We start from the raw sequence: 56,316 nt of genomic DNA on the forward strand, positions 1-56,316 counted from the left end.
CGGGGGTGCTGGGGGGAGCTGCTGGAACGGTTCCGGCTGGCCAGGGCGCTCGGCGATGCGCTGGCGGGGCCGCTCGGGCACCTGGTGGCGTACGGTGCGCCCGCCACGGTCGCGGCGCGGCTGTTCGACCCCGACGGCGGGCCCGGTGCGGCGGCGACGGAGGGCGACCACGATGCCGGGCCGCTGTGGGAGGTGCTCGCCACCCGCCACCCCTGGCCGGTGCTGGCCGCGCTGCCGCTGCCGCCCGCGATCCGCCGCCTGGCCGCGCACACCCGCGCCCTGCTCGGGGACGAGACGCCCGGCGGGGACACGGGAGTGCCGTACCGGCTGCGCCCGTGGGAGGACAGCGGGTGGGAGCGGGACACCCGGGTCCGCGAGTACCTGCCCGGCGGCGGCGCCCGGCGCGCCCTGCACCTGGCGCCGCCCACCCGGGAAGGTCTCGGCGTCCTCGAACTCCCGTCCCCCGGCGCCCGGTTGACCGGGCTCCCGGCAACCGCTCTGCTCGCCGGACTGTCCGACTGGACCACCGCCGTGTGCGTGCGCGGCCGCGCCACCGACGCCGCCGCGCAACTCGCCGCCGGGCCGGACGTCACCGGCGGGCCGCTGCCGTTCGCCGCGCTGTACCCGGCGCTGGTCCATCTCGGGTCCGCCCACCCCGACCGAGGGGCGGCCCAAGGGCGGCTCGCCGTATGGGAGTTGCTCACCGCCATGAGCGGCGCGGGCGTGGCCGGCATCGACGCGCTGGTGGCCCGCCTGCACTGCCTGGCCTGGACCGAACCGGGCGACGACCTCCGCCATCTGCACCTCGCCCTGGAAGACCCCGCCACCGGCCTCGCCTGGGCCCTCTCCGGCACCACCCCCGACCCGGCCTGACCTGCCGCCCGGCCTGACCTGCCGCCCGGCCCGTGGTCGGGCCCGCAGACGGCGACGCCCCCGCCGAGTCCGGGCGAACCCGGAACCCCGGCGGGGGCGAACGGTGCGAAAGGCGTCGGCCGTCAGACGGCCGGCTCCGCCAACGGGGCCTGCGCCTGGGCGGGCAGGTGGGCGGTCTCGGGCGCGCCCGCGTTCTCCTCGTAGGGGAGCGCGCCGGTCAGGACGGCGTTCATCCGCTCACGGTCGAGTTCGCCGGTCCAGTGTCCGATCAGGACGGTCGCGGCGGCGTTGCCCGCGAAGTTGGTGAGGGCGCGGGCCTCGGACATGAAGCGGTCGATGCCGACGATCAGGCCGACGCCGTCGACCAGCGCGGGCTTGTGGGACTGGAGACCACCGGCCAGGGTGGCCAGGCCGGCGCCGGTGACGCCCGCCGCGCCCTTGGAGGCGATCACCATGAACACCAGCAGGGAGAGCTGCTCGCCGATCGACATCGGCTTGTCCATCGCCTCGGAGATGAAGATCGAGGCCATGGTGAGGTAGATCGCGGTGCCGTCGAGGTTGAAGCTGTAGCCGGTCGGCACGGTGATGCCGACGACCGGGCGGCTCACTCCGAGGTGCTCCATCTTGGAGATCAGCCGGGGCAGCGCGCTCTCGGAGGAGGAGGTGGACAGGATGAGCAGGAACTCCCGGCCCAGGTAGCGCAGCAGGCTGAAGATGTTCACCCCGGCGGCCAGCCGGAGCAGCAGGCCGAGGACGACGACCACGAACAGCACGCAGGTCACGTAGAAGCCGATCATGATCACGGCGAGGCTCTTCAGCGCGGCCGTGCCGGTCGCGCCGACCACCGCGGCCATCGCGCCGAACGCGCCGATCGGCGCGACCCACATGATCATCGACATCACCCGGAACACCAGCTTCTGCAGGTGCTCGACGCCGCGCAGGATCGGCGCGCCCGCCGGGCCCATGCCCTGCAGCGCGAAGCCGACCAGCAGCGCCACCAGCAGGGTCTGCAGGACCTGGCCCTGGGTCAGCGAGGACACCAGGGTGGTGGGGATGATCCCGAGCAGGAAGTCGGTGCTGGACGAGGCGCCCGCCGCGGCCTGCGCGTGACCGGACTTCGCCAGCGCCGACGTCAGGTGCAGCCCGCTGCCCGGCTCCAGCAGGTTGCCCACCAGCAGACCGATGCCGAGCGCCACCGTCGAGGTCAGCAGGAAGTAGCCGAGCGCCAGGCCGCCGACCCGGCCGACCTTCGCCGCCTTGGTGACCGAGCCCACACCCAGCACGATGGTGCAGAAGATGACCGGGGAGATCATCATCTTGATCAGGTTGACGAAGCCGGTGCCGACCGGCTTCAGCTCCACCGCGAACTTCGGCGCGACCAGACCCACCACGATCGCCGCGATCACGGCCGCGATCACCGCCAGGTACAGGTAGTGGGTCCGGTCCGCTCTTCTGGTCTGCTTCCCGTTCGTGGTGGGGGTCATCCGCTCGGCTCCTTCGCCGTAGGCTCGTTCTCGTCGCGCCACCGGGGGGAGCGGACGCGACCGGCCCGTTGGGTGGCGGGCCGCGCACGACTATTCGCTCCGCCGTGAGGGACGTCACGATTGCGGTCATAGAGTTCATGGGTAACCCCCACAAGCGTCGCGACAAGCCCGTGACCGGGCACACTGGTCGGCATGCGCCCGAACAGCCCGCCCGCCCCCGCGGCCCGCGCCGCCCGCCCCCGCCGGCTCCGCAGCCTGGCCGGACGGCTGTTCGCGATCCAGGTGGTCATCGTCGGGGCCGTGGTCGCCGGCGGTGCCGTGCTCGCCTACCTGTTCACCGCCGCCCGGGCCGAGGACACCGCCCGCCACGAGGCCACCGCCGTCGCCCAGTCCGTCGCCGACGCCCCCGCCGTCCGCGCGGCCGCCCTCGGGCCCGACCCCAGCGCCGTCCTCCAGCCGTTCGCCGAGCAGGTCCGCGCCGACACCGACGTGGACTTCGTCACCGTCATGGACCCGCAGGGTATCCGCTGGACCCACCCCGACCCGGCGCAGATCGGCCGCCCCTTCCTCGGCCACATCGACCAGGCCCAGCAGGGCCGCCTCCAGCAGGAGACCTACACCGGCACCCTCGGCCCGTCCGTCCGCGTGGTCGCCCCCGTCCAGGACGACCAGCACCATGTGGTCGCCCTGGTCAGCGCGGGCATCACCGTCGACAACATCTCCGCCCGGCTGCGCACCCCCCTGCTCGCCCTCACCGGCATCGCGGCCGGCGCCCTCGCCCTCGGCGCCACCGCCAGCTACCTGGTCGCCGCCCGGCTGCGCCGCCACACCCACGGCATGGACGCCGAGGAACTCGCCCACCTGTACGACTACCACCAGGCGACGCTGCACTCGGTGCGCGAAGGACTGGTGCTGCTCGACCGCGACCACCGCGTGCTGCTGTGCAACGACGCCGCCCGCGAACTGCTCCAACTCGACGAGGATGCGGGCGAACTGACGTTGCGTCAGCTCGGTCTGCCGACTTCACTGACGCAGGCACTGGAGTCCGCCGAACCGGTGCGCGACGAGGTGCACCTGACCGCCGAACGCGTACTGCTGGTCAACACCTCGCCGATCGGGCCCGGAATCGGCAGCGTGATCACCCTCCGAGACCACACCGAACTCCAGGGCCTCACCGGCGAGTTGGACACCGTCAAGGGCATCGCCGCAGCGCTCGACGCGCAGGCCCACGAAGCCGCGAACCGGCTGCACGCCGTGGTCTCGCTGATCGAACTCGGCCGCCACCGCGAGGCCGTGGAGTTCGCCACCGCCGAACTCGCCCTCGCCCAACGGCTCACCGACCAGGTGGTCGGCGCGGTCGGCGAACCCGTGCTCGCCGCCCTGCTGCTCGGCAAGGCCGCGCAGGCCGCCGAACGCGGCGTCGAACTCCACCTCACCGAGGACAGCCGGATCGACGACGGCGTCCTGCCCGACCGGCTCACCCCGCGCGACCTGGTCACCCTGCTCGGCAACCTGATCGACAACGCCGTGGACGCCGCCATCGAGAACGCCGCCCACGCCGCCCCCGAGGTACGCGTCACCGCCCGCACCGACGACGGCCACCTGCTGCTCCGGGTCGCCGACACCGGCGCCGGTGTGGACCCCGCCGCCGCCGACGAGGTGTTCCGGCGCGGCTGGACCACCAAGCAGCACGGCCGCGGCCTCGGCCTCGCCCTGGTCGCCCAGACCGCCCGCCGCAACGGCGGCGACGTCCGGCTCGGCGAGGCGACCACACACGACGGCGAGGACGTCCACCCCGGCCACCAGGACGTCCGGCCCGGCGAGCCGTGCGGCGGCGCCGTGCTCACCGTCCGGATCCCGCTCCAGCGCCCGGCGGTGAACGCGTGACCGGCCGCCCCGGGCAGCGGCCGATCCGCGTACTGGTGGTCGAGGACGACCCGGTCGCCGCCGACGCGCACGCCCGCTACGTCGCCCGCACCCCCGGCTTCACCGTCACCGCCACCGCACACTCCCGCGCCGAAGCCGTCCGCGCCCTCGACCGCGCCCGGGAGGTCGGCAGCCCCGTCGATCTGATCCTGCTCGACCTCTACCTCCCCGACGGCCACGGCCTGCACCTGTGCGCCACGCTGCGCGCCGCCGGTCACAGCGCCGACATCATCGCCGTCACCTCCGCCCGCGACCTCGCCACCGTCCGGCAGGCCGTCACCGCCGGCGTCGTCCAGTACCTGTTGAAACCGTTCGGCGCCGCCGCCCTCGGCGACCGCCTCGGCCAGTACGCCCGGTACCGGGCCAGCCTCGGCCGCGAGGGCGAGGCCCTCGGGCAGGAGGAGGTCGACCGGGCGCTCGCCCTGCTGCGCGGCACCGACCGCACCAGCCTCCCCAAGGGGCTGACCGCCACCACCCTGGACACCGTCGCGGCCGCGCTGCGCACCGCCCCCGAGGGCCTGTCCGCCGGCGCCGCCGCCGAGGCCACCGGCGTCTCCCGGATCACCGCCCGCCGCTACCTCGAACACCTGGTCACCACCGGCCACGCCACCCGCGAACCGCGCTACGGCCAGGTCGGCCGCCCCGAGCTCGGCTATCGCTGGAAGAGCGAACAGCCGTAGGGGTCAGGCGAGTCCAGGTCAGGCGATTTCGGGTCGGGCGCGTTCAGATCAGGCGCGTTCGGGTCGGGCGCGTTCGGCGAGGACCAGGAAGCGGTCCGGGTCGTCGGTGTAGGACAGCGGGTTCCAGCCGGCGGAGGTGAGCAGGGGGAAGAGCCTGTCGCGGGCCCGGAGGTCGTCGGGGGTGAGGGCGCGGCCGTGGCGGGCGGCGAGGGCGGCGCGGCCGACGGGGTGGTACAGGGCGAGCCGGCCGCCCGGGCGGGTGACGCGGGCGAGTTCGCGCAGGCCGGTCGCCGGGCCCGGCAGGTGGGAGATCAGGCCGGCCCCGAAGACCAGGTCGGCCACGGCGTCCGGGAGCGGGAGCCGGGTGCAGTCGGCCTGCAGCAGGACGGCGTCGGCGCGGTGCGCGGTGGCCTGCGCCAGCATCTCCGGCGTGAGGTCGAGGCCGAGGACGGTTCCCGACGGCCCGACAGCCGCGCGCAGCAGTGGCAGCGCGCGGCCGGTGCCGCAGCCCGCGTCGATGACGAACTGGCCCTCCGTCAGGCCGGTTTCGGCGATCGCGGCGGCGTAGCGCGGACTGTCGTCCGGGAACTTGCCGTCCCAGCCGGCGGCGCGTTCGGCGAAGAAGGCGCGGGTGGCGGCGAGTTCGCGGGCATGGGCGTCACGCTTCGGAGTCTCCATGGCGGCAGGGTACGTGGGGCGTACTCGGGTGGCGGCCGTGACCCGGGGGCGGGCGGGCTCGTTGACATGGCGGGTGCGGAAAGCGGTACGTGCTCACTCGGACGGGTGATCAGAAGGCCTTGCGGGCCGTTCAGTGGAGCCCCGGGAGTAAAGTTAGGCTTACCTAACCATCCAAAGGGAGCTTCGCTGTGACCCTCACCGTCGGCACCTCCGCCGCGCCCGCCGGCGACGCGATCCTGCGCCGCCAGCGCATCCGCGAGTCGGCCGCCCGCACCTACGCGCGGTCCTTCCCGATCGTCCCGGTGCGCGCGAACGGCATGACCGTGGAGGGCGCCGACGGCCGCCGCTACCTGGACTGCCTCTCCGGCGCCGGCACCCTCGCCCTCGGCCATAATCACCCCGTGGTGCTCGAAGCGATCCGCCGCACGCTGGACAGCGGCGCTCCGCTCCACCTGCTCGACCTCGCCACCGCCGAGAAGGACGACTTCACCACCGCGCTGTTCGAGAGCCTCCCCGAGAAGTTCGCCGCCAAGGCCCGGATCCACTTCTGCGGCCCGGCCGGCACCGACGCCGTCGAGGCCGCCCTCAAGCTCATGCAGACCGCCACCGGCCGCCGCGGCGCACTCGCCTTCACCGGCGCCTACCACGGCATGACCGCCGGCGCCCTCGCCCTCACCGGCAACACCGCCGTCAAGTCCCCGCTGCCCAGCGCCGGCGAGGTCACCCGGCTGCCCTACCCCTACGCCTACCGCTGCCCGTTCGGCATCGGCGGCGAGCGCGGCGCGGAGCTGGCCGCGGCCTACACCGAGCGGCTGCTCGACGACCCGTCGGGCGGCGTGCTCCCGGCCGCCGCGATGATCCTCGAACCCGTCCAGGGCGAGGGCGGCGTCGTCCCCGCCCCCGACGGCTGGCTGCGCGAGATGCGCCGGATCACCGCCGAACGCGGCATCCCGCTGATCGTCGACGAGGTGCAGACGGGTGTCGGCCGCACCGGGCGGATGTGGGCGGTGGAGCACAGCGGCATCGAACCGGACGCGATGGTGCTGTCCAAGGCGATCGGCGGCAGCCTCCCGCTCGCGGTGGTCATCTACCGCGAGGAGTACGACAGTTGGCGGCCCGGCGCCCACACCGGCACCTTCCGCGGCAACACCCTCGCGATGGCGGCCGGCGCGGCGACGCTCCGGTACGTCGCCGCCAACGGGCTGGCCGCCCGTGCCGAGACGGTCGGCGCCCGGATCGCCGCCCGCCTCGACGGCGCCCGTGACCGCCTCCCGGTGATCGGCGACGTACGCGGCCGCGGCCTGATGACCGGCGTCGAACTCATCGATCCCGCAGGGGAGTCGGACAGCTGCGGCGCCCGCCCCGCGAACCCCGGCCTCGCCGTCCGGGTGCGCGAAGCCTGCCTCGCCCGCGGCCTGATCGTCGAACTCGGTGGCCGCCACGACGCCGTCCTGCGGCTGCTCCCGCCGCTCACCATCACCGACGAGCAGGCCGACGCCGTCCTCGAACGGCTCTGCGACGCCATCGAGTTCGCCATGCGAGAGCCCGCCGTCGCGCGTGGGTAGTTGATCTCGCATCACGTTCTGTTGCTGGTCGATCGGTTGGAAGTGGAAGAGAAGTGAGTGGGTTAACCGAACTCTCCGGAGGCGTGGCCGGGCCCGAGGCGCTGCGGCCGCTGCTCGCACAGGTGTTGGCGGCGCTGACCGCCGGAGCGGTGCGGCGGGGCGGGCCGGTGGTGGCGGGCGAGCCGATGGCGGTGGGGGAGGTGGTGCGGGAGGCGCTGGCCCGGGCCCACGGGCCGGGCGCACTCGGGCAGTTGGTCGAGCTGCTGGCGCACGGCGCGGCCGACCCGGCCGACCCGGCCTGCGCGGCACACCTGCACTGCCCGCCGCTGGCCGTCGCGGTGGCCGCCGACCTCGCGGTCAGCGCCCTCAACCCGTCCCAGGACTCCTGGGACCAGGCCCCGGCAGCCACCACCCTGGAGAGCGAACTCCTCGCCGAACTCGCCCAGTTGGTCGGATTCCGGCCCGATCGCGCGGCCGGCGTGCTGACCACCGGCGGCACCGAGTCCAACCTGATGGGCCTGATGCTGGCCCGCGACCAACGCCTCGGCCCGGACGTCGAGTTGAACGGCATCCCGCGCGGCGTCCGGCCCCGGATCCTGGCCTCCGAGGTCGCCCACTTCTCCGTCCAGCGCGCCGCCGCACTGCTCGGCCTCGGCGAACGCGCCGTCCGCGCCGTCCCCGTGGACCGTCAACTGCGCATGGAGCCCGAGGCGTTGGCCGACGCGTTCGCCGAGGCCGGCTGGGAGGGCGCCACCCCGATCGCCGTGGTCGCCACCGCCGGCACCACCGACACCGGCGCCATCGACCCGCTGCACGAGGTCGCCGACCTCGCCGCCCGCCACGGCACCTGGCTGCACGTGGATGCCGCGTACGGCGGCGGCGCACTGTTCTCCGACCGGCTCGCCCCGCTGCTCGACGGGATCGACCGCGCCGACTCGATCTCCCTCGACTGGCACAAACTCGGCTGGCAACCCGCCGCCGCCGGCGTCTTCCTGGTCCGCGACGCCCGCACCTACGCCTCGCTCGCCCGCCGCGCCGTCTACCTCAACCCCGCCGACGACGAGGACGCCGGCTACCCCAGCCTGCTCGGCCAGTCGCTGCGCACCACCCGCCGACCCGACGCCTTCAAACTTGCCGTCACCCTGCGGACGCTGGGCCGGGACGGGCTCGGCGCACTGGTCGACCGCTGCCACGACCTGGCCCTGCGGGCCGCCGAACTCGTCCGCGCGAACCCCGAGTTGGAGCTGCACTGCGAACCGGTCCTGACCACCGTGGTGTTCCGCTACGCGGCCGCGGACAGCGACCACGTCAACGCGGAACTGCGCCGCCACCTGCTGCGCACCGGCCGGGCCGTCGTCGGCCGCACCGAACTCCCGGGCACCGGCCCCGGCCGGGTGCGGCTGAAACTGACCCTGCTCAACCCGCACACCACCGAACGGGAGCTCGATTCGCTGCTGGCGGCCGTGGTCGAGAGCGGACGGGCGGTGCAGAAGCGGTAGGGCGGGTCAGAAGCCCTTCAGCAGGATCCCCCGCAGCGTCTCCCACTGCTCCGGATCCGCCGCCACCAGCAGGCCGTTGGTGCCACCGGGCGGCTCGGGCAGGTACGGGGAGCCGTCGAAACGGGCGGAGCGGCCGCCGGCCTCGGTGATCAGCAGCGAACCGGGGGCGTGGTCCCAGGGGAGAGTGCGCCAGTACAGGAGGAAGTCGCGCTCACCGGTGGCGACCAGCGGATACTCGATGCCGGCGGCTCTGCGCCCGGGATCGAGCGGGCCGAGCGCGCGGGCGTTGTCGAGCAGGTGGTGGCTGGTCGGCGGAGCGAAGTAGCGCGTCTTCAGGATGCCCGTCCACGCCTCCGGCGCGGTGGTGACCTTCTCCCGCGCCAGCCGCTCCCCGTTCCGCCAGGCCCCCGCGCCGAGTTCGGCGGTGTACGCGGTGCCGGAGCAGGGCTGCCAGATCCAGGACGCGACGGCCTGTCCGCTCCGCACCAGCGAGGCCATCACCGCGAACGCGGGTTCCCCGGCGACGAAGTTCTTGGTCCCGTCCACCGGGTCCACCAGCCAGACGGCGGGCTCCTCCAGCAGCGCCCGGGCCAGCGCCGGATCGGCCGCCACGGCCTCTTCCCCGACCACCGGGACGGGCAGCAGCTCACGCAGGCGCCGAGTGATGATCCGCTCGGCGTCCCGGTCCGCGACGGTGACGAGATCGCCTGGAGCCTTCTCCATCACCTCACCCTCGGCCAGCGCCCGAAACCGAGGCTCGACCGCCTCTGCCGACGCCTCCACGAGGATCTCGGTGACCTTCTCCATCAACACGCCCGCGCTCCCTTCACCGCCCTCCACTCTCCCATGCCCGGGTGTGACGGGTGATGCGCAGGTGGCTGGTGGGACAAGGTGCGGGCGGCGGTGGGCACCGCGTGCGCGGATTCTGCCCGCCGGGTTCGACCCGCTTCGGGTGGGCGGAGCGTGGTGGTCGTCGTGCTGCCCTGGTGGTGTGTCAGGCGTGCTGGGGCCAGCGGGGGTGGTGGTGGTCGATGACGTAGTGGTGGTCGTGGCCCCAGGCTCCGGTGGCGCCGTCGAGGGGGTGGGCGTCGCGGAGGTGGGGGTGGTCGCGGGGGAGGTCGGTGTGGGTGTGGGGGAGGGTGTCGGGGTCGTGGCGCGGCCACAGGGCGCCGGCCGCGAGGGCGGCGGTGAGGGAGATCGCGCCGAGGACGAGGGCGGTCGCGGGGAGTCCGGCTCCGGCGGCGAGCCAGCCGGCGAGGGGGTAGGTGAGCAGCCAGCAGGAGTGGGAGAGGGAGAACTGGGCGGCGAAGGCGGCGGGGAGGTCGGCGTCGGCGGCGGAGCGGCGGATGACGCGTCCGCCGGGGGTGAGGACGGCGGAACCGGCGGCGCCGATCAGGGCCCAGGCGGCGAGGAGGGCGATCCAGGTCGCGGTGCCGGGCGCGGCGGCGGTGATGGCGGCCGTGGCGGTGAGGACGGCGGGCAGGGCGAGGGCGGCGGGGAGCATGACGGCGCGGTCTCCGGCGCGGGCCAGGAGGCGGGGCAGCAGGAGGGCGGCGAGCATGGAGCCGGCTCCGTAGGCGCCGAGGGCGAGGGAGACGGATCCGGCGGGGCGCCGGAAGTGCTCGCGGACCACGACGACGGTGTTGACGAAGACGATGGCTCCGGCGGCGGCGACCGCGAGGTCGAGGGTGATCAGGGCCCGCAGGCGGGGGGTGGCCCGGAACAGGCGGGAGCCGAACATCGCTTTCCGGTAGCTGCCGCCGGTGCGTTCGGTGGGCGGGGTCTTGGGCAGGACGGCGGAGACGACCAGGGCGGCGGAGGCGAGGAAGCCGGCCATGGTGCCGGTGAACAGCCAGTTGTAGGAGACCCAGGTCAGCAGGACGGCGGCGAGCGCGGGGCTGAACAGGGACTCCAGGTCGTAGGCGAGACGGGACATGGACAGGGCGTTGGTGTAGTCGCGCTCGGCGGGCAGCACCTGGGGAATGGTGGCCTGGAAGGTCGGGGTGAACGCGGCGGAGGCGGCCTGGAGCAGGAACACCGTCAGGTAGATCTGCCAGACCTGGGTGACGAACGGCAGGGCGAGGGCGACGCCGGCGCGGGTGAGGTCCATCGCCACCATCAGCGCCCTGCGCGGTATGCGGCCGGCGAGCGCGCCGGCGATCGGGGCGATGGCGACGTAGGCGACCATCTTGATCGCCAGCGCGGTGCCCAGGACCGCGCCCGCGTTCGCCCCGGCGATGTCGTAGGCGAGCAGCGCGAGGGCGACGGTGGCCAGGCCGGTGCCGATCAGGGCGACGACCTGGGCGGTGAACAGGTGGCGGTAGGTGCGGTTGCGCAGCACGGAAAGCATGGCCCGTCCCGGCTCGAAGGTGGCCCGACCATCTCATCGTAAACAACATGTACGCATAAATGCACATGTTGCCTGCGGTCGGGCGGCCGGAACTCCCGCCGGGCAGGGAGTCAGTCGTGCGGGGGAAGGGCGGCGATCTGGTGGTCGGCGACGTTCAGCGCCTCGTCGACCAGGCGGCGCAGGTGGCCGTGACGCAGGGAGTAGACGACGTGGCGGCCGTCCCGGCGGGTGGTGACGAGTCCGGCGAGGCGGAGTTTGGCCAGGTGCTGGCTGACGGAGGGGCGGGCGGCACCGGTGGCCTCGACCAGGGTGGTCACGTCGGCCTCGCCGCGGCCCAGGCGCTCCAGCAGCGCGAGGCGGGTGCGGTCCGCGAGGAGGGAGAGGACGGAGGCGGCGGCGTCGAGGCGCTCGCCACCGGTGTGCTGATGCGAGTGCGATGCATCTGCGACCTGCGCGCGGTTGTCCATCTGCTCATCGTAGGGCCCTTCCCGGGATGCGCGTGTGCGCACACGTGGTGAGGAGCGGGGACGGGCTGCCCGCCGTGCCCCGACCGGTGCAGGGCACGGCTGCGGTGTCCGCAGCGTGGCCGCGCATGCCTGCCGAGGGCCCGGGCGCTGCCCGCCTCGGCGAGCGGGGATCAGGTCTCGTTCAGGCGGTCGTACTCGGCGCGGACGCGGCGGTCCATGGCGAGGGCGAACTGGGCGTCGTTGACGGCCCGGGCGAGCGGGCGGATGCGGTGGATGCGCTCGGTGAGGCGGGCGGCTTCGGCGGGGGTGAGGTCCTGGACGTGGGCGAGGGCGCCCAGCAGCCGGTCGCGGATCAGGGTGACGAAAATGTCGGCCATCGCGTCGGCGTACTCGCTGGCGTGGCGGCTGACCTCCAGGACGGCGGCCAGCGGCACACCCTCGTCCACCAGGGCGACGGTGGCGTCCATCAGGCGGCGACTGATGTGGGTGATGCCGTCGGGGTCGACGGTGATGAAGCCCTGGGCGAGGGACTCGGCGGTGTTGGCCTCGGTCAGCTGGTCGCCGAACGCGGCGCGCAGTTCGTCCCAGCTCAGGTGGACGGGCGTCTCGTCGGACCAGGGCGCGACCAGCGCGGCCTGAAGGCCGATCAGTTCGGCGACGTCGCGGCCGTCCTCGCCGGCGCCGATCAGTTCGGCGATGCCGCCGAGCGCGTGCCCGCGTTCGAGCAGTTCGCCGATCAGCCGCAGCCGGGCCAGGTGCTGGGGGCCGTACCAGGCGATCCGGCCGGCCTTGCGGGGTGGTGGCAGCAGGCGGCGTTCGCGGTAGAAGCGGACGGTGCGCACGCTGATGCCGGCCGCCTCGGCGAGTTCGGCGATGCGGTACTCGCGCGGGGGCTCGCGGTCCTGCTGGATCTCCGCCACGCCGGTCAGCATAGGGCCGGGCCGGGACGGGCGGACACCCGCGCAATCCTCGGCGTCGGCGCTATTCCACTCAGTGTCAACAAGGGCTACTCTGCCAAACGCGCCAGTGATTACTGGCAGCATCCAGGGCTCCATCCCCTCAGCACGCAGCGGCAGTTCAGCACCGCACCGGCCCGTGCCGTTCCCCACCCTTGCCAGGAGGACCCGCCCATGGCACCCCGCACCAAGAAGCCGCCCGTCCCTGCCATGCCGCAGCCGGACCCCGTGCCGCACGTGCGGGTCGCCGTCGTCGGCTCCGGCTTCGGCGGCCTCGGCGCCGGCGTCCGGCTGCGCCGCGCCGGGATCACCGACTTCGTGATCCTGGAACGCGCGGACTCCATCGGCGGCACCTGGCGCGACAACTCCTACCCGGGCTGCGCCTGCGACGTGCCCTCCCACTTGTACTCGTTCTCCTTCGCGCCGAACCCCGAGTGGCCCCGGGTGTTCTCCGGACAGCCCGACATCCGCGCCTACCTGGAGAAGGTCGCCGACACCTTCGGGTTGCGCCCGCACCTGCGGTTCGGCGCCGAGGTCACCGAACTGCGCTGGGAGGAGGAGCGCACCCGATGGCGGGTCACCACCCGGGCCGGCAGCTGGACCGCCGACGCCGTGGTCTCCGCCGCCGGCCCGCTGGCCGACCCGCAGATCCCCGACCTGCCCGGCCTGGACAGCTTCCCCGGCAAGGTCTTCCACTCCTCCCGCTGGGACCACGACTACGACCTGGCGGGCAAGCGCGTCGCCGTGATCGGCACCGGCGCCTCCGCCGCCCAGATCATCCCCGCCATCCAGCCCACCGTCCGCAGCCTGACGGTCTTCCAGCGCACCCCGGCCTGGGTCCTGCCGCGCGCCGACCGCGAAGTGACCGGCGTGGAGAAGTGGTTGCACAGCAAGCTCCCGCCCAGCGGACTTCTGCGCCGGTCCGCCCTGTTCGTGATTCGCGAGCTCCAGGTGGACGCCTTCGTGCGCCGTCCGCAACTGCTCAAGCTGGTCCAGCAGGTGGCGCTGCGGCACATGCACAAGGCGATCGCCGACCCGGCGCTGCGCGCCAAGCTCACGCCGGACTACCGGATCGGCTGCAAGCGCATCCTGCTCAGCAACACCTACTATCCGGCGCTCGCCGCCCCCAACACCGAGGTGGTCGCCTCCGGCCTGCGCGAGCTGCGCGGCAACACCCTGGTCGCCGCCGACGGAAGCGAACACCAGGTCGATGCCGTGGTGTTCGGCACCGGATTCCACGTCACCGACCTGCCGATCGCGCAGCGGGTGTACGGCATCGGAGGCATGGCGCTGGCCGAAGCGTGGAAGGACGGTATGGAGGCACTGCGCGGCTCCACCGTGCGGGGCTTCCCCAACCTGTTCTTCCTGATCGGCCCGAACACCGGGCTCGGCAACAACTCGATGATCCTGATGATCGAGTCCCAACTCAACTACCTGATCGACGCGCTGACCACGCTGGACTCCCTCGGCGCCACCGCCATGCAGCCCACCGAACGGGCCCAGCGGCAGTGGAACCTGGAACTCCAGCACCGGATGAGCCGCACCGTGTGGACCACCGGCGGGTGCCGCAGCTGGTACCTCGAAGAGGACGGCAAGAACACCGTGCTGTGGCCGGCCTCCACCAGCGCCTTCCGCCGTGCCACCCGGCACGTCGATCTCGCCGAGTACGAACTCCTCAAGCGCACAGCCCCGTTGGGCGACGCGCTCGACCCCGAGGCGGTGCCCGTATGAGCCCCCGTATCCCCGCCGACTGCGTGCTGCCCGACCCGGCAGCCGTCCACACCGTCCGCTCCGCCGACGGCGCCGAACTGAGCGTCGAGGAGTACGGACGCGAGGGTGCGCCGCTGCTCGTGCTCGCCCACGGCTGGACGTGCGCGACCACGTTCTGGGCGCCCGTGATCAACCGGCTGGTCGCCGACTTCCGGGTCATCGCCTACGACCAGCGCGGCCACGGCCGCAGCCCCGCGCCGGCCGACGCCGCCGGGTACGGCACCGACAAGCTCGCCGACGACCTCGAAGCGGTGCTGACCGCGACCGTCCCCGCCGGGCGGCGAGCCGTGGTCGCCGGCCACAGCATGGGCGGCATGACCATCATGGCGGCCGGCGGACGCCCCGAGGTGGCCGCCCGTACCGCCGCCAACGTGCTGGTCAACACCGGCCCCGGCGAACTCGTCGACGAACTGACGGTGCTTCCGCCCTTCGTGCGCGGCCGGGCGCTGCGGCGCATGCTGAGCCGCCCGGTGCTCCAGTCCCGGCTGTCGCTCGGCTCGGTCAACGGCATCAGCCGGGCCGCCCTCAAGTACGCCACCATGGGCCCCGCCACGCCCGCCGACCGGGTCGAGGCCTGCGCGCAGGTGGTGCACGCCTGCCCGGCCAAGGTGCGCTACCAGTGGGCGGTGGTGCTGGACGTGCTGGACGTGCACGCCGGGCTGGCCCGGATCACCGCGCCGACCGCCGTCGTCACCAGCAGCAACGACAAACTGACCCCGCCGGTGCACTCGCACCGGATCTTCGCCGCCCTGGCCGACCCGCGCGGCCTGCTGGAACTCCCCGGCGCCGGCCACATGAGCCCGGTCGAACGCCCCGCCGAGGTCGCCGAGGAGATCCGCCGGGTCGCCGCGCTGGTCGCCGACGACCTGTCGGCGGACGCCGTTGCGTTCAGCGGTGCCGAAAACAGCGGTGCCGAGAACGTCGGTGCCGAAAGCACGGCCGAGGTCGCGAACACCAGCGCTTCGGACCACCCGTCCCCGACCGCCACCGTGGAGAAGACCGCATGACCCCGCCGCTGTCCTCGCAGGTCGTCGTCATCACCGGAGCCGCCCGCGGCCTGGGCGCGCTGATGGCCCGCAAGCTCGCCGACCGGGGCGCCAAGGTCGCGCTGGTCGGCCTGGAGCCCGCCGAACTCAAGGCCGTCGCCGCCCAGTGCGGCGAACACGCCTCCGCCTGGGAGGCCGACGTCACCGACCTGGACGCGCTGACCGAGGTGGCGAACCGGATCAAGGACCGCTACGGGCGGATCGACACCGTCGTCGCCAACGCCGGCATCGCGCTCGGCGGGCCGATGCAGGACAGCGACCACCGGGCCTGGAGCCGGGTGATCGAGGTCAACCTGCTCGGCTCCGTCGCCACCGCCCGGGCCTTCCTGCCCGCGCTGGTCGAGAGCCGCGGCTACCTGCTGCAGATCGCCTCGCTGGCCGCGCTCACCCCGGCCCCGCTGATGTCCGCCTACTGCGCTTCCAAGGCCGGCGTCGAGTCCTTCGCCCACGCGCTGCGCGCCGAGGTCGCCTACCAGGGCGTCAAGGTCGGTGTCGGCTACCTGAGTTGGACCGACACCGACATGGTGCGCGGCGCCGACGAGGACGCGGTGCTGCGGCAGATGCGGGCCAAGCTGCCCTGGCCCGCCAACAAGACGTACCCGATCGGCCCGGCCGTGGACCGGCTGGTGGCCGGCATCGGCCGCCGCTCCGCGCACGTCTACGCGCAGGCCTGGCTGCGCGGCATGCAGCCGGTGCGCTGGATGATGCCCGGCCTGATCGCCGCGGTCGGCTCCCGCGATGTCGCCAGGCTCGCGCCCGAGCTGAAGGCCACCGCCGCCACCCGGCTGCGGCCGGTCGGTGCGGGTGGGCAGGCCGATCAGGACGCCCGGGCCGCCAAGATGGAGTAATGATCACAGAATGACGGGCGGACAATCGGCTTTGGAGAGAGGCCGATTGTTCGCCCGTCACATTCGGGACCGTCACATTCAGACCGTCATGGACGGACCGTCATACCGGAAGCGGTGCGGGTCAGGTGCCGTGCACCGACAGCTCGTACAGCGAGTACCCCCACTGGGTGGCCCGCGCCGTGCCGTGGAAGCGCACGTACCGGGCCGCCGTCGGCGCGAACGAGGCGGTGTCCTGGCCGCCGTCGCCCGCCGTGGTGGACCAGACGGTGCGCCAGGTGCTGCCGTCCGTGGACACCTCGATCCGGTAGCCGGTGGCGTAGGCGCGTTCCCAGTCCAGCGTCACCCGGTCCACGGTGTGCACCGCGCCGAGGTCCACGGACAGCCACTGGTCGTCGCTCCAGTCGCTGGCCCAGCGGGTGGACCGGTCGCCGTCCAGCGCCCGGCCGGGCTGGTAGGAAGTGAACGGGTTCCACTCCGAGGAGCTCGCGCCGGCACTCGCCGTTCCGGTCGCCAACTCCCGCCCGGGGGAGTAGTGCTCGGTGGCCCGCCAGGTGGTCAGGTAGGACTGCGCGCCCTTCATCAGATCGTTCACCACCCCCTGCCCGCCACTGAGCCGGATCTGCTCGATCCAGTCGGGCAGCAGTCCGGCGTGCGCCATGCCATCGGTGTTGACGTCCCAGGTCCGGGAGCCGGTCACCTGACGGTCCAGCACCGAGCCACCGTCCGCGCTGCGGAACGGGTACGTCACCGCGTTGGGCGCGCCCGCGCCGACCGGGCCCGGCCAGCCGCCGACACCGTTCAGGTCACTGCCGTAGCCGTAGCCGACCCCGTACGTGTCACGCAGCTCCTTGGTGCGGTTCGCCTCGGCCACGAACCCGCTCGCCTCGTGCGGGTACTGGGCGGCGAACCCGCCCAGCTTGTACAGGCGTTCGGTCCAGTTGAGGTCCATCCAGCTGTGGCTGGAGAGCACCCCCGGGTAGGCCTGCGACTCCAGGATCTCGAACGCGCTCTTCGCCGCCTTGACGCTCATGTGGTCGACTTCGAGCATCATGTGACGCTGCATCATGCCGCGCAGCGCGTAGTCGCCGAGTTCGGTCAGCCCCCGGGTGTTGCACTGGGCGGACGTGGAGTACGTGGGCAGGTTCACTCCGGCCGGCAGCATCCCCTGGGCCTGCGCGGTGGGCAGCCCGATCGGATTGTCGTGCTGCGGGCCGGTGCACTGCTCGGTGGTCCAGAACGTGCCGGTGGACAGGAACTGCCCGGCGTTCACCGCCACCCCCGTGCCGCCCTCGTCGAACCGCACGCCGCACAGCGCGTTGTCGAACTTGTGGCACAGGAACATGCTGCGCACCCCGAGCGCGTACAGCTCGTCCAGCCCGCGGTCGATCGCGGCCCGGTCGCACTGCGGCACGTCCAGGATCTGCTTGCAGCCGAACGGCTCCGAGGTCTCCACCCCCAGCACCACCGCCAACTTGCCCTGCTCGACCACGGAACGGGCCTGGTCGGAGTCGGTGACGATGCGGAACCAGCCCTTGCCGGGCCCGCCGTACATCGTGTCGATGTACGCCTGGAGTTCGTAGGACTTGCGGGCCTCGGTGCGGATGGCGTCCATCTCGTCGCAGCCGCGGTCCTTGTACGGGTAGATCGAGCACAGCAGCCCGTTGGTCACCAGGTCGTTGACCAGCACCCGCTCGCCGCCGCGCCAGGCCCGCTCCACCCAGGCGTAGTAGTCCTGCTGGTGGCTGAGCGAGTTGTGGGCCGGCCAGTCGGCGAAGGTCGGCCAGCCGACCGGGTCGTGGTGGCCGTTGGCCCCGCCGGTGACGTTCTCGAACAGGGCGAGCGAACCGTCCGGGTAGTGCTCCGGGCAGTCCTTCAGCGCGTCCGCGGCGCCCTGCGGGGAGAACGCGGCGCCGCAGATCACCCGGCCGCCGAAACCTTCGGCGGACATCAGGTGGTTGTGCGCGTCGACGAAGCCGCGGACACTGCCGTCGGCGGCCGTGCCGCGGAACGGCTCGCCCGTGACATTGATCTGCGAGTCCGGCGCCGGCCGGGCGGTGGGATTCCACCACCCGTCGGCGGCACGGGCGTTGGGGCCCGGAACGGCGCCGCCGACGATCGCGGCCGCGAGCAGGAGCAGCGGCAGCAGACGGGCGAGGACGTTCCTGGCGCGATGGTTTCCGATCATGGGCACCTCTCGGCTCGGGGAGGCGGCGGTTTTTCCCGAGAATCCCGAGCTGTTGACACCCCGTCAATAGATCGGACGAAATTACTTACCGGTCAGTATCTGGCGAGTTCGAGGCGATTTGTCGACAGGTCACCCTGTGCGGACACGCTTCGGGCCCGCCCCGTGGGGAGGGGGCGGGCCCGGGAGAGGCGAAGGCGTGCCGGCGCCGTCAGGACCACCGGGGTCGGGGACGGGCCGGGCACGCGACTTCTATCCAGAACGGGTGAAGCTGAACAAGCATCAGTTCTCCAGGGTGAGGCGGACACCGCGTGGGTCGGCGGCGATGCCCGAAACCGTAGGTTGATAGGACTGGTGCCATGACGGGGCGCGCCGCCCACCCCGGGGGCGTCGCTCGAAGGGCCGACCGGGCCGCGCTCGCAAGATCCACGCCGGACCCGGCTACCGACCGGTACGGTCGGATCCATGACCACAGCCCTCATCACCGGCGCGACCGCCGGCATCGGTGCCGCCTTCGCCCGCCGCCTCGCCGCCGACGGCCGAGACCTGGTGCTGGTCGCCCGCGACACCGAACGCCTGCGGGAGTCCGCCGACGAACTCGCCGCCCGCTACGGCGTCCAGGTCGAGACGATCGCCGCCGACCTCGCCACCGACACCGGCATCGGCTCCGTCGAGGACCGACTGCGCGACGACACCCGCCCCGTCGACCTCCTGATCAACAACGCCGGCTTCGGCAACCGCGGCGCGTACCTGGACGTCCCCGTCCAGGACGAACTCGACATGCTCAAGGTTCACATCGAGGCCGTCCTGCGCACCACCACCGCCGCCGTCCCCGGCATGCGCGAACGCGGCTTCGGCGGGATCGTCAACCTGGCCTCGGTCGCGGCGTTCGTCCCGCGCGGCACCTACGGCGCGACCAAGGCGTGGGTGGTCAACTTCACCCTCGGCATCGCCCGCGACCTGGCCGGAAGCGGAGTCCGGCTCCAGGCGCTGTGCCCCGGCTTCACCCGCACCGAATTCCACCAGCGGGCCGGCATGGGCACCTCCGCGATCCCCGCCTGGGCCTGGCTCACCGCAGACCGCGTCGTCGACGAATCCCTGCGCGACCTCGCCCGCAACCGCCCACTGTGCGTACCCGGCAAGCGGTACAAGGCGGCGGTGACGGCGGCCCGAATTCTTCCGCTGGGCGGGCTGGGGAAGCTGTCCACCACGGCGGGACGCGACTACCGCAAGCCGTAGCCGGGGGCGCGAGCCGGCGGGCGCGAGCTGGCGGGCGCGAAGACAGGGGCGCGGGGAACTGCGAGCTGGCGGGCGCGAAAACAGGGGCGCGGGGAACTGCGCGACAAGCGCACACCGCGTCCGCGAGGTCGCGATCAAGTGCAAGTCATTGTCCTGCGTCGCGATCTTGCGGACGTGGTGCGTTCCCCTTCGCGCAGTTCCCCGCGCCCCTGGTTTCGCACCCGCCCGCGCCCCTGGTGGTGCTCTCCCTGGTTTCGCGCTCGCTCGCTCCCCCCTTCCGCTAAGGGAATGTCCAGAAGGTTAGTTTTGCTAATGGTGAGCGAAGCTCGTTAAGCTCGCAGTGTCCTGTCCGCCGACCACCTGGAGGTCTCCGTGCGACTGAACCGGATCGACTGGACGCCGCCCGAAGGGGAGGAGCGGCAGCCGGCGCAGGTGAGGAGGATCCTGCGGTTGTTCCGGCCGTATACCGGGCGGCTGGGCGTGGTGGGGTTGCTGGTGGCGGCGTCCGCGGTGGTGTCCGTGGTGACGCCGTTCCTGTTGCGGGCGGTGCTGGACGTCGCGATTCCGGAGCGGCGGACGGGGCTGCTGACCCTTCTCGCGTTGGGGATGATCGCGGCGGCCGTGGTCACCAGCGTCCTCAACGTGCTGCAGACGCTGATCTCCACCACCGTCGGGCAGCGGGTCATGCACGACCTGCGGACCTCGGTCTACCGGCATCTGCAACGGATGTCGCTGGCGTTCTTCACCAGGACCCGCACCGGCGAGGTGCAGTCCCGGATCGCCAATGACATCGGCGGGATGCAGGCCACCGTCACCGGCACCGCCACCTCGCTGGTGTCGAACCTGACGGCGGTGATCGCCAGTGTGGTCGCGATGGTCGCGCTGGACTGGCGGCTCACCATTGTCTCGTTGCTGCTGCTCCCGGTGTTCGTGTGGATCAGCCGCCGGGTCGGCCGGGAGCGGAAGCGGATCACGGGGGAGCGGCAGCGCCAGCTCGCCAAGCTCTCCTCCGCGGTGCAGGAGTCACTGTCCGTCAGCGGCATCCTGCTGGGTCGCACGATGGGCCGCTCCGCCTCGCTGACCAGCGAATTCGCCGAGCAGAGCGACGAGTTGGCGGCCCTGGAGGTGCGTTCCAGCATGGCCGGCCGGTGGCGGATGTCGACCATAGGGATCGTGATGGCCGCGATGCCCGCGCTGATCTACTGGGCGGCGGGCCTGGCCACCGCGACCGGCGCGCCGATCGTCTCGCTGGGCACCCTGGTGGCGTTCGTGTCGCTGCAGCAGGGCCTGTTCCGTCCCACCGTCAGCCTGCTGTCCACCGGCGTGGACGTGCAGACCTCGCTCGCGCTGTTCCAGCGGATCTTCGAGTACCTCGACCTGCCGGTGGAGATCGACGAACCCGAGCACCCCGTCCAGCTGGAACGGATCCGCGGCGACGTGCGGTTCGAGGACGTCGAGTTCCACTACCAGGCCGGGCAGGACCGCCCCACCCTGGACGCGATCGACCTGGCCATTCCGGCGGGCGGCTCGCTCGCGGTGGTCGGCGAGACCGGCTCCGGCAAGTCCACGCTGTCCTATCTGGTGCCGCGGCTGTACGACGTCAGCTCCGGGCGGGTGCTGATCGACGGTGTGGACGTGCGCGAGCTGTCCTTCGAGACGCTGACCCGGGCGGTCGGTGTGGTCTCCCAGGAGACCTACCTGTTCCACGCCTCGATCGCCGACAACCTGCGCTTCGCCAAGCCCGAGGCCACCGACGAGGAACTCGTCGCCGCCGCCAAGGCCGCCCAGATCCACGACATGATCGCCGAACTGCCGGACGGCTACGACACCTTGGTGGGCGAGCGCGGCTACCGCTTCTCCGGCGGCGAGAAGCAGCGCCTGGCGATCGCCCGCACGGTGCTGCGCAACCCGCCGGTGCTGATCCTGGACGAGGCCACCAGCGCGCTGGACAACCAGACCGAACTGGCCGTCCAGCAGGCCCTGGACGCCCTCGCCGAGGGCCGCACCACGATCACCATCGCGCACCGGCTGTCCACCGTCCGGGACGCCGACCAGATCGCCGTCCTCGACCACGGCACGCTCGCCGAACTCGGCAGCCACGAGCAGCTGTTGGCCCGCGACGGCCGCTACGCGGCGCTGCTCAACCGGGAGGGCGTGGTGCCGGTGGCCGCCGTCTGACGGCCTGCCGGGAGCGGGTCAGGCGGCCTTCGGGGACTCGTTGTACTGCTCGGCCAGCTCCTGGCCCGAGAGGGCGTGGATGGCCGCCATCACCTCGTCGGTGACCTGCCGGCGGACCTTCGCGGAGCGGGCCTGGCCGTGCAGGGCGTCGAAGCGCAGCGGCTCGCCGAACTTGACGGTGATCCTGCGCAGGCGCGGGATGCGGCTGCCGACCGGGAGGATGTGCTGCGAGCCCTCCAGCGCGACCGGGACGACCGGCACGCCGGCGGTCAGCGCCAGCCAGGCGACGCCGGTCTTGCCGCGGTACAGGCGGCCGTCCAGCGAGCGGGTGCCCTCCGGGTAGATGCCGAACGCCCGGCCGGAGCTGAGGATCTCCAGCCCCTCCTCCAGCGAGGCAGTGGCGGCCCGGACGCTGCCGCGCTCCACCGGGACGGCGTTGATCACGTGGGTGAAGAAGTACCGGGAGACCGCGCCCTTGAAGCCCGTGCCGGTGAAGTACTCGGCCTTCGCCAGGAAGAACACCTGACGCGGCGCGGCCAGCGGGATCACCACGCTGTCCACGAACGACAGGTGGTTGCTCGCCAGGATCACCCCGCCCTTGCGCGGCACGTTCTCCAGGCCCTCGATGGTCGGCCGGTAGAGGGCGCGTGCGAGCGGCTTGAGCACGAGCTTGGTGACGAGGTCGATCAACTGGCCCTCCCTGGCCGAAGGTCGGACCGCCCGGGGCCCAAGGGCAGTGCCCGCCGAGGGGCGAGGCACGCGGCTCGGACGGAGGTCGGACCACTGGGTTCGAACCGCAGACTACGACATCGCACCGGCCGCCCGTCCACCACCCGGCGTCATCACGCCACTGCGATCCTCGTCACGCCCACCTGGTGGGAAAGCCCGCGCCCACCAGGTGAGACAACCGCCGGCGCTACTTGCGGACCGGGAAGATCCGGCTGACCACGCGCTCCGCGGCCCGGCCGTCGTCCCACGGGCAGAACCGCTCGCGGAAACGCTGCCGGGCGGTCGGCTCCGGGTCGCCCGCGAGCAGTGCCTCGGTCAGCGCGTCCTGCTCGGTGGCGACCGCGCCCGGTGGCTCCTTCATCAGGTCGAAGTAGACGCCCCGGACCTGCTGGTACTCCTCCCAGTCGGGGGCGTACACGGCGATCGGCCGGTCCAGCACCGCGTAGTCGAACATCATCGAGGAGTAGTCGGTGACCAGGGTGTCGGCCGCCAGGTACAGGTCCTCCACCGAGGGGTGGTCGGAGACGTCCAGCAGCCGGGCCGAGCCCGGGAGCGCCGTCAGGTCGCCCGCGCCGCCGTCGTGGAAGTAGTGGGTGCGCACCAGCACCGTCCAGCCGGAGCCGAGCCGTTCGGCCAGCGCGGGCAGGTCCAGCAGCGGCAGGTAGCCGCCCCGGGACTCGCGGTGGGTCGGCGCGTACAGCACGGTGCGCTGCCCGGGGGCGATGCCCAGCTCGCGGCGGACCTTCGCGCACTCCTCCGTGGTGGCGTGCACCAGGCGGTCGTTGCGTGGGTAGCCGGTGTCCAGGGTCTGGTACGTGCCGGGGAACGCCCGGGCGAAGTGCTCGCTGGTGTGCGGGTTGGGGGAGACCAGGTAGTCCCAGCGCGCCACCGCCTCGCGCAGCCGCTCGAAGTCCATCCCGTCCGCCGCGATCGGGTGGTCCCGCAGGTCCATCCCCATCGCCTTCAGCGGCGTGCCGTGCTGGGTCTGCACATGCACCGTGCCGGTCCGCTTCGCCATCGTGTGCGGGAAGTTGACGTTGTTGACGAAGTACTTGGCGGTGGCCATCGCCTTCAGGTACGCCGGGGTGTTGACGATCACGTACGGCACCCCCTCGGGCAGCGTCGCGGCCCGCGCCGCGTTCTCCACCACCCACACGCCGCGCACCTGCGGGGCCAGCTCCCGGGCCTTCTCGTAGATCGCCGCCGGGTTGCAGGCGTACCCGCGATGCCAGTACGCCGCGTACACCGCCAGGTGCTCGTCTATCGGAAGCCGCCGGAACGCGTTGTACGCGGTGAACCGGGCGCTGCTGCGCATCGCCTTCTTCACCCCGGGCGCCACCGCCCTGGTGCCGCGCTTGACGGCACCCGGCAGGCGGCCGCCGCGGCGCAGCTCGGCGTAGGCGCGGCGGGAGCCGCGGGCGGCCAGCCGGTACTGGATGCCGCGCACGCCGGACGGGAAGCGGTAGCCGGCCGGGCGGTGCTTGGCGAAGTGGCCGGTGATCCGGGCGAAGAACTCGGCGCGCAGCTCGACCGGGACCAGCCCCGGGGAGTCGTAGATGGTCAGGGCCTGCTTGACGGTGCGGTCGAAGACCAGGGTGCGCAGCTTGTTCGCCCGCTCGTTGCGGTCCAGGAAGGCGAAGATCGCGTCGTACTGGGCGAAGGCGTCGGCGTGCTTGGCGGAGGCGGTGGCGGTGATGGCGCCCGGGCGGCCGCGCCGGTAGCGGTAGCAGGGGCGGTCGAGGTAGACCAGCCGGTCGGCGGCCAGCAGCAGCGGGTAGGTGACGGAGATGTCCTCGTAGTACCCGCGGCCGAAGTGCACGTCCAGGTCGAGCAGGTACTGCCGGCGCATCACCTTGTTCCACACCGCGAGCACCGAGTTGAACAGCGCCGGGTGCTCGGCGGCGGTGCAGCCGGAGACCAGCGGGGAGCCGGCCAGCACGTGCCGCCAGGGGTTCGGCTCCTCGCCGCCGTCGTGGTAGACGTGCGTGAAGTCGGTGAGCAGCACGTCGGCGGGCAGGTCGCGGGTGGTCTCGGCGCGCAGTTCGGCGAGGATCGCGTCGATGGTGCCCTCGGGCAGCCAGTCGTCGCTGTCGACGAACCAGACGTAGGTGCCGGTGGCCTCGGCGAGGCCGGCGGTGCGGGCGCCGCCCAGGCCCTGGTTCTCCGCGAGGTGCAGGACCCGCATCCGGGGGTCGCCGGCCGCGTGCGCGTCCAGCAGGGCGCCGCTGCGGTCGGGGGAGCGGTCGTCCACCGCGATCAGTTCGACCTCGCCGGGGGCGGCACCGTCGGCCCGGAGCGAGTCCAGGCACTGCGGCAGGAAGCGCTCCACGCCGTGGACGGGCAGAACGATGCTGAGCAGGGGTGGCACGTGCGTTCACTCCGCGAAGGGATTGGGTGGCTCCGGCAGATCGCCCGGTCCCCGCCCACTCTACCGAGCGCCTACGGGCAGGCCCCGGGCGCGGCCGGACCGCGGCACCCAGGGCGCAGGTGGTGGGGGTCTGCCGCGGGCGGCGCTCACTGCCAAGAACGCGACCGCCGGTGCCGCGCCGTGTCAGCGGCGGCACCGGCAGTCCGGTTGGCGGTCCGGCCGACCCTCAACGGCCGACCGCCGGTCCGTGCACCACACCGGAGTCGGGCCGCCGCAGCGTCGAGACGGCCGCGAGTGACTCTCTGTGGTGCCGGAAGCCTGTCATGTGATGAGCAGGTGATTCATTCATACTCGAACTCATCCGACCGGGTAAGGGGTGGGTGAGGCCCGTGATCCCGTGTCGATACAGATACTGCTTGGAGGTTCCGGCGGCGTCAATCCCTCGTATGTGTTCAATTTCTGAACTCTTGAGGCCGCCGCGACGCCTGACGCCCGGTCATGCTTGGATGGTGCACCATCAACCGATGCGCAGTCGTGACCGGGAGCGCCGTACTTCGGTGAACGTCGGTTCCGTTCGCACGATACGGTGGCAGAACACCAGGACGGTTGTGTGAAGGCCGTCATAGCCGGATAGTCTTCGCCTCACGGCCCTGGCGCCTCGTAGGGGTGGGAAACAGATGGAACAGATTCAAGTGCGGACGCGGCCCCGGGTGCCCGCGATCCAGTGCGGCATGGGCACCACCGGCCGCCGGATCGACCGGCACCTCGCGGTGCTCGGCGCCCCCGCGCTCTCGGCGATGGACACGGCGGAAGCACTCGGCCTGATAAGAGAACTGACGCCACGTGGACCCAGCGTCCCCGTCGCGGTGCCCCGGCGCTCCGTGCGGGTCTCGCTGATGGCCCCGCTGCGCCGGCTCAAGCGGAGCATGTTCGGCAGCCGCGGCTGAGCACACCGACGTGAGGACGGGCGGCCCGGCCGCTCGTCGCCACGAACCCGACGGACCATGGGTCCGTCGGGCTTTCGGCGTTCCCGCGCGCGGTCGGTGAAGCCCTGGCGCACGCTTGCGAAAGGCTGGCGCACCCTGGCGGGGGACCTTGCGGTCGGGTGGCGTTCGGCGGCCGCCCCTTCGGGCGGGGCCACAAGATCGGCCAGGATGGCCCCATGTCCGACACCTTCCACACCACCACCTTCGACATCACCACCGGCCGCCGGGAAGTCGCCCTCGACATCACCGACCGCTGCCACGACTTCCTGCGGGACGTCGCCGGCGGGCGCGACGGCCTGCTGAACGTCTTCGTCCCGCACGCCACCGCCGGCATCGCCGTCATCGAGACCGGCTCCGGCAGCGACGACGACCTGCTCACCACCCTGCGCGAACTCCTGCCCGCCGACGACCGCTGGCGCCACCGCCACGGCACCCCCGGCCACGGCCGCGACCACGTGCTGCCCGGGCTGGTCGCCCCGCACGCCACCCTGCCGGTGGTGGGCGGGCGACTCGCGCTCGGCATCTGGCAGTCGGTCGTGCTGATCGACACCAACGGCGACAACCCGGACCGCACGCTGCGCCTCTCGTTCCTCGGCTGAGCGGCCGTCAGAAGGAGATCGACACCCCCTGGACGCGGTGGTTGTCGTTGAGCCCGCCGGTGGCGCCCGTGAAGCCGACCAGGACGGTGGCCGGAACGGCCACGGTGGTGTCGATCGCCGGCCGGCCGTCCACGGTGACCTGGACGCGGCCGCCGGTGACCTGCACGTCCACGGCGTGGGTGCCGGTGCGCAGATTGCCCACGTCGGTGGCGGTCGCGGCGTAGCTGAGCGCGTCGCCGTGGCCGCCGGTGGCCAGGCCGACGAAGTTGGCCGAGGGGTCGTTGGCGTTCTGGGACGTGTCCAGGGTGACGGCGAGGCCGCGCAGGCCCGAGTAGCCGAGCCCGCCGCCGCCGTCGCCGAGCGAGTGCGGTGTCTCGTGGGCCGCGTCGAGCAGGACGAAGGCCAGGCCGTCCGCGCCCGAGCCGCCGCCGATGACGGCCGTGAAGTGGGCGTGCAGCTTCGCGGAGGGCACGGCCATGTTGCACAGAGCGGATCCGGTCTGGTCGTTGATGGTCTCGGTGAGCACGATGTCGTTGCCGGAGATCCCGGCCGTGCCGTTGAACGTCCAGCCGCCGGAGTTCGGCGGGGAAACGCTGCCGCTGGTGACTCCGGTGCCGGTGAAGGGGACGGGCTGCTTGCCCTGGTCGTCGTCGCCGGTGAGCACGAACTGACCGGAGGCCGGGCCGGGGGCGGTGGGGGCGAAGACCACCGCCTGGTGGATCCGCTGCTCGGAGCCGAGCTGCATGCCCTCGGTGATCGGGTCGGGGGCGGCGAAGGGCGCGGTGGGCGGTGCGGCCTTGGTCACGTTCAGTGTCACGTTGCCGGTGTTGCTGATCTCGAAGCTCTTGCCGAGCGAACCGCCGACCGGAACCTGGCCGAAGTCGAGCGAGGTCGGACTGATCGTCAGGTGCGGGGCGCCGACGACGGCCGTACCGGTGAGCGGGACGGTGACCGAGAGGCCGTCCGCTCCGGTGACGACGAACTGCGAGCTGTCGCCGCCGGCCGGGCTCGGGACGGTCGGCGCGTAGGTGACGGACACGGCGACTGAGACGCCCGGGTCGAGGGTGGAGCCGGCCGCGGGCAGGCCGGTGACCGTGAACGGGGGCGAGGACGGTGTGGTGCCGGCGATCGTCTCGGGCACGGTGCCGGTGTTGGTGATGGTCACGCCGGTCGTCATCGAGGCCTGGGTGGGCAGCTCGTCGAAGTCCAACGACGACGGTGACGCGGCGAAACCGGGCTGGGTGCCGGTGCCGTGCAGGTCGAAGCCGACGGTGTCGGCGGCGCCGCTCGTCGTCACGGCGAAGGAGAGCGTCCCCGTCGCTCCGCCGGGCCCGGTCGGTGCGAAGCCGACCGGGACGGCCAGAGTGGCTCCGGTGTTCAGGGTGACCGGAAGGGCCGGGGGCGTGGCACTGAAGGGCGCGGTGGTGGTGATCGCCGTGACGGTCACATTGCGCGCCGCGGTGACCGTCGCCGTGGCGTTGCCGGTGGCGCCCACCGCGACCTGCCCGAGGTCGACCGGACTGCCCGTCAGGGCTGCCTGGGACGGGCTGCCGAAGGCGACCAGATGGCCGTCGCTGGTGCCGACATAGACCCGGCCCGAGCCGACGCCGACCTTGGAGAACTTCACGGCCGTCCCGATCGGCGCCGACCAGCGCAACTTCAGGATGCCGTTGACCGGCACCGCGTCGTACGCGCGCAGTTGCGCGTTGACGCCGTCGCCGCCGTCGGCGCAGACGATCCAGACCAGCGCCGAGCCGGAGGTCGTACCGTCGGACGTCACGATCGGCGAGCCCGGGTAGTGGCCGATCCCGGCGCTGCTGGTGCCCGCATTGGCCAGGACGGGCGTGCCGGTGCCGTCGACGCCGTACTTGAGCGCGCGGAGGCGGCCGGCGTTCTCCTTGATGTTGTTGTCGTTCTCGGGGACGTAGACGTATCCGCCGTCGCCGCCCCAGACCGCCGGGTGGCCCCAGACACCGAAGAACGGCCCGGCGACGGCCAGCGCTCTGTCCGAGCCGCCGGGCCCTTGGCCACGACCGCCCAGATCGTCCCGGTCGAGGAGGAAGATCCGGCCGTCCTTTCCGACCTGGACCAGCAGATTCGGGTGGGCCGCGGTGCCGAACGGCGGCGAGGGCAGGGCGACCGGGCCGCCGGACCCGAGGTCCCGGTCGTTCAGGTCCAGCTTGTCCGCGTTGGCGGGGCTGAAGAAGTCCACCGGAGTGAGCTGCCCGTTGCTGGACAGGTGGACCACCGAGTGGCCGAGGTGGCCGGGCGGCTGCTTGCCCGGGCCGGGCGCCGGGAAGACGCCGTTGCCGGTGGAGAAGTAGATCCGGCCGGGACCGTCCGAGACCAGGCCGCCGCCACCCATCCAGACCCCGGCCTCCGAGTTGCTGGCCGCGTTCTCCGTGGCCCACATGCGCAGCGCACCGGTCGCCGTCTTCACCCCGACCACGTAACCGATGTATTCGTCCAGGTCGCAGTGTGCGCCGAAGCCGAAGAAGACCTCGCCGTCGAGCAGCAGCAGGCCGGTCCGCTGCATCGCGCTGAACGCCTTGAACACGGTGTTCGGGTTGTTCGACGGGGAGCCCTGGATCTTGACCGGCCAGCCCGGGGGTTCGTGGCCGGTCGCCACGTCCAGGCTGTGCAGGTACCAGTGCGGGCTGTGGTCGTTCGGGCCGTCGTTGACCTTGGTGGTGAGGTAGACCCGCCCCGACGAGGCGTCGTACACCGGGGTGCCGGTCACGCCGATGTTGGGTTTCAGGTCGCCGCAGCCGATCGCGGAGGACGGCCAGGCGGGGCCGAGTGCTGTGGACCAGAGAACCGCACCGGTGACGGCGTGGATGCCGTAGACGTTGTTGTTCTCGGTCGCGACCACCACGGTGGACCCGATGACCAGCGGCTGGGCGTAGACCTGCCCGTCCACGGCCGTCGAGAACAGCTGGCCGAAGCTGCCGGCACTCACCTTGCTGGGCGCCAGCTGCGGCTGGCTCGCGTCCCAGCCGGTGCGCATCGGATTGAACGAGACGGTCGGATCCTGGGCGATCACGTTCTGCGGCATTGTGTGCTTCCTCCTCCGTATCGAGCGACTGCCCGGCGAGGTGACGGGAGCGTCCACGGCCTGCTCACAGCCGCAGCTCCATGCCGTCACCGGCGACCTCCACGCCCTCGGCCGCGAGCTCCTTGTGCTGCTCCGAGTCCGGGTCGGTCAGTGGGTTGGTGTTGTTGAGGTGCGTGTAGAGGCGCCGCGCGCCCGGGTGGGAGCGCAGCCGCCGCAAGGTGCCGTCCGGCCCGGCGATCGGCAGGTGGCCGAAGGCGCGGGCGGTGCGGCGTTCGCCCGCGACGTGGCGCAACTCCTCGTCGCTCCAGAAGGTGCCGTCCAGGAGCAGGCAGTCGGCGCCCGTCAGGAACGCATCGAAACCGTCCGGCCAGTCGGCGAGCGAGGGCGCGTAGACCGCGCAGGCTCCGGTCCGGGTGTCCGTGAAGCGGTAGGCGAGGGCCCAGGGGCCGGGCGCGTCGTAGTGGGCGGCGTAGCGGGGCCGCTTGTCGCTCACCGGGAAGGCGGTGACCGTCAGCCCGCCGTCGAGACGGAGCCGCTGGTCGAACCGGTGCCAGCGGGAGGTGCCGTAGCAGGCCAGCAGGCCGCGCAGCGGGAGGACCTCCCCGAGGCTGTGCCAGACCGGTGTCGGGGCGTGGATGTCCAGTTCGGCGCCCTCGCGCAGGGCCAGCAGGCCGGTGATGTGGTCGAGCTCGCCGTCGGTCAGCAGGACCCCGCGCAGCGGCGTGTCGCGGGTGCCGTCCGGCGGGGTCAGCCCGGATGCGGCGAGCAACTGGACGCGGAGGTCGGGCGAGGCGTTCACCAGGTACCAGGCGTCGTCGGAGCAGCTGACGGCGAGGCATTCCTGCGTCCGCCAGGCCTCCGGACCGGCCGCGCGGGCCCGGGAGCAGGTGGGGCAGGCGCAGTTCCACTGGGGCAGGCCACCGCCGGCGGCGGTGCCGAGTACGCGTAGCCGCATGATGGCTTCCCTCTCTCGGCTCAGGCCCCGCGTGGCACCAGAGGCTCGGTGGGGTCCGGCTCGCCGCCTCGGACCGGCTCGGTGCCTCGGACCGGCTCGCCGGCTCGGACCAGCTCGGTGACGAGCGCGTGGTGCGGCGAGAGGCGGCAGACCGGGTCGGTGGCGGCCGGGTCACCCGTGAGCTGGAAGGCCTGGCAGCGGCAACCGCCGTGGTCGAGCTCCTTGCGCTCGCAGCTGCGGCAGGGCTCGGGCATCCAGTCCGTGCCGCGGAAGCGGGTGAACGCGGGGGAGTCGAACCAGATGTCCGCCAGCGGGCGGTCGCGCACGCCCACCACGCCGAGCCCCGGGATCTGCGCGGCGGCGGGGCAGGGCAGCACGTCACCGTTGGGCGCGACGGTGAGCTGGCGGCTGGCCCAGCCGTTCATGCAGGGCTTGGGCCAGCTCTCGTGGTAGTCCGAGACGACATAGACGATCTGCAGGGTGCCGGCCAGGCGCTCGCGGGCGGCCGTCACCGCGGCCTCGGCCGCCGCCAGTTGGGCACCGGTCGGCAGCAGCGCCGCGCGGTTGCGCAGGGCCCAGCCGTAGTACTGGGTGTTCGCCAGTTCGAGTCGGTCCGCGTGGAGCTCCGCCGCCAGGTCGATCAGGGCGGGGACGTGCTCGATGTTGCGCCGGTGCAGCACGACGTTGACCGTCAGGGGCAGGCCGGCGGCCTTGACCAGACCGGCGGCGGCGAGCTTGCGCGCGTGCACGGGCCGGCCGGCCAGCGCGTCCGCCGGAGCGGCCGTCGCGTCCTGGATGCTGAGCTGGACGTGGTCGAGGCCCGCGGCGGCCAGCTCGGTCAGCCGGGCCGGGGAGAGCACCTGCCCGCCGGTGATCAGACTGGTGTACAGGCCCAGCCCCTGGGCGTGCGCCACCAGTGCGGGCAGGTCGCGCCGGAGCAGGGGCTCGCCACCGGACAGGTGCACCTGGAGCACGCCCAGGGCCCGGGCCTCGGTGAGGACCCGCCGCCACTCGGCCGGGCTCAACTCGTCGGCATAGGAGTCGAGCGCGACCGGGTTGGAGCAGTACCCGCAGCGCAGCGGGCAACGGTAGGTCAGTTCGGCGAGCAGGCCGAACGGCCGGCCCGTCCGGTCGCCGTCGGGGAGCGCGGGCGGCTCGGCAAGGGGCGGCGTCGCCGGTGTCTCGGGAAGGACGGCTGTCTTGGGAAGGGCTGCCGGAAGGGGCGGGCGGGCCGGGCCGGTCTCCTCCAGCAGGTACTGCTCGGCCAGCGAGGCGAGGAAGGACCGCACCTCGTCCGGTCGCACCCCGGAGTACTCCCGCTCCAGGTCGGCGAGGATCGCCGCCGTGCCGGTGGCGCCGTCGCAGCGCGCCAGCACGGCAGCGGCCGTCTCGCCGAGCAGCAGCACGCCCTCCGGGTGCAGCAGCACCGGGACGGACCGCACCTGGTCGTGGCCGAGCCGGACGCCCCGGCGCAGGCGCCAGGGACCGTCCGCCCTCGTGGTCATTCGTCAGCCCGCCGGGGTCGCGCGCTCGATGGTGTCCAGCATCGACCAGAGGACGTCGCACTTGAAGGAGAGCGCGTCCAGGGCCGCGTCCTGCTGCTCACGGCTCGTGCAGTATTCGGTGACCAGTTCCAGCGCGTGGGCCGAGTCGGCGTCGGCCACGGCCGGACGCTGCTCGAAGTACCGGAGGCCGGCGGGATCCACCCACTTGTAGTGGGTGCGCAGGGCGGCGAGCCGTTCGCGCATCAGGTCCGGGGAGAACAGCTCGGTGAGCGAGGCGGCGACGGCCTCGATCCATGGCCGGGTGCGCGCGAAGTTCACGTAGGCGTCCGTGGCGAAACGCACGCCCGGCAGGACATGACGCTCGTCCAGCACCTCCTTCCGGCTGAGCCCGGCGGCCTCGGCGAGGGCGAGCCAGTCGAGGTTTCCCCCCTGGTCGGGGGCGGTGCCGTCCTGGTCCGCGAGGCGCTTGACCCAGCGGCGGCGCACCTCGGGGACGGGGCAGTTGGCGATCACCGCCGCGTCCTTCTGGGGCAGCCACTTCTGGTAGTACCAGCGATTGGCGATCCAGGATCGCAACTCCGGCTCGCTCAGCCCGCCCTGGTGCAGCCGCAGATGGAAGGGATGGTTGTGCCAGTAGTTCTCGGAGTGGGCGTGCAGGGCCGCGGTGAACTCCGGGACGGTACGTGCCGTTCGGTCCGTCATGGTCGCTCGCTACCGTCGGCCCGCATACGCCGTGACCTCGTGCGCGAGCTCGATGCCCTGCGCGGCCGGCGGCGACCAGGACCGCCGCAGGTCCGTGCCGGGCGGCGGCTCGGACGGCGCCGTGCGCGGCGGGTCGGCCGGGCCGGTGGGCGGGTGGGCTGAGGTGGTGGTGGCGTTCGGCTGGTTCGTCATGCAGCACCTCGGAGGTGATCACGATGGGATGTACACGGTCGGTTTTCAGGATCGATCCGCGCCCCGACCCGCGCAAACGGTGCACGGGGTGGGACCTGTGCATGTCAGGGTGCGGATCGTTCGGTGTCACTGCTCCCAGGCCGGCTGATCCCTGACTGTTGGACCGGCGGGCGCCGGAGGGCGGGGACGTACCCTGGGCGCATGGCGGAGCGGCGGTCGGAGAGCAGGAGCACCGGGCAGCTCTGCGAGGTGTCCGCCGATCCCGAGCAGGCCCGGCGCGGGCTGCTGCCCGGCGGGCCCGGTGAGCGCGCCGCGTGTGTGCTGTGCGGCGGGGAGACCGAGTATCCGGCCGAGACGCCCGGCGCCACGCTGTGCCCGGTCTGCACCTGGCAGCAGGCCCAGCGTGCGGCGTGCTCCGGCTGATGATCCGTCAGACAATCGGTCAATGACCGTTTCTGCGCCGAGTGACCGGCCTGTCGCCGGCCTGTTGGAGCGCCCCGACGCCACACTCGCCTTCGAGACCACCGGCAGCGCCGGCCCGTTGGCCGTGCACGCGCACGGCTCGCTCTCCAGCCGGGCCCACGAGCGGCGCGCCCTGCTGTTCGACTGGACGCCGCTCACCGCGACCCACCGCCTGGCCCGCTACGACGCGCGCGGCCACGGGCACTCCACGGGCCGGCCCGTACCGGCGGACTTCAGCTACCCCGCGCTCGCCGAGGACCTGCTGGCGCTCTGCGACCACCTCTCGCCCGACGCGCCCGTCACCGCGCTCGGCGCGTCCATGGGCACCGCGACGGTTCTGTGGGCCGCGCTCGCCCGGCCCGAACGGTTCGACCGCCTGGTGCTGGCCATCCCCGCCGTCGCCTGGGAGGCCCGAGACCCGCGACGGTCCGGGCTGCGAGCTGCCGCGGACCTGGTGCAGCGGCGCGGCACGGGCGCGCTCAGGGCCGCCGCGAAGATCGGCGGACCGCCCGCCGTGCTCGCCGAAGTCCCCCAGTACACGACCGAGTTCGACGCCGCAGAGCACCTCGTGCCGTCCGTCCTGCGGGCCGCCGCCGAAGCCGACCTGCCCGCCCCGGACCGCCTCCGCGACCTCCCCCACCCCACCCTGATCCTCGCCTGGCCCACCGACCCCGTCCACCCCCTCCCCACCGCCCACACCCTCGCCGCCCACCTCCCCAACGCCCACCTGCACACCGCCACCACCCTCGAGGACATCAGGAGTTGGGGCCGAGTCGCGGCGAACTTCCTGGCGGCACCTGCGAGGTGACTACCGGATCCGCAGCTGGCGGTCCCCGAAGTCGGCCACCAGACGGAGCTGCCCGCCGAGTGCCTCGATGTACTCACGGAGCGTGCCGAGGGAGGTGCTTTCGAGCTCGCCGCGCTCCAGCCTCGAGACGTTCGGCTGGGTGACGCCGATCATTTCCGCAACCTCGGTCTGGGTCAGGTCCTGCTCGCGACGGATCTCGGCGAGGCGGTAGGCACGTACCTCGGCGTCGAGCTTGGCGCGGTGCGCCGCCACCCTGTCCTCGTCGGTGACGACCTGGGCCCGGACGTCCTTCCAGGATCTGGCCATTGCTACTCGCCCTCCTTGAGTGCGTCGAGGTGCCGGTCGAATCGGGCATCCGCGATGGGGATGTTCTTGTCGTACCACAGGTGCCACTGCCCGGACTTGTCGCCGGCCACGAGGAGGATGGCTTCCCGCTCCGGATCGAACGCGAACAGGATGCGGATCTCACTCTCCCCGCAGGCCCGAGGGCGGAGTTCCTTCATATGGTGGTGTCTGGACTGCTTGATCCGATCGACGAGTGGTCGCCCGAGCGTCGGGCCTTGCTCCGCCAGCATGTCGATGGCCGCGGCAACCTGATCGGCTACCTCGGGCTCGCTCTCGCTCAGCCCGACGAACCAGGCGTCGACGGCTTCATGCAGTGAGACTTCCCATGTCACGCGAGAAGTATGCGGTTCACGTTATATGCGCTGCAAGTTATGTCCCGGGCCGGTGCCGGGGTGGGGCCTCAGGGGGCGTCGTGGGTGGTGTGGTGGGTGGTGGAGCCGTGGCGGTGTTTGCGGATGAGGAGTTGGGCGGGGATGCGGGTGCGGAGGTCGGCGACGTGGCTGACGATGCCTACGGCGCGGTCGCGTTCGCGGAGGGAGTCGAGGACGTCCATGACTTCTTCGAGGGTGTTTTCGTCGAGGGTGCCGAAGCCCTCGTCGATGAAGAGGGTGTCGAGGGGCATGCCGCCGGCCTCGTCGGTGACGACGTCGGCGAGGCCGAGGGCGAGGGCGAGGGAGGCGAAGAAGGATTCGCCGCCGGAGAGGGTGGCGGTGTCGCGTTCGCGGCCGGTCCAGGCGTCGACGACGTGGAGGGAGAGGCCGGAGCGTTTGGTGCCGGAGACCAGGCCGTCGCTGTGGACCAGGGTGTAGCGGCCGCCGGACATCTTCAGCAGGCGCTGGCTGGCCGCGGCCGCGACCTGTTCGAGGCGGGCGGCCAGGACGTAGGACTCCAGGCGCATCCGCAGGGCGTTCTCGGCGGGGGCGCCGGCCAGCAGGGCGGCGAGGCGGCTGATCCGGGCGTGGGCGTCGAGGACGGGGGCGAAGGCGTCGGCCAGGGCGGTCAGGTCGTGGGTGATCCGGGCCAGGGCGGCGACCCGGTCGGTGGCGGTGCCGTGTGCGGTGTCGGCGGCGCGCAGGACGGCCGTGGCGTGCTCCTCGGCGGCGTGCGCGGAGGTGGCGTCCGCCGGGGGGAGTTCGGCGGCCGCGCGCAGGTCCGGGTCGGCGAGGCGGGCCGCGGCCTGTTCCAGGGCGGCGTCCAGCTGCTCGAACCGCCGTTGCAGCGCGTCGCGTTGGTGGGCGGGGAGTTCGGCGGCGGCGAGGGCCGACAGGTCGGTGAAGCCCGCGTCGGTGGCGGCCCGTTCCAGGGCGTCGGTGGCCTCGGCGAGCCGGTGGGTGGTCTCGGTGGTGGTGCGGGCCGCGTCCAGGACGGCCGTGACGGTGCCGGCGAGGGCGTCCACGGCGGCGGCGCGGGCCGCGACGGAGGGGGCGTCGGCCCGGGCGGCGGCGATCCGTCCGGCCAGCGCGTCGAGTTCGGCCGCGACGGTGCCCAGCCGGTCCGCGAGGACGGCGCCGCGCTCGCCCGCCTGCCGCAGCCGCTCGTCGCGGGCCCTGCGTTCGTGTTCCAGCCGCTCGACCTGCTGGCCCAGCGGCACCAGCTGCTCCGCGGTGTGCAGCGCGGCGCGTCGATCGGCATTCAACTCGTCGAGGGCGAGGGACAGTTCGGCGACCGAGCGGCCGCCGGAGGCGGTCTCGGCGGCCGCGGCGTCCACCTGGAGGGTGCTCAACCGGCGCTTGGCCGCGTCGAGTTCGCCCTCGGCCGCGTGCTGGGCGGCGCGAGCGCGCTGCTCGTCGGCGGCGGTGACCTGGTCGGCCGAGGGGCGGGCCGGGTCCGGATGCTCGGGCGAGCCGCAGACCCGGCAGGGCTCGCCGGCGGCCAGCTGGGCCGCCAACTCGGCGGCCATGCCCGCGAGTCGACGTTCCTGGAGGTCCAGGGTGCGGGCCCGGGCGTCCAGGGCGGCACCCGCCAGCGTGTGGACCTCCGCCTCGGCGGCGGCCAGAGCGGACAGCAGCCGGCGGTGGCGCCGGGCCGCGCCATGACGGGTCGTCAAGTCCTGGTGCTGGGCGTCGAGTCGGGCGAGGAGGGCATGGGCGTCGCGGGCCGCGTCGAGATCGACGTTCAACTGCTTCAGCTGGTCGTCGAAACCGGACAGCCAGTCCTGCGACTCCTCCGCCAGGTCGTCCGCCCGCTTCTGCTCGGCGGCCAACTCGGCACGCTCAAGCAGAAGATGGGAATGCCGCTGCTCGTCCGCGCGGGCCTCCGCCAGGCGGGTCGCCTCGGTGCGCAGGGCGTGCTCCGCCGAGGCGAGCGGGAGCTCGCCGAGCAGCCGGGCGGCCCACGGTGCGGCGGACCGGGCGGCGAGCTCGGCGGTGTGCGCGGACTCGGCGGTGGTGGCGGCGGTGTGGGCGGCCAGTGCGCCCCGGTGCAGGGCGCGCAGGGGGGCCAGGGTCTCGGCGGCCAGGGCGAGCCGCAGGCGGGCCCGGTCGGCGGCCGACTCCTGGGCGGTGGCGGTGAGTTGGAGATGCCGGTCGAGCGCGGAGCGGTAGTGCTGCTGACGGTCCGCCAGGGTGCGCTGGGCGTCCAGGTGTGCGCGGGCCCGGGTGCGGGCCGACTCGGCGGCGCCGAGCGCCAGTGCCGTCGCGGTGACGCGTTCGGCGGCCGTGCCGCGCAGCATTGCCGCCCAGGCCAGCACCTCCGAGGCGGAGGCGTTCTCGCCGGGCCGGTGCGCGGCGGCGTCCTCCGCGAGCGGACCGGCCGCCTCCTCGGCGCGGGCCGCCAGGTCGCGCAGCTTCTGCCGCCCGGCCTGCACCTCGTGCTCCTGGCGCAGACGGCGCTCCGCCGTCCACCGCTCCAACTGCTCGAAACGGCCGGTGTCGAACAACTTGCCCAGCAGCTCGGCGCGCTGCTTGGAGTCCGCGCGCAGGAACCGCGCGAAGTCGCCCTGCGGCAGCAGCACCACCTGGCAGAACTGGTCCCGGCTCATGCCGAGCAGCCGGGTCAGCTCCTCGCCGGCCTCCTGGTGCGAGCGGCTGACCGGGACCCAGCCCGGCTCGCCCTCGCCGGCGTCCGCCGCCCATTCGCGCAGGAGCGTCTGCGCCTTGTCCTGGGTGAAGCCCGAACCGCGCTTCTTCGGACGGAGCTGCTCCGGGCTGCGGGTGATCTCCAGCCGGCGCCCGCCGAGCGTCGCCTCCAGCACCACCTCGGTGCGCCGCCCCTGGTCGGCGTGGTCGCTGCGCACGCCGTTGCTCCTGCGCGACCCCGGCAGCTCGCCGTACAGCGCGTAACAGACCGCGTCCAGCACACTGCTCTTGCCCGCGCCGGTCGCCCCGCGCAGCAGGAACAGGCCGGACGCGGTGAGCCGGTCGAAGTCGATCCGCTCCGTGGACGCGAACGGGCCGAACGCGGTGACGGTGAGCTGGTGCAGTCTCATCGGGCAGTCCCCTTCGAGCGGTTCATCGGCCGTTCTCCTCGGCGCGGTCGGCGGCCGTGCGGCGCACCGACTCCAGGCCCTCCAGTAGCCATGCCTGCTCGGTGTCGTCCAACTCCCGCCCCGGGCGGACATGGGCGACGAAGCCCTCCACCACCTCCTGGTCGCTGCGCCCGCTGACCCGCTGCGCGTACGACTGCGCCGCGGCCTGCTCGCCGCCCTCGGGGTCGAACAGCAACTGCAGGGTGTGCGGGAAACGGACCCGCAGCCGCTCCATCGGATCGACCGGCCGGACCGGGTCGGTCAGCGTGGCCTGCACCCAGGCGCCCTCGGCCCACTCGTGCTCGTCGGCGGTGAGCAGCTCGTCCAGGCGGCCGCGCAGTTGGGCCAGGGGCCGGGGCTGCGGGCAGAAGATCCGGGTGGCCTCGACGGCACCCTCGGCGTTCAGCTCGACCAGCCACATCGACTTGCGGTGGTTCGTCTCGGAGAACGAATAGGCGAGCGGGGAACCCGAGTAGCGCAGATGCGGGGCGAGGGTCTGGCAGCCGTGCAGGTGCCCGAGGGCCACGTAGTGCACCCCGTCGAACACCCCGGCCGGCACCGACTGCACGCCGCCCACCGCGATGTCCCGCTCACTGTCGCTCGGCGTGCCGCCCGTCACGAACGCGTGCGCCAGCACCACGCCCCGGGTGCCCGCCGGACGCGCGGCCAGGTCGGCCCGGACGGCGTCCATCGCCGCCGCCAGCACCTGCTCGTGCCCGCCCTTCGCCAGCCCCAGCCGCTCCCGCACCAACGCGGGCTCCAGGTACGGCAACCCGTACACCGCGACCGGCCCGTGCCCGTCGGCCAGCAGCACCGGCTCGGCGAGCGCGGCCGGATCGGTGCGCAGGTGTATGCCGGCCCGCTCGATCAGCCGGGAGGCGACACCCAGGCGGCGCGCCGAATCGTGGTTGCCGCTGATGAAGACGGTCGGGATGTTCCGCTCGGCCAGCCGCCACAGCACGTCGTCGAACAGCGCGACGGCCTCCAGCCCCGGCAGCGCCCGGTCGTACACGTCACCCGCCACCAGCACCGCGTCCACCCGCTCGGCGACGGCGGTGGCCACCAGGTGGTCGAGGAACGCGCGCTGCGCCTCGTGCAGGTTCTCGCGGTGGAACGACCGGCCCAGGTGCCAGTCCGAGGTGTGCAGCAGCCTCACGCCGAAGCTCCCCGCAGCATGTCTGTCACTCCCCGTCGCTTTCCTGTGGTTCGGCCGGTACCGAGTATCACAGGTACGGGTGACAGGCCGGGATCGGAGAGGCGGCAGAGGCCGGTGGGACAGGTGGGACGGTGACCCGACCGGCGGCCGGGGCTGTTCATCGGTCGGGTGTTCGGGGAAGATCATCGGGTGGCGAAGGTGGCCGCCCGGAGTGCGGAGGGAGTGGCATGGGCATCGAGTACAGCCCGGAGATCTCCGAACTGCTCGGGCTGGTCCGGCGCCGACCGAATGCCGGGTGGCCCTGGCACCCGGGCGTCGCGGTGCCGGAAGGGCTGCCGGTGAAGCAGTCCTGGGGCTGGCTGTTCGCCCCCGACGGCCGGGTGCTCACGCTGGTCAACCCGCGCGACGGCATCGTCAGTCTGCCCGGCGGCTCGCTGGAGGTGGAGGACGCGGGCGACCCGGGGGCGACGCTGGCCCGGGAGGCGGGGGAGGAGGCCCAGGCGAGGATCGGACCGCCGGTGTACCTCGGCTACCTGTACGACCGGGTCGGCTCGGCGAACGGCGGCCACGAGTGCGCCCGGGTCCGGATGGCCGCGGCGCTGTACGGCGCGGGCCCGTCCGCGCCCGACCCGGCCTCCGGCCGCCACTACCGGCGCCTGCTGGTCGCCCCCGGCCTGGCCGTCGAGCTCCTCGGCTGGGGCGCGGCCGGCCTGCAGCAGGCCCGTGCGGCGGTGGCGGCGGCGGTCGCGGTGCTGGGGGTTCCGGGGGCGGCGAACGAGACGATCGAGGAACTGCCGCTCGGGGGCTGCCGGTTGCGCTGAGCGGGCCCGGCGCCCGGCGGGTCGGTGTGATGTGTCAACTGGTTTTGCTGCCAACAGAGTTGGCGGATTCGCCGGGTAGCATCCGCGACATGACGGATATTCAGGAGTTCGACGCACGCGCACTGAAGGTCACCCGGGCCGTCGTCGACCGCGTCGCGGCCGACCGGCTCGATCGCCCGACCCCGTGCGGGGACTGGACACTCGGGCAGCTTCTCGCGCACATGACGGGGCAGAACCACGGCTTCGCGTTCGCGGCAGGCGGTGAGCTGCACGGGCGCGAGGTCTGGCGCGACCGCCCGGTCGGCGGCGATCCGGCCGGGGCGTTCGGCGCGTCGGCGGTGGCAGTGACCTCTGCGTTCGGCGAGGAGGGCGTGCTGGAGCGGGAGTTCTGGCTGCCGGAGGTGCGCGGCGGGCAGTGGTTCCCGGCCGTTCAGGCGATCGGCTTCCACTTGGTGGACTACGTGGTGCACGGCTGGGACGTCGCCGCCACTCTCGGGGTCGGGATCGAGTTCGACGCGGACGTGCTGGCGGCCGCACTGGCGGTCGCCGAGCAGGTTCCCACCGGGGCCGCCCGCGAGGGGGAGGGCGCCGCGTTCGCGCCCGCGCTGGACGTGCCGGCCGGGGCCGAGGTGCTGGACCGGATCCTGCTGCTGCTCGGTCGCGACCCGAGCTGGTCCGCGCCGGGGCTCACCGGCTGACGGGTGTTCAGGGCACGGGCGGGCCGGTGCTGCCCCCACGGGCGGTGCCGCCCCCACGGGGGTGGGGCGGCACCGGCTCGTCGGTCGGGGCGTGGAGTGGTTCGGGTCAGCGGGTGCCGGTGATCCGCTTCCGGCCGACGAGGACGATGCCGTCGTTGGTGGTGACGACGCTGCTGGCCGGGGTGCTGCCAGTCATGCCGAGGGTGGCCTTGGCCGCATGACGAATGGTCCTGTTCATGATTACTCCCTTGCCCGAAATGCCCACCGCGCCGGTCGGTGACGAGCGCGGCCAAAACTAGTCGTCGGGCGGGAAGAAAGCCGGTTGTCGGCGGTGATCCACCTCGCGCTGTCGGGGTTTCCCCGCGTTCGGTGCGGCTTGCCGCCGTGTTGTGCGGAATTTACGCGCGTATATGTCGGAATCCCGGGCATGGGCCGCGCGACCGGGGCCGCTGTGTGGCGTGGATCACATCCCGCGAGTGGTTCGGTCGGGGCAAGGGGGGGATCGCGCGCGGGAGTTGGGGCAGGTATGGCGGCAATGTGTGCGAAGCGGGGAGTCGCAGGGGCGGGCTTGTCCGGAATTCTGCTTCCGATCGCTTTCGGCTGGTTCGAGGGTCTCCTCCGGGGCGGGGGAGCTGTTCGATCCGGAGCTGCGTTTCCGGGTGGCGGGGTCGGTTTCCGGAGTCGCCGGCGATCGAATTGTCGAGGCGCGGAATTTCCGGGAATTCCGGTGGGAATTTGCGAATTCTGCGGCGGGTGAGTAGGTGGACTTCGCCGGATGGACGATTGCGGACGGTGACGAATTGGCCCCGGGGTCGGGGGCGGCGCTCGTCGGCGTCGTCCGTCGGCGACCGGTCCGGCCAGGGCACTCTTCGTGGCGGTGGAGGGTGGGGCGGGCGGGGAGGTGTTGTGCGCCGGTGCGGTGCCCCGGCAGCCGGGTACGCAGTGTCACGACCCCGTCGCGTACGGAGATGGGGCGTGAGTTGACGGTGCGTCAGGTGAAAAATTGGGCGATCGGACGTTCGGGAGGGGGCTGGAGGGAATTTCCGCAGCCCAGGTCAGGGGTGGGTCTTCGCGCGTAGCGAGTTCTGGGTGTCCGTTGGATGAGAGTTCGTCAAATTCTTTGGCATGACCGCTTCCCCCCGAGGCTACTGGCTGGTATCCAATGTGTGGCCTGCGTCACCCATGGAGGAAACATGACTAGAGTCCGTGCCATCACCGTCGCTCTCACCGCGGCGGCCCTGTCCATCACCACCCTTGCCGCCGCCACCCAGGCGAGCGCCGCCGGCGTCAACTACGTGGCGCTGGGCGACTCGTACTCGGCCGGTGTCGGATCGGGCAGCTACACCAGCGAGAGCGGCAGCTGCAGTCGCAGCACCAACGCCTACCCGTACCTGTGGAAGAACGCGCACGCCCCGACCTCGTTCAAGTTCGTGGCCTGCTCGGGTGCGACGACCGATGACGTGCTCGCCAACCAGATCAGCTCGCTGAGCTCCTCGACCAGCCTGATCTCGATCACCATCGGCGGCAACGACGCGGGCTTCGCCTCGACCATGCAGACCTGCGTGCTGAGCAGCGACGCCTCGTGCCTGAGCGCGGTGAACACGGCGAAGAGCTACGCCAACAACACGCTGCCGGGCAAGCTCTCCAACCTGTACGCGCAGATCAAGGCCAAGGCGCCCAACGCGCATGTGGTGGTGCTGGGTTACCCGCACCTGTACCAGGTGCCGGGCAGCTGCATCCTCGGCATCTCGGACACCAAGCGGACCGCGATCAACAGCGCGGCGGACACCCTGGACACGGTGATCTCCAAGCAGGTGACGGCGGCCGGCTTCACCTTCAAGGACGTCCGGTCGATCTTCTCCGGCCACGAGATCTGCGGTTCCTCGTCCCAGTGGCTGAACAGCACCACGCTGCCGATCAGCGACAGCTACCACCCGAACTCCTCGGGCCAGGCGTACGGCTACCTGCCGAGCTTCTCCGCGGGCGCCTGATCCTCGGAGCGGGTGAGTGGGGCGTCCGTGCGGGACGCGTGAGCCGGTGTCCGGGCCCATGGGAGGGGCCCGGACACCGGTGTTCGTGGACCGCCACGGACTGACGATACGTCAGCCTTATGTTCGAGGTGCCGGTTCAGTGCAGGTGGTCGGTGAGTGCGGCGGGCGTCAGGCCGGCCGCGCGGGCCGCGTCCAGGGCGCGCCGGAGGTCGCTCGCCAGGGTGTCGGTGAAGTGCAGGATGATCACGTCGCCGGGCTGGAGCGGGCCGCCGTGGTAGACGTTCGCGGCGCCGGAGGTGAAGTCGGCGGTGGCGGTCAGCAGGTACCTGATGCCGCAGTTCGCGGCGGCCTGCCGGGAGTTGGCGTCGAAGGCGAAGAACGGCGGCCGGAGGATGGTCGGCGTGGTGCCGTAGCGGGCGGCGACCGTGTCGCGGGCGTCGCAGATCTCGGCCTGCTGCTCGGCGAGCGACAGGGTTGTCAGGTCGCGGTGCGAGACGGTGTGGTCCTGGAGGGAGGAGCCGGGCGCCGCGGTGATCCGGCTGAAGTAGTCCGGTTCGAAGCCCTCCGGCATGGGCAGTGGGAACGCGGTGACCGGCAGCTTGTGGTCGGCGATCAGCTGCGCGGCCTCGGGGGTGCGGAACCAGCCGTCGTCGATGGTCAGGAAGACCACCTTGTCCGAGGTCGGCGCGTTCCAGGTGGCGTACGCGGGGGCCGGGGTGTCGCCGGTGACGCTGACGTCGTCCACCGTGATCGGGCCCCGGCCGTACCAGCCGTGCGCGTACAGCTGCACGGAGGTGGTGGTGGCGCCGGTGGTGAAGGTGGTGGACAGCTGCTGCCAGCCGCTGCCGGTGGACGCCGTCCAGGCCGGCGGGACGTCGTGGCCGGTGCCGGTGGCGCCGATGAAGGCGTACGAGCCGTGCACCCAGGCCCGGTACGTGTAGCTGGTGTTGGGGCGCACCGCGAGGGTCTGGACGCACTGGCCGGTGGAGTCGGCGGAGGCCGGGGTGATGGCCAGCGCGGAGCTGCCGGTGCGGGCCGCGGTGGTGACGGCGCCCTCGCCGGTGGCGCAGTGCCAGCCGGGGATCGAGCCCCAGTCGGCGAGTGGGAGGGTGGGGATCTCGAACCCGGGGTTGGTGGCGAGATTGACCGTGGGGGCCTCGGCGGCCGCCGCCCGGGCGTCGGCGTGCGCGGCCGGGGCGGTGGCGAGGGCGGCCAGCACGGTGGCGGCGACAGCCGTCGCGAGACGGCGGCGTGCGGAACTGGGCACGGATCAACTCCAGTGTGGGGGAGGAGAGAAGACGTGACTCCCGGAGGGGGCGGGGGTCGGTCGCGGCCATGCCGCACCGGGCCAGGTGCACACAATGGACTGGACCAATCCTGGCGGTCAAGGGGGACGTCGGAGATCGGTCAACGTTCGTCGGGCCCCGTCAGGTGATGGTCCGTCAGCGTCCGGAAGAGGACGGTCAGCCGGCGTACAGCTCGTCGAGGTCCCGGGCGTAGCGTTCCGCCACGGCTGCCCGGCGGATCTTCAGCGAGGGCGTCAACAGGCCCTCCTCCAGGGTGAATTCGCGTGGCAGCAGCCGGAAGGCGCGGATCGACTCGGCGCGCGAGACGGTGGTGTTGGCGGCGGCCACGGCCCGCTGCACCTCCTGGTGCAGCTCCTGGTCGGTGAGCGCCGCCGGAATGTCCAGCTGCGGGCGGCCGCGGGACTTGAGCCAGTGCGTGAGGGCCACCGCGTCGAGGGTGATCAGGGCCGCCAGGTACGGCCGGTTGTCGCCCACCACGAGGCACTGGGCGATCAGCGGGTGCGCCCGGACGCGCTCCTCCAGGATCGCGGGGGCGAGGTTCTTGCCGCTGGAGGTGACGATCACCTCCTTCTTGCGGCCGGTCAGCGTCAGGTAGCCGTCCTCGTCCAGCGAACCGAGGTCGCCGGTGGCCAACCAGCCGCCGTGCAGCGCTTCCTGGGTGCAGCGCGGGTGGTTGAGGTAGCCGGAGAACACGCCGGGGCCGCGCACCCACACCTCGCCGTCCTCGGCGATCGCCACCGCCGCGCCCGGTATCGGGCGGCCGACGGTGCCGAACCTGGGCCGGTCCGGCGGATTGGCGGTGATCGCGGCGGAGCTCTCGGTCAGGCCGTAGCCCTCGTACACCGTCATGCCCGCGCCGGCGAAGAACAGCGCCAACTCCCGTCCCAGCGTGGACCCGCCGGAGATCACGGCCCGCACCCGGCCGCCGAGCACGGCCCGCACCCGCTGGTACACCAGGCGCTCGTACGCGGCGTGCCGCAGCCGCAGCGCGGGGGACGGGCCGGGGCCCTTGCGGTGCGCCCGGCGCTCCCAGGCGGTCGCCCACTCGATCGCGACCTGCTCGGCCTGCAGGAAGGTCTCCAGCCGGCCGGACGCCTCGGCGGCCTCCCGGGCCCGGCGGTGGATCTTCTCGAAGACGTACGGCACCGCGTGCAGGAAGGTCGGCCGGAAGGCCGCCAGGGCCGGCAGCAGGCTGTCCGCGGCCAGCTTGGCGTGATGGCCGATCCGGATGCCGCCGCGGATCGCCGCGATCTGGGCGAGCCGGCCGTACACGTGCGCCAGCGGCAGGAACAGCAAGGTGGCGGCCTGGTCGCCGCCGGTGTCGTCGAACACCTCCGCCCAGCCGTGCAGTACCGCGTCCGCGACCGCCGCGAAGTTGCCGTGGGTCAGCAGACAGCCCTTCGGGCGGCCGGTGGTGCCCGAGGTGTAGATGACGCTGGCCAGGGAGTCCGGCGTCACCCCGACCCGCTGACGGTGCACCAGGGCGTCCGGCACCCCCTGTCCGTCCGCCGTCAACTGCTCCACGCAGCCCCGGTCGAGCTGCCAGATGCCGGTCAGGGCCGGCAGCGCGTCGCAGACCGCGCCGACCGTCATCGCCTGGTCCTCGTCCTCGACCACGCAGGCCACCGCGGAGGTCTCGGCCAGGATCCAGCGCACCTGTTCGGGCGCCGCCGTCGGGTACACCGGTACCGGGATCGCGCCGACCGACCAGAGCGCGTAGTCGAACAGCGTCCACTCGTAGCGGGTGGAGGACATCACCGCGACCCGGTCGCCGTAGCGCACGCCGCGGGTGAGCAGGCCCCGGGCCAGGGCCAGCACCTCGTCGCGGAACTGAGCGGCCGTCACCGGCTGCCAGGCGCCGTCCGCCCAGCGGGACAACTGCACCAGCCGCGGTTCGCGCTCGGCCCGGTCGAACACCGAGTCGGCCAGCCCGCCGGTCACGGCCGAGCTGCCGAGCGCGGGGCTGCTGATCTCTCGCACGGTACCCCCGTTCCGCCGATCCCCGCCCCCGGTCGCACCGGCGGAGGGCGGCATCGGCGAAGCTACCCGATCGACGCGGCGCTGCCCAGAGTCACCGCCCGGCGACACCCCGCACCGGGCACAGTGCCGCAGGTCGGGGCACTGAAGGGCGCGGGCGCGGAAATTAAAGGACGATACGGACACCACACGATCACGATGCAAATTCACCCTACGAACGGACGGTCAGTAAGTAGTAGGCTCGCGGCTCTCGCACCCCTCCGTACCTCTTGACGCCCACCCCTGCCCCCGGCCGCTCGTGCCCGGCGACCACACCGACCGAGGACCACCAGAGGACCCACATGCGCCTGCGCCGCAGCTCGATCCGCGCGAGGATCATCGCGCTGCTCCTGGTGCCCATCGTGGCGCTCGGCGGCCTGTGGGCCTACTCCACACTGATCACCACCAGCGGCGTGTGGAGCCAACTCGACCTCAGCACCACCTACAAGAGCTTCGGCGACCCCGCCGACCAGTACGTCGAAGACCTGAGCATCGAACGCACCGCCGCCGTGCTGCACCTCGCCGACCCCGCGAGCAAGGCCTACGCCGACTCCTACCTCAAGTCCCAGACCGTCACCGACCGGGACCTGCAACTGCTGCTCTACCAGGCAGGCAGCCGCGACGCCGAAAAGCTCACCGGCGACCAGCGCGCCCGCCTCCGCGACCTCATCTCGGCCGCCGACGAACTCGCCGCCGTCCGCAGCCAGATCCGCCAGCACCAATCCAGCTGGGACGGCGCACTCAAGGACTACAGCGGCCTGATCGGCCCGGTCTTCGCCTTCCGGTCCTCCTTCGTCGCCAAGGAGAGCGGCGCCCTGCCCCGCCAGGGCACCCTCCTGGTCGAACTCAGCCGGGCCACCGACTACCTGGCCCAGGAGACCGCCGCGATGCGCGCCCTGCGGGCCGGCAGCACCGCCACCGCCGCCGACACCCGCAAACAGCAGGTCGCCCTGGACGCCATGCACGCCCAGCAGACCCTGTTCCGGGTCTACGTCGCCGAACTCGACCCGCAGGACGAACACGACTACACCGAACTGCGCAACAGCGAGGCCTGGCGGGCCCTCACCCTCGCCGAAACCGGCTTCGACAACGCCACCGACCGGGGCGCCGAAGTCCGCGGCGGCCCCGTCGACAACTGGGGCGACAACGCCGACCGGGTCCTCGCCGACATCGCCGCCATGAACGCCCGCCTGGTCGCCAAGACCGGCGACCAGGCCCACGCCTACGCCGTCAACTCCCTGCTGCGCGGCGCCATCGCCGGCCTGGTCGGCCTGCTCGCCGTGGTGCTGTCCATCGCCGTCTCCTACCGCATCGGCCGCCGCCTGGTGCGCGAACTCATCGGCCTGCGCAACGCCGCCGCCGACCTGTCCACCAACCGGCTGCCCTCCGTGATGCTCCGGCTGCGCCGCGGCGAAGAGGTCGACGTGATCGCCGAAGTCCCCCAACTCGACTTCGGCGCCGGAGAGATCGGCCAGGTCGGCCGCGCCTTCAACGAGGTGCAGCGGGTCGCCGTCGAAGCCGCCGTCGAACAGGCCGAGCTGCGCCGCGGCGTCTCCGCCGTCTTCGTCAACCTGGCCCGCCGCTCCCAGGTGCTGCTGCACCGCCAGCTCACCCTGCTCGACACCATGGAACGCCGCACCGAGAACCCGCGCGAACTGGAAGACCTGTTCCGGCTCGACCACCTCACCACCCGCATGCGCCGCCACGCCGAAGGCCTGATCATCCTCTCCGGCGGCTCGCCCGGCCGCGCCTGGCGCAAGCCGGTCCGGATGGTGGACGTGGTGCGCGCCGCCGTCGGCGAGGTCGAGGACTACGCCCGGGTCATCGTCCGGCCGTTCCCCGGCACCGGGCTGCTCGGCTCCGCCGTCGCCGACGTCACCCACCTGATCGCCGAACTCGTCGAGAACGCCACGGTATTCTCCCCGCCGCAGACCCAGGTCACCGTCCAGGGCGAGGTGGTCGCGCACGGCTTCTGCCTGGAGATCGACGACCGTGGCCTCGGCCTGAACGAGCAACACCTCGGCGAGGTCAACCAACGCCTCGCCGTGGAGCAGGAGTTCGACCTCGCCGACACCGACCGGCTGGGCCTGTTCGTGGTCTCCCGGCTCGCCCGTCGGCACGGCATCCGGGTCCACCTGCGGCCCTCCCCGTACGGCGGCACCTCCGCCGTGGTGCTGATCCCGCGCGAACTCCTCGCCGACGCCGCGGAGATGGCCCCTGACGGAGCCCGCCCCGCCGACGACGCCACCCACCGCCGGGCCACCGGCACCCCCGAACCCGGCCGCGCGCACGCCGCCCCCGCGCACGCCGCCTCCGCGAAGGTGCTCGGCGGGCCGCGACCGTCCGCCGCCGACCCTTCGGCGAAGCCGGGAGGGCTGCCGCGACGGCGAACTCCCGGGCAGGTTGAGGTTACTGACGCTGCGTCAGGAACCGGGCGGCACCGGCGTACGGTCGATCCTGCTCCTGCGGAGGCGCCTGTCACGCCGTCCGCCGCGCCCGTCACGCCGCTCGCGCCGGTGGCCGGGGGGCTGCTGCCGCGCCGGGTCCGGCAGGCCAGCCTCGCGCCCCAACTGCGGGCCGGCGCCGGCCCCGAGAGTCCCGAACCGGCCCGCGAGCGCAGCCCCGAGGAGGCCCGCTCGGCGTTCGCCTCCTTCCAGCGCGGCTTCGCCCGCGGCCGCGGCGACCGGCTGCAGCCCGCCTCGCTGACCGTCGTGCGCTCCGAGCCCGACCCGGCCGGGCCCGGTGCCGAGCCGGCTCGGCCGGTCGCGCCGCCGTCCGGCCGACCGCCCCGGCTGCGGGTCGCGCTCCCCTCCGCGCCGGTGCCGCCCGCGCTGCCGGCCGCCCCCGTCCGCTCCGTCCCACCGGCGCACCAGCCGCCGGATGCACCGCCCGCACCAGCAGAAGGAACCGAATCATGACCGCAACAACTCCGCCGTCCGGGAGCCTCGACTGGCTCCTCAACGACCTGGTCGGCCGCGTCGCGACCCTTCGGCACGCGGTGATCCTGTCCAGCGACGGCCTGGCCACCGGCGTCTCCAGCGGCCTCGGCCGGGAGGACGCCGAGCACCTGGCCGCCGTCGCCGCCGGCTTCCACAGCCTCGCCAAGGGCGCCGGCCGGCACTTCCAGGTCGGCGGCGTCCGGCAGACCATGGTCGAACTGGACGAGGCCTTCCTGTTCATCACCGCCGCCGGTGACGGCAGCTGCCTGGCCGTGCTCAGCGACGCCGAATCCGATGTGGGCCAAATCGCCTACGAGATGGCACTGTTGGTGAAGCGCGTCGGCGAGCACCTGGCCGCCGAGCCGAGGACCGACACCACGCCGCCCGGGAGATGACCGATCAATGAGCGAGCCCGAGCCGACCGAGCCGACCGAGGCCACCGCCCCGGCCGGCCCCGGCGGTGAGACCGCGGACCAGACATCGGCCGACGACACGCCGATCGACCTGTTCGCGCCCCGCACGCCGGTGGACAACCGCTGGTTCGACGACGACGCCGGACCGATGGTCCGGCTGTTCTCGATGACCAGAGGACGCGCCCGGCCGGTCGACGACGGCCTGTTCGACCTGATCTCGCTGATCACCGCCGCCGGGCAGTACCTCGCTCCCGGCGGCGTCCCGGCCGACCTCCCGATCGGCCCCGAGCACCACGCCATCCTCCAGCTCTGCTGCGAAGAACCCCTCAGCGTCGCCGAGTTGGGCTCCTACACCGACCTGCCGGTCAGCGTGGTCCGGGTGCTGCTCGGCGACCTCCACGACGCCGACCTGATCAGCGTCACCCGACCCTTCCAGCTCGCCCAGCAACCGGACGAGCGACTGTTGCGAGACGTGATCAATGGCCTTCGTGCACTCTGACGCTTCGTCGATATCCGCGACCCGCAAGGCCCCCTGGGCCGCCAACGCGGTCAAGATCCTGATCGCCGGCGGCTTCGGCGCGGGCAAGACCACCCTGGTCGGCGCCGTCAGCGAGATCCGGCCGCTGCGCACCGAGGAGACGCTCAGCGAGCGCGGCCGCCCGATCGACGACACCGCCGGCGTCGAGGCCAAGCGCACCACCACCGTCGCCATGGACTTCGGCCGGATCGACCTCAAGCCCGGCCTCGCCCTCTACCTGTTCGGCACCCCCGGCCAGGACCGCTTCTGGTTCGTCTGGGACGAACTCGCCCGCGGCACCCTCGGCGCGGTCGTGCTCGCCGACACCCGGCGGCTCGCCGACTCCTTCCCCTCCGTCGACTACTTCGAGCAGCGCGACATCCCGTTCGTGGTCGCCGTCAACTGCTTCGAGGGCACCGAGGTGTACGCGCCCGAGGACGTCCGCGCCGCGCTCGACCTGCCGGAGAGCGTGCCGGTGCTGCTGTGCGACGCGCGGCGGCGGGAGGACGGCAAGGAGCTGCTCATCCGACTGGTCGAGCACGCCGCGGACCGGGTTGGGGTGCGACTGTAGTACTGGGCGCCTATTGGTTGCGTTTTTGCAGGTCAGGGCGTCGGTGTCCGGATGGTGGATGGTTTCTGTCTTGGCTTGCGGACCAGTGGGTACAGTGGGTTGCCTTTCGGGCACCTGGCGTGGAAGTCTCGTATCCGGGCCCGCCGTTCGGTGCGGGTTCCTGACACGTACCGGGGGAGGAGCAGCGCCATGACCGCAGTGGCCCGCGCCTCCGCTCTCCCCGTGCTGACCGTCCGCCGGTACATCGACCACGGTCTGATCTACAGCGCCTGCTGTCGCTGACGCACCGTCACCACCCTTGCCGCATGGGCGTGGTGGCGGTTCTGTGCGTCCCCACCGACCCGTCGTGCTCCGGAGAAGCCGTCCTGTGAACCCTCGCGTTCTTCTCGAACCGTTCTGGCCCTCGCGCCAGGCCCACCACTTCGACCAGACCTGTCGGCGCGTACCCCGCGTCTCCCGCCCGCCGCACTGACCGACCCGTCAGCCCCGGCGCGCCGGAAGCGCAGACGACGACCACCCACCGACCGTCACGCGCGAAAGAGCCCACGAATGTCCTACGCCGCCACTGCCGCCGCCACCGCGACCCCGCACCTGCGAGCGGTCCGCGCCCTGTCGAACCACCCCCTCGACGCCGAGTACCGCCGGGTTGCTCCGGCCCCGGCCCCCATGACCCGGCCCGCGCCCGTCATCGCCCCCGAGAGCCTGCTGGCCGGCCTCAAGGACGGTGCCGCCGTCGTCGCCGCGCTGCCCCAATCCGTGCTGCCGCAGGGCCTGTTGGCGCAGCTCGGGGCCGGCGCGAACGCTCCGCTGGTCGGCTACCTGGTGCTGGTGCCCGCCGAGAAGGTCGCTCCCGTGCCGGTGGCTGTGCCGGCCGCCGCTCCGGTCCGGCCGTTCACCCGCCCCGCCGAGAGTGGCATCTCGGTGGACCTCGACCGCCGCAACGCGTACGTCGACGGTTCCCTGCTCGACCTCACGTACTTGGAGTTCGAGCTCCTGGCCCACCTCACCGAGCACCCCCACCGCGTCCACACCCGCGACCAACTCGTACACACCGTCTGGGGTTACGGCCACGTCGGCGACGGCCGCACCGTGGACGTGCACGTCGCGCGCCTGCGCCGCAAGCTCGGCGCCGCCTACCGCGACACGATCGTCACCGTCCGCCGGGTCGGCTACAAGTACGCGCCGGTGGCCTGACGCGCTGGTGCGTTCCTGCCGCGCCCCGGGGTGGGTCGCTGTCCCGGGGCGCGGGCGGTGCGCCCGGCCTCCCGCCTACAATGCCGGGGTTCGCCGGAGTGCGGCCTCCGGCCGTCGAGATCACCTGATGAGGGGCCGTATGACCCGCCCGACCACCGGAATGCTGCACCACGTCGAGATCTGGGTACCCGATCTGGACCGCGCGGTCGCTTCCTTCGGCTGGCTGTTGGAAGGCCTGGGGTGGACGGTGTTCCAGCGCTGGAGCGGTGGCCGCAGCTGGCGGCTCGGGACGGCCTACCTGGTCCTCGAACAGTCGCCGGCACTCACCGCGGACCAGCACGACCGGTGCCGGCCCGGGTTGAATCACCTGGCGTTCCACGTCCAGGGGCGGGACGCGGTGGCAGAGTTGGTCGTCGAGGCCGCGCAGCACGGCTGGACCCTGATGTTCCCCGACCGTCACCCGCACGCCGGTGGCGAACAGAGTTACGCGGCTTACCTGGAGAACGCCGACGGGTTCGAGGTCGAGCTCGTCGCCGTCGAACCGGAACGGTCGGACTTCGGGATGGGCGGCGGGAGTTGAGGTCGGGTTCGGCCTCGCGGCGAGCCCGCCACTAGCCTGACCTGGTGGAACTCCTCGATCTCGACCCTGCTCAGTGGGCGCACCTCTGCAGCGGTCCCGACCACTACCCGGGTGGTGGGGTGGACATCCCCGAGGTGCTGCGCGGGCTGGCGGCCTCGACGGACCGCGCGGAGGCCCGCAGATGGGCCCACCGCCTGTTCGACCTGGTCTACCACGGCCACTCCGGCGGGTACTTGCTGCCGGCGGAGGCCGCGGTGCCGCACCTGATCCGGCTCGGGTCCTGCGGACCGGCCGGGGTGCGGGCGGTGGCGCTGGGGTTCCTGGTGGACCTCGGCACCGGCGGGTGGTCCTATGCGGAGAGCTGCCCGGGAAGTGAGGATCTCGCGTGCCGCACCTCCGCTGCGGTCCGGGCGGGACTGCCGGTGTACTACGCGCAGTTGGAGTCGCCCGAGGCGATGGTGCGCTCGGCGGCGTTCGTGCTGATCACCGTTCTGGAACACGAGGCCCTGCTGGAGCTCAGGGGCGATGCGCGCATCGCGGTGCAGACCGGGCCGCCGATCACGTCGGCGCGCTACCGGGCCATGGTCGAGCGGCTTCACGAGCAGGACTGGGATCCGATGGTTCGGCGGTACTTGGGGTTGGCGAAGGTGGATCCGCTGTTCGGCCAGGGCGAGGAGTACTTCGGGGTCGAGTACCTGTACTGAGTCCCGCACGGGTCCGGGATGGTGCGGGCCGTCCGTGCACGCGGCGACCGGTCCGTGCTGGACGGGAGCACGAGTCCGTGCTGGACGGGAGCACGAGGACGGGCGGGGGCACGAGGACGGGCGGGGGCGCTGGGAAGCCCCCGCCCGCCCCTCGGGTGGTCACATGTTCGCGATCTCGTTCACGAGCCAGGAGCCGAGTTCCTCGGTCATGGTGGTGTGCCCCTCGTTGCGGCCGGCGCAGAGGAAGGCGTCGAGGGCGCTGTCGTCCCGAGTGACCGGGCGGTAGAGGGCCTGCTGGTCGCTGATGTCACCGGCGGCGACGGCGCTGATGGTGGGGATGAAGCAGGACGTGGTGATGATCTCCGGGTCGACCGCGTTGCCGAGCAGGGTCATCAGGAGGGCGGCCAGGCCGAAGCTGCCGGTGTCGCCCGCGGCGGACGGCAGGACGAACAGGCCGCCGGGGGCGCCGTCGATGTCGGGCAGGCCGTTGGTGCGGACGGCGACCGGCTGGCCGCCGGCCTTCTGGAGGCGGGCGACTTCGTGGTCGCCCTGGGCCTGGGTCTTGAGCCAGGTGTCGGTCAGGGTGTCGCCGTCGCACTTCGCGGCGGTGGTGCCGGGCTTGACGCCGTTGTCGGCGCCGGTGTCCACGCCGTTGGCGACACCGATCGTGCGGAGGGTTCGCGGCCAACCGCCGACCTCGTCGAGGGCCGTGAGGAAGGCCGCCCGCTCGGGCGCCTCGCCGGGGGTGCCGGTGAGCTTGTCGAGGTGCCAGCGGGCCATCTGCTTGGCGGCGGTGCTGTTGAGCAGACCGGAGAACTGGCGCAGCACCGGCCCGAGTTCGGGGGTGTCCCCCCAGTTCTCGGTGGCGAAGTGGGTGAACGCCTGGAGGGCGACGGGGAACCACGCGCCCTGGTGCGGGGTGTCGTAGGAGAGGTAGAGGGCGGTCTCGTGGTCGGGCATATTGGGGTCGTTCTCCATCTTCGCCAGCGCGTAGCGGGTGATAAGTCCGCCCATGCTGAATCCGCCCACGACCAGCTTCGACCGGCCGACCCGCTCGGCGAGGGCCCGGCGAATGCAGTCGATGGCGGTGTCGGCGTTGGCGGTGATCGACGCCGTCCGGTCGTTGTAACCGAGGATGATCACGTCGCAGCCGGTGGCGTGGAGTTCGGAGACGAAGCGGAAGTTGCCGTTCTCCTCCAGGCCGTTCCAGAGCTGGTCGAGGCTGCTCTTCCCGCCGGAGAAGCCGTCGGAGAGGATGACCGGCCGGACCAGCTGGCGGCGGTTCAGCGGGCTGTAGTACACCCAGGCCGTTCCGCCTTCGAGGGACCACTCCTCGTGCGGTTCCGGTGCGGCCGGAAGGGCGGAGCGGGCCCCGGGGGCAACCGGGCCGAACGTGTCAACGACGGGTGCGGACATGGGTAGTTGACTCCTTGTGAGGTCGCAGGCCCGCCGAGCGGCGGTTCATGAGGGACCTTATGGAGCGGGGCAGCACCAACACGGGCGGTGGGCACGTACGTTCACACGAACGTGGCCACTTTCGCCCGTGATGGTGTGGGGGCGCGTGAGCCTGGGCAGGGTGACTGCCTTCACGTGCCCCGTTGCTGGTCAGCGCGGCGGGCGGATGGCGTCGATGATGCGGGTCCAGTTGTCGCTGCCGTGGCCGTGGTCGAGCGCGTGCCGGTAGTGGGCCTGCACGGCGCGGGGGAGGGCGAGGTCGAGGCCGAGGGTGGTGCTGGTTTCGACGATGTGGTCGGCGGTGGCGCCCATCATGGTGACGGTGCTGAGGTGGCCGGGGTGTTCGCCGGCGTCGAGGGCCGTGCCGGGAGTCTCTTCGACGGCCCGCAGGATGGCGCCGATCTGGTCGGCGGAGGCGAGCAGTTCGGGCAGGGCCTCGGCGGCCTTCATGCCGGCCGTCTCCAGCATCGCGGTGGCGTGCATCAGGGCGGACAAGGTGGTGAGGAACACGGCGAGTTGGGCCTGGTACATCATCTGGGCGAGGCCCAGGTCCGGGCCGAGGTACTTGGGTGTGCCGAGCAACTCCAGGACGGCGGTGCGGCGTTCCATCAGCTGCGGGTCGCCGCTGTAGTAGACGTGGGCGGCGGGCGTTCCGACCATCGGCGCGGGGACCATGACGCCGCCGGTGAGGAAGTCCGCGCCGTGCCCGGCCGCCCAGGAGGCCGCCGCGCGGGATCGGTCGGGGGTGTCGGAGCTGAGGTTGACCAGCGTGCGGCCGGCGAGCGCGGCGGTGGAGTCGTCGAGGATGTCGTGCATGGCCCGGTAGTCGGTGAGGCTGAGGATCACCAGCTCGCTCGCCTCGACGGCTTCGGCGGGCGTCGCGGCGAGCGTCGCGCCGGCGGCGACGAGGTCGGTGGCGCGGGCGGGGGTGCGGTTCCAGACCGTGACGGGGTGGCCGGCGGCGAGGAGGGTGCGGGTCATGGCCTGGCCCATTGGGCCGAGGCCGATGACGGTGACTGCGCTGAGCTTCTGCTGTTCGTTCACCCCTCCATGCTCGGAGAGTGCCGTTAGTCTCGGAAGTACCCACTACTTTCTGCGGTACTTACCTTTTAGTAAGGGGGATCGGGGATGGCCAAGGCGCCCCGGCAGGGCCCGTACATCTGCGGCATCGACGCCGCGCTCGACGTGGTGAGCGGCAAGTGGAAGGGCCTGATCCTCTGGGAGCTCGACACCCACGGCGTGTGTCGCTTCGCCCAACTCCGGCGCGCGCTACCGGGGGTGAGCGAGAAGATGCTGACGCAGCACCTGCGCGAACTGGAGGAGGACGGGCTCGTCCACCGCGAGGTGTACGCGGAGGTGCCGCCGCGGGTCGAGTACTCGTTGACCGAGCAGGGGCGCACGCTCAACCAGGCGTTGCGGCCGCTCGGTGCGTGGGGCACGGAGCGGGTGCGCCGCGACGGCCTGGGGACGGTCGAGATTCCGGCGGAGCGTCAGCAGTGGCAGGAGATGTCCAGTACCACGACCTCCGGGTCCAGTGCGTCCACGTAGGCCTTGGCTTCGTAGAGGTGGCCGTCCGGTCAGCGCTCGTCGAGGTGGCCGTCCGGTCAGCGTTCGTCCGGGGGGAGGAGGAGGACGGCGAGGGCCCGGGCGCAGGTGCGGGCCTGGGTGAGGGCGTGGGGGAGCGTGTCGAGGGTGAGATGGGCGGGGGTGGAGCGGAGGGCGAGGGCGAAGCGGGCGGTGGGGGTGGAGTCGAGGACGGGGACGGCTAGGGTGCGGACACCGGGGGCGGACTCGCCGTCGTTGAGGGCGTAGCCGCGTTCGCGGGTGAGGGCGAGTTCGGCGTCGAGGGCGGCGGGGTCGGTGAGGGTGCGGTCGGTGTAGGCGGGGAGCCGGGCGGGGAGCGGGCTCTCGGCGGGGGAGGGCCAGGCCAGCAGCACCTTGCCGAGGGCGGTGGAGTGCAGCGGGCGGCGCAGGCCGAGGCCGGTGGAGGGCAGGACGGAGCCGCCGACCAGGATGACGGCGTGCGGGCCGGAGCGGATGG

49 protein-coding genes (2 of these 49 cut by a window edge) are annotated in these 56,316 nt (G+C 72.7%); 25 read left to right on the forward strand and 24 right to left on the reverse strand.

Annotation, left to right across the window (positions count from 1 at the left end; all coding sequences use genetic code 11):
- A protein-coding gene (locus ACFV18_RS19080; RefSeq protein WP_380484609.1) for a hypothetical protein crosses the window boundary here: on the forward strand, positions 1-873 show its 3' portion. Its footprint begins 78 nt before the window's first position; only the last 873 of its 951 coding nucleotides appear in the window; its start codon lies beyond the left edge, outside the window; its stop codon occupies positions 871-873.
- A 122-nt stretch (positions 874-995) separates the two neighbouring features.
- Here ACFV18_RS19080 and ACFV18_RS19085 read toward each other — a convergent pair whose 3' ends face one another.
- Positions 996-2,357, reverse strand: coding sequence for a cation:dicarboxylate symporter family transporter (locus ACFV18_RS19085; RefSeq protein ID WP_380484611.1), 1,362 nt, complete (start codon positions 2,355-2,357; stop codon positions 996-998).
- Between the two features lie 192 nt (positions 2,358-2,549).
- Here ACFV18_RS19085 and ACFV18_RS19090 point away from each other — a divergent pair, with 192 nt between their 5' ends.
- Positions 2,550-4,244, forward strand: a complete 1,695-nt coding sequence (locus tag ACFV18_RS19090; RefSeq protein ID WP_380484613.1) for an ATP-binding protein — start codon at positions 2,550-2,552, stop codon at positions 4,242-4,244.
- On the forward strand, positions 4,241-4,963 hold the full coding sequence (locus ACFV18_RS19095; RefSeq protein ID WP_380484615.1) for a response regulator: 723 nt from the start codon (positions 4,241-4,243) through the stop codon (positions 4,961-4,963). Before ACFV18_RS19090 ends, ACFV18_RS19095 begins: the two co-directional genes overlap by 4 nt.
- A 48-nt stretch (positions 4,964-5,011) precedes the next feature.
- Here ACFV18_RS19095 and ACFV18_RS19100 read toward each other — a convergent pair whose 3' ends face one another.
- Entirely contained in the window at positions 5,012-5,641 is a 630-nt protein-coding gene (locus tag ACFV18_RS19100) for a class I SAM-dependent methyltransferase (protein ID WP_380484617.1), read from the reverse strand.
- A gap of 188 nt (positions 5,642-5,829) precedes the next feature.
- Here ACFV18_RS19100 and ACFV18_RS19105 point away from each other — a divergent pair, with 188 nt between their 5' ends.
- On the forward strand, positions 5,830-7,206 hold the full coding sequence (locus tag ACFV18_RS19105; RefSeq protein ID WP_380484619.1) for a diaminobutyrate--2-oxoglutarate transaminase family protein: 1,377 nt from the start codon (positions 5,830-5,832) through the stop codon (positions 7,204-7,206).
- Positions 7,207-7,259: 53 nt separating this feature from the next.
- Positions 7,260-8,705 carry a pyridoxal phosphate-dependent decarboxylase family protein gene (locus ACFV18_RS19110; RefSeq protein ID WP_380484621.1) on the forward strand — a complete coding sequence of 482 codons (1,446 nt, stop codon included), beginning with the start codon at positions 7,260-7,262 and terminating at the stop codon, positions 8,703-8,705.
- Positions 8,706-8,711: 6 nt separating this feature from the next.
- Here ACFV18_RS19110 and ACFV18_RS19115 read toward each other — a convergent pair whose 3' ends face one another.
- The 4 genes from ACFV18_RS19115 to ACFV18_RS19130 form a co-directional block, all read right to left on the reverse strand.
- Complete coding sequence (locus ACFV18_RS19115; RefSeq protein WP_380484836.1) at positions 8,712-9,512, reverse strand: inositol monophosphatase family protein; 801 nt, start codon at positions 9,510-9,512, stop codon at positions 8,712-8,714.
- Between the two features lie 187 nt (positions 9,513-9,699).
- Entirely contained in the window at positions 9,700-11,055 is a 1,356-nt protein-coding gene (locus tag ACFV18_RS19120; protein WP_380484623.1) for an MFS transporter, read from the reverse strand.
- A gap of 110 nt (positions 11,056-11,165) precedes the next feature.
- The gene (locus ACFV18_RS19125) at positions 11,166-11,522 is read right to left on the reverse strand and encodes an ArsR/SmtB family transcription factor (RefSeq protein WP_380484625.1); all 357 of its coding nucleotides are present in this window, start codon (positions 11,520-11,522) and stop codon (positions 11,166-11,168) included.
- 170 nt (positions 11,523-11,692) lie between these two features.
- Entirely contained in the window at positions 11,693-12,442 is a 750-nt protein-coding gene (locus tag ACFV18_RS19130; protein ID WP_380484627.1) for a MerR family transcriptional regulator, read from the reverse strand.
- A gap of 210 nt (positions 12,443-12,652) precedes the next feature.
- Between ACFV18_RS19130 and ACFV18_RS19135 the strand changes: the two genes are divergently transcribed.
- From ACFV18_RS19135 to ACFV18_RS19145, 3 genes are read left to right on the forward strand one after another with little or no spacing between them, the layout of a single operon-like run.
- Positions 12,653-14,209 carry a flavin-containing monooxygenase gene (locus tag ACFV18_RS19135; RefSeq protein WP_380484629.1) on the forward strand — a complete coding sequence of 519 codons (1,557 nt, stop codon included), beginning with the start codon at positions 12,653-12,655 and terminating at the stop codon, positions 14,207-14,209.
- Positions 14,206-15,255 carry an alpha/beta fold hydrolase gene (locus ACFV18_RS19140; RefSeq protein ID WP_380484631.1) on the forward strand — a complete coding sequence of 350 codons (1,050 nt, stop codon included), beginning with the start codon at positions 14,206-14,208 and terminating at the stop codon, positions 15,253-15,255. Before ACFV18_RS19135 ends, ACFV18_RS19140 begins: the two co-directional genes overlap by 4 nt.
- Positions 15,252-16,142, forward strand: a complete 891-nt coding sequence (locus ACFV18_RS19145) for an SDR family oxidoreductase (RefSeq protein WP_380484633.1) — start codon at positions 15,252-15,254, stop codon at positions 16,140-16,142. The genes ACFV18_RS19140 and ACFV18_RS19145 overlap by 4 nt, the downstream gene beginning before the upstream one ends.
- Positions 16,143-16,263: 121 nt before the next feature.
- Here ACFV18_RS19145 and ACFV18_RS19150 read toward each other — a convergent pair whose 3' ends face one another.
- A complete protein-coding gene (locus ACFV18_RS19150) occupies positions 16,264-18,327 on the reverse strand; it encodes a discoidin domain-containing protein (protein WP_380484634.1) in 2,064 nt (687 codons plus the stop codon).
- A gap of 462 nt (positions 18,328-18,789) precedes the next feature.
- Between ACFV18_RS19150 and ACFV18_RS19155 the strand changes: the two genes are divergently transcribed.
- Both ACFV18_RS19155 and ACFV18_RS19160 read left to right on the forward strand, forming a co-directional pair.
- Positions 18,790-19,563 (forward strand): SDR family NAD(P)-dependent oxidoreductase, encoded by a 774-nt coding sequence (locus ACFV18_RS19155; RefSeq protein WP_380484636.1) that lies wholly within the window; start codon positions 18,790-18,792, stop codon positions 19,561-19,563.
- 372 nt (positions 19,564-19,935) lie between these two features.
- On the forward strand, positions 19,936-21,741 hold the full coding sequence (locus tag ACFV18_RS19160; protein ID WP_380484638.1) for an ABC transporter ATP-binding protein: 1,806 nt from the start codon (positions 19,936-19,938) through the stop codon (positions 21,739-21,741).
- Positions 21,742-21,759: 18 nt separating this feature from the next.
- On the opposite strand, the gene ACFV18_RS19165 is transcribed toward ACFV18_RS19160, so the two are convergent.
- Both ACFV18_RS19165 and ACFV18_RS19170 read right to left on the reverse strand, forming a co-directional pair.
- The gene (locus ACFV18_RS19165; protein ID WP_380484641.1) at positions 21,760-22,431 is read right to left on the reverse strand and encodes a lysophospholipid acyltransferase family protein; all 672 of its coding nucleotides are present in this window, start codon (positions 22,429-22,431) and stop codon (positions 21,760-21,762) included.
- A 226-nt stretch (positions 22,432-22,657) separates the two neighbouring features.
- The gene (locus ACFV18_RS19170) at positions 22,658-24,838 is read right to left on the reverse strand and encodes a CDP-glycerol glycerophosphotransferase family protein (protein ID WP_380484643.1); all 2,181 of its coding nucleotides are present in this window, start codon (positions 24,836-24,838) and stop codon (positions 22,658-22,660) included.
- Positions 24,839-25,515: 677 nt separating this feature from the next.
- Between ACFV18_RS19170 and ACFV18_RS19175 the strand changes: the two genes are divergently transcribed.
- Together ACFV18_RS19175 and ACFV18_RS19180 are read left to right on the forward strand one after the other, a co-directional pair.
- Positions 25,516-25,785 carry a hypothetical protein gene (locus tag ACFV18_RS19175; protein WP_380484644.1) on the forward strand — a complete coding sequence of 90 codons (270 nt, stop codon included), beginning with the start codon at positions 25,516-25,518 and terminating at the stop codon, positions 25,783-25,785.
- Positions 25,786-26,000: 215 nt separating this feature from the next.
- A complete protein-coding gene (locus ACFV18_RS19180) occupies positions 26,001-26,423 on the forward strand; it encodes a YjbQ family protein (RefSeq protein ID WP_380484646.1) in 423 nt (140 codons plus the stop codon).
- 7 nt (positions 26,424-26,430) lie between these two features.
- On the opposite strand, the gene ACFV18_RS19185 is transcribed toward ACFV18_RS19180, so the two are convergent.
- The 5 genes from ACFV18_RS19185 to ACFV18_RS19205 all read right to left on the reverse strand — a co-directional run bounded on the left by ACFV18_RS19185 (position 26,431) and on the right by ACFV18_RS19205 (position 32,832).
- Entirely contained in the window at positions 26,431-29,478 is a 3,048-nt protein-coding gene (locus ACFV18_RS19185; protein ID WP_380484648.1) for a choice-of-anchor D domain-containing protein, read from the reverse strand.
- Positions 29,479-29,542: 64 nt separating this feature from the next.
- Positions 29,543-30,433 carry a pyrroloquinoline quinone biosynthesis protein PqqB gene (gene pqqB, locus ACFV18_RS19190; RefSeq protein WP_380484650.1) on the reverse strand — a complete coding sequence of 297 codons (891 nt, stop codon included), beginning with the start codon at positions 30,431-30,433 and terminating at the stop codon, positions 29,543-29,545.
- Between the two features lie 20 nt (positions 30,434-30,453).
- The gene (gene pqqE, locus ACFV18_RS19195; protein ID WP_380484653.1) at positions 30,454-31,938 is read right to left on the reverse strand and encodes a pyrroloquinoline quinone biosynthesis protein PqqE; all 1,485 of its coding nucleotides are present in this window, start codon (positions 31,936-31,938) and stop codon (positions 30,454-30,456) included.
- Between the two features lie 3 nt (positions 31,939-31,941).
- Complete coding sequence (pqqC, locus tag ACFV18_RS19200) at positions 31,942-32,640, reverse strand: pyrroloquinoline-quinone synthase PqqC (protein WP_380484655.1); 699 nt, start codon at positions 32,638-32,640, stop codon at positions 31,942-31,944.
- Positions 32,641-32,649: 9 nt separating this feature from the next.
- The gene (locus tag ACFV18_RS19205) at positions 32,650-32,832 is read right to left on the reverse strand and encodes a hypothetical protein (RefSeq protein ID WP_380484657.1); all 183 of its coding nucleotides are present in this window, start codon (positions 32,830-32,832) and stop codon (positions 32,650-32,652) included.
- Positions 32,833-33,033: 201 nt separating this feature from the next.
- On the opposite strand from ACFV18_RS19205, the gene ACFV18_RS19210 reads away from it, so the two are divergent.
- Positions 33,034-33,255 (forward strand): hypothetical protein, encoded by a 222-nt coding sequence (locus ACFV18_RS19210; protein ID WP_380484659.1) that lies wholly within the window; start codon positions 33,034-33,036, stop codon positions 33,253-33,255.
- 22 nt (positions 33,256-33,277) lie between these two features.
- Complete coding sequence (locus tag ACFV18_RS19215; RefSeq protein ID WP_380484661.1) at positions 33,278-34,102, forward strand: alpha/beta fold hydrolase; 825 nt, start codon at positions 33,278-33,280, stop codon at positions 34,100-34,102.
- Here ACFV18_RS19215 and ACFV18_RS19220 read toward each other — a convergent pair whose 3' ends face one another.
- The 4 genes from ACFV18_RS19220 to ACFV18_RS19235 form a co-directional block, all read right to left on the reverse strand.
- Positions 34,103-34,408: an XRE family transcriptional regulator gene (locus ACFV18_RS19220; RefSeq protein WP_380484663.1), complete on the reverse strand. Its 306-nt coding sequence runs from the start codon at positions 34,406-34,408 to the stop codon at positions 34,103-34,105.
- 2 nt (positions 34,409-34,410) lie between these two features.
- The gene (locus ACFV18_RS19225) at positions 34,411-34,779 is read right to left on the reverse strand and encodes a type II toxin-antitoxin system RelE/ParE family toxin (protein ID WP_380484665.1); all 369 of its coding nucleotides are present in this window, start codon (positions 34,777-34,779) and stop codon (positions 34,411-34,413) included.
- Between the two features lie 68 nt (positions 34,780-34,847).
- Positions 34,848-37,874 (reverse strand): AAA family ATPase, encoded by a 3,027-nt coding sequence (locus tag ACFV18_RS19230; protein ID WP_380484667.1) that lies wholly within the window; start codon positions 37,872-37,874, stop codon positions 34,848-34,850.
- A 22-nt stretch (positions 37,875-37,896) separates the two neighbouring features.
- On the reverse strand, positions 37,897-39,069 hold the full coding sequence (locus tag ACFV18_RS19235) for an exonuclease SbcCD subunit D (RefSeq protein WP_380484669.1): 1,173 nt from the start codon (positions 39,067-39,069) through the stop codon (positions 37,897-37,899).
- A 227-nt stretch (positions 39,070-39,296) separates the two neighbouring features.
- Between ACFV18_RS19235 and ACFV18_RS19240 the strand changes: the two genes are divergently transcribed.
- Together ACFV18_RS19240 and ACFV18_RS19245 are read left to right on the forward strand one after the other, a co-directional pair.
- Entirely contained in the window at positions 39,297-39,890 is a 594-nt protein-coding gene (locus tag ACFV18_RS19240; protein WP_380484671.1) for a hypothetical protein, read from the forward strand.
- 89 nt (positions 39,891-39,979) lie between these two features.
- Positions 39,980-40,588 (forward strand): TIGR03086 family metal-binding protein, encoded by a 609-nt coding sequence (locus ACFV18_RS19245; RefSeq protein ID WP_380484672.1) that lies wholly within the window; start codon positions 39,980-39,982, stop codon positions 40,586-40,588.
- A 106-nt stretch (positions 40,589-40,694) separates the two neighbouring features.
- Here ACFV18_RS19245 and ACFV18_RS19250 read toward each other — a convergent pair whose 3' ends face one another.
- On the reverse strand, positions 40,695-40,826 hold the full coding sequence (locus ACFV18_RS19250) for a hypothetical protein (protein WP_380484674.1): 132 nt from the start codon (positions 40,824-40,826) through the stop codon (positions 40,695-40,697).
- 955 nt (positions 40,827-41,781) lie between these two features.
- On the opposite strand from ACFV18_RS19250, the gene ACFV18_RS19255 reads away from it, so the two are divergent.
- Entirely contained in the window at positions 41,782-42,579 is a 798-nt protein-coding gene (locus tag ACFV18_RS19255) for an SGNH/GDSL hydrolase family protein (RefSeq protein WP_380484676.1), read from the forward strand.
- 136 nt (positions 42,580-42,715) lie between these two features.
- Here ACFV18_RS19255 and ACFV18_RS19260 read toward each other — a convergent pair whose 3' ends face one another.
- Together ACFV18_RS19260 and ACFV18_RS19265 are read right to left on the reverse strand one after the other, a co-directional pair.
- Positions 42,716-43,846: a polysaccharide deacetylase family protein gene (locus ACFV18_RS19260; protein ID WP_380484678.1), complete on the reverse strand. Its 1,131-nt coding sequence runs from the start codon at positions 43,844-43,846 to the stop codon at positions 42,716-42,718.
- A 196-nt stretch (positions 43,847-44,042) separates the two neighbouring features.
- Positions 44,043-45,866 (reverse strand): AMP-dependent synthetase/ligase, encoded by a 1,824-nt coding sequence (locus tag ACFV18_RS19265; RefSeq protein WP_380484680.1) that lies wholly within the window; start codon positions 45,864-45,866, stop codon positions 44,043-44,045.
- A 338-nt stretch (positions 45,867-46,204) separates the two neighbouring features.
- Between ACFV18_RS19265 and ACFV18_RS19270 the strand changes: the two genes are divergently transcribed.
- The 7 genes from ACFV18_RS19270 (at position 46,205) to ACFV18_RS19300 (ending at position 52,820) form a co-directional block, all read left to right on the forward strand.
- Positions 46,205-48,820, forward strand: a complete 2,616-nt coding sequence (locus tag ACFV18_RS19270; RefSeq protein WP_380484681.1) for a nitrate- and nitrite sensing domain-containing protein — start codon at positions 46,205-46,207, stop codon at positions 48,818-48,820.
- Entirely contained in the window at positions 48,817-49,236 is a 420-nt protein-coding gene (locus ACFV18_RS19275) for a roadblock/LC7 domain-containing protein (RefSeq protein WP_380484683.1), read from the forward strand. The genes ACFV18_RS19270 and ACFV18_RS19275 overlap by 4 nt, the downstream gene beginning before the upstream one ends.
- Before the next feature lie 7 nt (positions 49,237-49,243).
- On the forward strand, positions 49,244-49,753 hold the full coding sequence (locus ACFV18_RS19280; RefSeq protein WP_380484685.1) for a DUF742 domain-containing protein: 510 nt from the start codon (positions 49,244-49,246) through the stop codon (positions 49,751-49,753).
- Positions 49,734-50,342, forward strand: a complete 609-nt coding sequence (locus ACFV18_RS19285) for an ATP/GTP-binding protein (protein ID WP_380484687.1) — start codon at positions 49,734-49,736, stop codon at positions 50,340-50,342. The genes ACFV18_RS19280 and ACFV18_RS19285 overlap by 20 nt, the downstream gene beginning before the upstream one ends.
- A 549-nt stretch (positions 50,343-50,891) precedes the next feature.
- Entirely contained in the window at positions 50,892-51,536 is a 645-nt protein-coding gene (locus ACFV18_RS19290; protein ID WP_380484688.1) for a winged helix-turn-helix domain-containing protein, read from the forward strand.
- A gap of 139 nt (positions 51,537-51,675) precedes the next feature.
- Entirely contained in the window at positions 51,676-52,116 is a 441-nt protein-coding gene (locus ACFV18_RS19295) for a VOC family protein (protein ID WP_380484690.1), read from the forward strand.
- Positions 52,117-52,160: 44 nt separating this feature from the next.
- Positions 52,161-52,820 carry a hypothetical protein gene (locus ACFV18_RS19300; RefSeq protein ID WP_380484691.1) on the forward strand — a complete coding sequence of 220 codons (660 nt, stop codon included), beginning with the start codon at positions 52,161-52,163 and terminating at the stop codon, positions 52,818-52,820.
- A 159-nt stretch (positions 52,821-52,979) separates the two neighbouring features.
- On the opposite strand, the gene ACFV18_RS19305 is transcribed toward ACFV18_RS19300, so the two are convergent.
- Positions 52,980-54,236 carry an esterase/lipase family protein gene (locus tag ACFV18_RS19305; RefSeq protein ID WP_380484693.1) on the reverse strand — a complete coding sequence of 419 codons (1,257 nt, stop codon included), beginning with the start codon at positions 54,234-54,236 and terminating at the stop codon, positions 52,980-52,982.
- Positions 54,237-54,425: 189 nt separating this feature from the next.
- Positions 54,426-55,319 carry an NAD(P)-dependent oxidoreductase gene (locus ACFV18_RS19310; protein ID WP_380484696.1) on the reverse strand — a complete coding sequence of 298 codons (894 nt, stop codon included), beginning with the start codon at positions 55,317-55,319 and terminating at the stop codon, positions 54,426-54,428.
- Positions 55,320-55,403: 84 nt separating this feature from the next.
- On the opposite strand from ACFV18_RS19310, the gene ACFV18_RS19315 reads away from it, so the two are divergent.
- Positions 55,404-55,823, forward strand: a complete 420-nt coding sequence (locus ACFV18_RS19315) for a winged helix-turn-helix transcriptional regulator (protein WP_380484698.1) — start codon at positions 55,404-55,406, stop codon at positions 55,821-55,823.
- 56 nt (positions 55,824-55,879) lie between these two features.
- Here the strand turns inward: ACFV18_RS19315 and ACFV18_RS19320 are convergent, their stop codons facing one another.
- A protein-coding gene (locus tag ACFV18_RS19320) for an IclR family transcriptional regulator (protein ID WP_380484700.1) crosses the window boundary here: on the reverse strand, positions 55,880-56,316 show its 3' portion. The gene runs 337 nt beyond the window's last position; only the last 437 of its 774 coding nucleotides appear in the window; its start codon lies beyond the right edge, outside the window — the gene reads right to left on this strand; the stop codon is at positions 55,880-55,882.

It is taken from the genome of Kitasatospora sp. NPDC059673 (assembly GCF_042734215.1).
GTDB lineage: Bacteria > Actinomycetota > Actinomycetes > Streptomycetales > Streptomycetaceae > Kitasatospora.

What these genes read in the sequence shown, in the direction of transcription:
- ACFV18_RS19085 (WP_380484611.1), bottom strand. Translation starts at nt 2,357, where the DNA reads ATGACCCCCACCACGAACGGGAAGCAGACCAGAAGAGCGGACCGGACC.
- ACFV18_RS19090 (WP_380484613.1), top strand. Translation starts at nt 2,550, where the DNA reads ATGCGCCCGAACAGCCCGCCCGCCCCCGCGGCCCGCGCCGCCCGCCCC.
- ACFV18_RS19100 (WP_380484617.1), bottom strand. Translation starts at nt 5,641, where the DNA reads ATGGAGACTCCGAAGCGTGACGCCCATGCCCGCGAACTCGCCGCCACC.
- ACFV18_RS19115 (WP_380484836.1), bottom strand. Translation starts at nt 9,512, where the DNA reads ATGGAGAAGGTCACCGAGATCCTCGTGGAGGCGTCGGCAGAGGCGGTC.
- ACFV18_RS19120 (WP_380484623.1), bottom strand. Translation starts at nt 11,055, where the DNA reads ATGCTTTCCGTGCTGCGCAACCGCACCTACCGCCACCTGTTCACCGCC.
- ACFV18_RS19125 (WP_380484625.1), bottom strand. Translation starts at nt 11,522, where the DNA reads ATGGACAACCGCGCGCAGGTCGCAGATGCATCGCACTCGCATCAGCAC.
- ACFV18_RS19135 (WP_380484629.1), top strand. Translation starts at nt 12,653, where the DNA reads ATGGCACCCCGCACCAAGAAGCCGCCCGTCCCTGCCATGCCGCAGCCG.
- ACFV18_RS19140 (WP_380484631.1), top strand. Translation starts at nt 14,206, where the DNA reads ATGAGCCCCCGTATCCCCGCCGACTGCGTGCTGCCCGACCCGGCAGCC.
- ACFV18_RS19145 (WP_380484633.1), top strand. Translation starts at nt 15,252, where the DNA reads ATGACCCCGCCGCTGTCCTCGCAGGTCGTCGTCATCACCGGAGCCGCC.
- ACFV18_RS19150 (WP_380484634.1), bottom strand. Translation starts at nt 18,327, where the DNA reads ATGATCGGAAACCATCGCGCCAGGAACGTCCTCGCCCGTCTGCTGCCG.
- ACFV18_RS19155 (WP_380484636.1), top strand. Translation starts at nt 18,790, where the DNA reads ATGACCACAGCCCTCATCACCGGCGCGACCGCCGGCATCGGTGCCGCC.
- ACFV18_RS19175 (WP_380484644.1), top strand. Translation starts at nt 25,516, where the DNA reads ATGGAACAGATTCAAGTGCGGACGCGGCCCCGGGTGCCCGCGATCCAG.
- ACFV18_RS19180 (WP_380484646.1), top strand. Translation starts at nt 26,001, where the DNA reads ATGTCCGACACCTTCCACACCACCACCTTCGACATCACCACCGGCCGC.
- ACFV18_RS19185 (WP_380484648.1), bottom strand. Translation starts at nt 29,478, where the DNA reads ATGCCGCAGAACGTGATCGCCCAGGATCCGACCGTCTCGTTCAATCCG.
- pqqB (WP_380484650.1), bottom strand. Translation starts at nt 30,433, where the DNA reads ATGCGGCTACGCGTACTCGGCACCGCCGCCGGCGGTGGCCTGCCCCAG.
- pqqE (WP_380484653.1), bottom strand. Translation starts at nt 31,938, where the DNA reads ATGACCACGAGGGCGGACGGTCCCTGGCGCCTGCGCCGGGGCGTCCGG.
- pqqC (WP_380484655.1), bottom strand. Translation starts at nt 32,640, where the DNA reads ATGACGGACCGAACGGCACGTACCGTCCCGGAGTTCACCGCGGCCCTG.
- ACFV18_RS19205 (WP_380484657.1), bottom strand. Translation starts at nt 32,832, where the DNA reads ATGACGAACCAGCCGAACGCCACCACCACCTCAGCCCACCCGCCCACC.
- ACFV18_RS19210 (WP_380484659.1), top strand. Translation starts at nt 33,034, where the DNA reads ATGGCGGAGCGGCGGTCGGAGAGCAGGAGCACCGGGCAGCTCTGCGAG.
- ACFV18_RS19215 (WP_380484661.1), top strand. Translation starts at nt 33,278, where the DNA reads ATGACCGTTTCTGCGCCGAGTGACCGGCCTGTCGCCGGCCTGTTGGAG.
- ACFV18_RS19220 (WP_380484663.1), bottom strand. Translation starts at nt 34,408, where the DNA reads ATGGCCAGATCCTGGAAGGACGTCCGGGCCCAGGTCGTCACCGACGAG.
- ACFV18_RS19230 (WP_380484667.1), bottom strand. Translation starts at nt 37,874, where the DNA reads ATGAGACTGCACCAGCTCACCGTCACCGCGTTCGGCCCGTTCGCGTCC.
- ACFV18_RS19240 (WP_380484671.1), top strand. Translation starts at nt 39,297, where the DNA reads ATGGGCATCGAGTACAGCCCGGAGATCTCCGAACTGCTCGGGCTGGTC.
- ACFV18_RS19245 (WP_380484672.1), top strand. Translation starts at nt 39,980, where the DNA reads ATGACGGATATTCAGGAGTTCGACGCACGCGCACTGAAGGTCACCCGG.
- ACFV18_RS19250 (WP_380484674.1), bottom strand. Translation starts at nt 40,826, where the DNA reads ATGAACAGGACCATTCGTCATGCGGCCAAGGCCACCCTCGGCATGACT.
- ACFV18_RS19255 (WP_380484676.1), top strand. Translation starts at nt 41,782, where the DNA reads ATGACTAGAGTCCGTGCCATCACCGTCGCTCTCACCGCGGCGGCCCTG.
- ACFV18_RS19270 (WP_380484681.1), top strand. Translation starts at nt 46,205, where the DNA reads ATGCGCCTGCGCCGCAGCTCGATCCGCGCGAGGATCATCGCGCTGCTC.
- ACFV18_RS19275 (WP_380484683.1), top strand. Translation starts at nt 48,817, where the DNA reads ATGACCGCAACAACTCCGCCGTCCGGGAGCCTCGACTGGCTCCTCAAC.
- ACFV18_RS19280 (WP_380484685.1), top strand. Translation starts at nt 49,244, where the DNA reads ATGAGCGAGCCCGAGCCGACCGAGCCGACCGAGGCCACCGCCCCGGCC.
- ACFV18_RS19285 (WP_380484687.1), top strand. Translation starts at nt 49,734, where the DNA reads ATGGCCTTCGTGCACTCTGACGCTTCGTCGATATCCGCGACCCGCAAG.
- ACFV18_RS19290 (WP_380484688.1), top strand. Translation starts at nt 50,892, where the DNA reads ATGTCCTACGCCGCCACTGCCGCCGCCACCGCGACCCCGCACCTGCGA.
- ACFV18_RS19295 (WP_380484690.1), top strand. Translation starts at nt 51,676, where the DNA reads ATGACCCGCCCGACCACCGGAATGCTGCACCACGTCGAGATCTGGGTA.
- ACFV18_RS19305 (WP_380484693.1), bottom strand. Translation starts at nt 54,236, where the DNA reads ATGTCCGCACCCGTCGTTGACACGTTCGGCCCGGTTGCCCCCGGGGCC.
- ACFV18_RS19315 (WP_380484698.1), top strand. Translation starts at nt 55,404, where the DNA reads ATGGCCAAGGCGCCCCGGCAGGGCCCGTACATCTGCGGCATCGACGCC.